The following is a 56,572-nucleotide window of genomic DNA, read 5'->3' as shown; positions in this document are numbered from 1 at the left end:
TCGGCATCACCGCGGCCTTATCGGAACGCCTTTACCGCTTGTTCATGCCGCTGCTGGATTTTATGCAGACCATGCCTGCGTTCGTCTATCTGATACCGGCCATTCCCTTTTTCGGTATTGGTTCTGTGTCCGCTATTTTTGCCACGGTTATCTTTTCCATGCCGCCCGCCATTCGCTTTACGACGCTCGGCATTCGTCAGGTACCAACAGAGCTAATAGAAGCCGCGGATGCTTACGGTGCTACTCGAAGCCAAAAGCTATTTAAAGTGCAGCTACCGCTCTCGTTACCTACCTTGATGGCGGGCATTAACCAAACGATCATGCTAGCGCTTTCCATGGTGGTTATTGCCGCGATGATAGGTGCGGATGGGTTAGGCAGCGAAGTATGGCGTGCTATACAGCGCCTGCGCCCAGGCGACGGCTTTGAAGCAGGTATTGCCGTTGTTATTCTGGCCATGCTGCTGGACCGTTTAACTCAATCGTTACGCAAGGCCTCTTCTAAGTAGGCTGACTAAGCTACCTAGCAACAACGAGAAGATGAGAAGTAGCTTGACGGGGTGTTAACCCCTTTGACTTGATGAGCTTTATTTTCACGACCATGCTGAATTGCCTCACATGATGGTATGTTAAGGCAAACAATACAAAAGGAAGCAAGTGAATGAAAACACGTATGCTAAATCGTCGTATCCGCTTGGCCTCTGCCGCATTGATTGCAGGTACGGGGTTAGTCGTAGGCAGTGCCGCTCAGGCGCAGGATCAAGGCACCATCAATCTTGCGTATGTTGAATGGTCGTCAGAAGTAGCCTCCACTAACGTTATTGCTGCGGTGCTGGAGCAGGCTGGCTACGAAGTAGACATGACCTCGCTTTCCGCAGCGGCCATGTTCCAGGCACTTTCAACCGGTGACGCCGATGCGATTGTTGCCGCATGGCTGCCAACAACGCACGCTGAGTACATGGAGCGCATTGGTGACCACGTTGAAGACCTGGGCCCCAACCTGGACGGCACCAAACTAGGGCTCGTCGTACCGTCTTATACAGACGTTGACTCGATTGCCGACCTTAATAGCAACGCTGACCTCTTTAACAGTGAGATCATCGGTATAGATCCTGGTGCAGGCCTGATGGGCTTGACGGAACAAGTTGTCGATACCTATGGCATTGAACTTCGCCTGCGCAGTGGCAGCGATGCCACGATGGTGGCATCGCTTAGTAACGCCATTAATAATGAAGAAGATATCGTGATCACCAGCTGGACGCCCCACTGGATGTTTGCACGCTGGGACCTTAAATATCTGGAAGATCCAGAAAACGTGTTTGGTGGCGCTGAGCAAATTCATACCGTTGTACGTAACGGTTTTGCCGATGAAATGCCAGAAGCCTACGCGATTCTTAATGCATTCGAATGGACCCCAGAGCAAATGGGTGAAGTAATGCTGATGAACCAGGAAGACGGAAGCGACCCCTACGAAAACGCCAAGAAATGGGTAGAAGAAAACCAGAATGTGGTTGAGCAATGGCTAAATAGCTAATCGCTATCCACCACTGTGCCGACGTCAGTTGATACTGGGGTCGGCACCTTTGTTTGCACTTACAAAACAGTTCCAATAAAACAGCAATACAATGCTTGTTAATATATAGTTAAGCAAAACGACACTACGCGTGTTTTCTAATTAAAACGGAGAGGTACTCGTGGATAAACAAGAGCCCAATAGCTCCCCTGAGGAGCCAAAATCCCCTGAAGGCATACCCGCTCCCGATGGGGCGGCAAATCTGATCGATACCGACTACGTTGTTGGTCAGGACAACATTACGACCAATAAAATGGGCTTTGACCTTGACCTGCACGGCAAGGTGTTTAGCATTTCAGCGATTATTGTACTGCTATTCGTGGTCTTGACGCTGGCGCTGCAAGACACCATTGCGCCGGTATACGATTCCATTTTCAACTTCCTAACCGGCAACCTGTCCTGGTTTTTTATCACGGCTGCCAACATATTCGTTATTTTATGTGTTGGTTTGATTTTCTCCCCGTTGGGTAAAATCCGCCTTGGTGGCGTCGACGCCAAACCGGATTACACCTATATGGGCTGGTTCTCTATGCTGTTTGCCGCTGGCATGGGCATTGGCTTGATGTTCTTTGGCGTAAATGAGCCACTTACCCACTTCGGCACCGCCTTTGATGGCAGTAATTGGGCACCGCTGGGTGGCGCCGAAGGCAACGCTGCAGCAGCCACATCGCTAGCCATGGCAGCCACCATTTACCACTGGGGCCTGCACCCTTGGGCGATTTACGCCATCGTGGCACTTTCGCTGGCCCTGTTCTCGTTCAATAAAGGCTTGCCGCTTTCAATGCGCTCGGTGTTTTACCCCATTTTGGGTGAGCGCGTTTGGGGCTGGCCAGGCCATGTGATCGATATTCTGGCGGTGTTTGCATCGCTGTTTGGTTTGGCTACGTCACTAGGCCTAGGTGCCAGCCAGGCGGCAGCGGGGCTTTCGTATTTGTTTGGCGCGCCTGAAAGCGATGTCACGATGATTCTATTGATCGTCGGCATTACCCTGGTGGCGATTGCATCCATTGTTGCTGGTGTTGATAAGGGCGTGCAACTGCTCTCCAAGATCAACATCGCCATGGCGGCGTTGCTACTGTTCTTTGTGATTGCGGTAGGCCCGACTCTGTTCATCGCGACGGGCTTCTTTGAAAACCTGTGGAGCTATGCGACTCACTTCACCGCGCTTTCAAACCCGTTCGGCCGTGAAGATGCTAACTTCAGCCAAGGCTGGACGGCCTTCTACTGGGCATGGTGGATCTCCTGGTCTCCTTACGTCGGCATGTTTATCGCCCGCGTATCACGTGGCCGTACGGTTCGAGAGTTTTTGATTTCCGTACTTATTATCCCCTCAGTAGTATCGGTACTTTGGATGACGACCTTTGGCGGCACCGCCATTGATCAATATGTAAGCCAGGGTATTAGCACCGTGCGCGATGCGGGCGTCGACCTTCAGCTGTTCCTGATGCTGGAGCAATTGCCACTGGCACAAATCACCTCTTTCGTGGCGATTTTGCTGGTCATCATCTTCTTTGTCACCTCCTCCGACTCAGGCTCGCTTGTGATTGACTCCATCACTGCGGGCGGCAAAGTGGATGCCCCCACACCGCAACGCGTGTTCTGGGCGATCATTGAAGGCGCCATTGCCATTGCGCTGCTGCTGGGCGGCGGCCTTACGGCGCTACAAACCATGGCCGTTTCCACCGGTTTCCCGTTCACCATTATTCTATTGGTGGCGTGCTACGCAATCGTCAAAGGTTTGATGAGCGAACCCAAAGCGGTGTAATTAATCGGTACGCATGACCAAAACGGGCAGCCCAAGGGCTGCCCGTTTTTTTATGGATGCCGTGCTAGCACCAGATATTTTTTAAAGGCGTATCTGGCTGATAATGGGTGGCGATTTGCGCCTGGAGAAGTTCTGCCGTGGCCAATGCATCGACCAGCGCATGATGCCCCTGATAGGCAGGCAAACCATAGCGGGCACGGCTAGCGTTTAAACGTATTGAAACCGGGGGGCGTCCCAACCAGCGGCGAAAACGTGCCCATAACGTTTGTCGATGTATCCTCGCCTCAAGCGACATCGTATCGATCATTGGGAACATCACCCCCTCGCCCCGCCGTGCTTTAATCGCCGTATCCAGGAAGGGCCGCTCAATATTGCGAAAGTGCACCACGACCAAATGGCCCGCGAGCGCGTCCAACAGCTCATCCAGCACCACGTCCAAATCCGGGGCATCTGCCACCTCGGAATGGGTAATATGGTGGAAAGCTATCGAGGATTCAGACAGCGTTCTAGTGGGCTTGACGACCCAATAACGGCGCTCCGCGAGCTTGATACGGTCCAGTGTAAACGGCACGACGCCCATACTGACAATGGCATGGCGCCGCTCATCCAAACCGGTGGTTTCCAAATCCAGCGCAACCATCGGCACGTCAGCAATGGGGGTATCACCAGAAGGCAGTGATGTGGCAAAAAACCGCTGGATAGCAGGGTCTTTCGCCTGGCGCTCACGCTGCGCCATATAGTCAATCCAGTCGGGCTGGGTGATGCGGTGACGCGGGCGAATGCCTAGCATGTTAGTGCCTCTGCCGTTGAGCGGGCACCGGGTAACGGAACTTTAAAAATTTCTGAGCATTGCTAAGCACATGGAAAGCATCTTTCAGCGTATGCCGCTCGCTGTCCTCTACATTTTCAGGCTCAATATTGTTATCTGGCTCTCGGTCTTCCTGAATATCGATCATCTGGTGGCGCAACCGCGTCATACATAAAAACTCAAACGCATAGCTCAGCTTATCGCTAACACCTGGGGCTAAAAGCTGGGTATCGCTTATATCTTTTAGTCGCTGAAACGTATTTTGCGCTTTGGAACCACACGCCAGCGCATGGATACGGATTAGATCAACCATCGGCGCTGTGCCACGGCGTTTCAGGTTAATTGAATTGTTATGCTTGCCATCCTTTTCCATGACAAAGGTACGGAAGAAACCAAGCGGCGGCGTACGGTTCAACGCGTTACGCGCCATTGCCGCTAAAAACAACGGCGATTCAGCAGCTCTACGCGCAATTAGATCCTGTAGCGTTTCAACAAAATGTTCTTCGCCATAGATGCTATCAAGGTCAAAGAAGATCGAACTCTGCAGCAGCTTTTTAGGCGTCGGATTGGAAATCCAGTCTTCAAAATAGCCTTTCCAAACGCTCAGCGGCTGACGCCACTCTTGATTGGTGGCCATGATATCGCCTTTGCAGTAGGTGTAACCGCAGGCATCCAGCCCATCGCTAACAAACTTGGCCAGCGCATAAAAATAAGCATCATGCTCTTCAGGGATAAAGTCATCAGACAAAATGAGCGCGTTATCCTGGTCAGTCACAATGCTTTGTTCATTGCGTGCCATTGAGCCATTAACCATAAAACAGTAAGGCACCGGCGGTGGCCCAAGCTCAGCTTCGGCCAATTCCAGCAGGCGCCGGAAGAAGCTACGCCCCACCGTTGAAAGCGCGCTGCCCACCATTTGCGAGTTAGCGCCCTCCTGAACCATTCGTACAAACGCCGCACTAACATCAGGCGCCAGCTTGGCAAGCCCTTGTGCGCTGGACTGATTGAAAACATTGCTGACCAGGTAGAGTCCGCTATGCGTTTCATAGCGAATAATATCGGAAAGGTGCACCACGCCAACAGGCCGCTGCCGATACAGCACCGGCAAGTGATGAACATTGTTGCGCAGCATGGTCAGCATAGCCTCATATATCGACGCATCCGACTGTATGGTAATCAAATGAGAGGACGCGACATCGCCAATCGCGGTTTGCGGTGAAAGCCCCTCTGCCACGACCCGGGTTCTAAAGTCACTATCGGTAAAAATACCCACCATTTTCCATTTGGCGCCCTCGCTGTCTTGAAAACTGTAGCGCGGGCTGCCGGTGCATTGGGTGAGCACAATGGCCGCTGATGCCTGGGCATCGTTAATTTGCTGGGCAACCTGCTGAAGGCTGGTGGTGGATGCCACCATGACGGGATAGCGGGTCACCAGTTTGCGAATACGCGTGACCATCATATCGTTCGACTTTTTTTGTTGCTCGGCAACCGTTTCAAGCCGTGGCCGCTCAAGCTCTACAAAGTCAGCGAAGTTATCGTCCTCTTCGCATAAGCGCTGAAAGACATCGTTGGGAATAAAATAGATCAGCGTGTCTTCAATCGCCTGGGCCGGGAAGCGCACTTTGTGATTCCGCAATAAGCTAAAGTGGCCAAAAATATCCCCTTCGCCTAATCGGTTATAAAGCTCACCCTGGCGGCGATACACCTCAACGGCGCCACTTCTTATAAAGCACAGCTCACTAACGATATCATTTAGCTCCAGGATCTCGCTGCCCGTTTTGAAATAGCTGACCTCAACGCGCTCGGCAATCGCATCAAGCAGCTCATCCGAGAGACCATCAAAAGGAGGAAACTGGCCCATAAATTGGCGTATTTCAAGTAGCTCTACGTCCATGTGATCTCCCAAGACGTGTCTAATAGATAAGCCGAGTTTGGCTCGGTTCATCACTAGCGTAAACCCTGGACGCAAAAAAAGCCCGACACCTGGGTGTCGGGCTTTGATGGTGTATCAGCTAGTGATGGCTTAGGACTGGTTTGCCATCTCTTGAACACGCTGCATCATTTCCGGATCTTGCTGGATAGACTGACCGATAGCATTGAAGGTATCGACATCCAAGCCGCTGTCTTCAACCACTTCGATCATACGATCGTTAGCTTCGGCGCGAACTTCCTGTTGGGCTGACTCATCTCCTGCTTCCTGCAGACGCTGTGTATACTCTTGCGAGATCACGGCGATTTCTTGAGAAGCATCGGCGAACTGCTGTAACTGCTGGTCAGAAAAATCCTGGGCGGGTGCTGCTTGCTGAGTAGCCATGGGATCCTGAGCCGGGTCCTGCGCTTGCTGGGCGTTGGCAGTAGATGCCATTAAGCCAGTAGCGAGCAGGGCAGCAGAGAATAGAGCAGTTATACGTTGCATAGTAAGAAACCTCATTGACGCGATATGAATGTGGTAAATGTGACGCAAGGATTCAGCACAGGTTCAATTTTTTAAGTAAGAGAACGTAACAAAATGAAGTTACGATAATAACAACACACATAAAAATATATAAAAACAGTTTATATTCAATCACTTATACAAAAAAATACCGCTACCATTTTGAATAATATTCGTGCACTTTTTTATAAATAGAAGCGCATCAAGGGAAGAAGCTGGCTTTAGCTCTTTAATCCAGCCTTCTATAGCCGTTCCAGGTACCCTACTCCGCCCAGGTTATGCATCTGCTGGCGTACCCATTGGCTACGCCTTTCCACTTGGGCGTCAGGTCGAGAGGCGCTGCGGGTACGTGGGCTGGGAAGGATTGCCGCGAGCAGGCTTGCCTGGCGCTCCGTCATCGCTCCGCCGGAGGCGCCGAAATAGTGTTGCGCGGCGGCTTCCAGGCCAAACACGCCGCTATCCCATTCAGCGATATTCAGATACACCTCAAGAATACGCTGTTTGCTCCAGAAAATTTCAATCAACAGCGTGAACCAGGCCTCTAACGCTTTGCGCGTCCAGCTGCGCCCACTCCACAAAAAAATATTTTTGGCTGTTTGCTGACTCAGCGTGCTGGCGCCGCGCAAACGGCCACCATCACGACTGGTCTCCCAAGCACGACGTAACTCAACAAGGTCAAAGCCACGATGTAGAGGGAAGCGCTGATCTTCAGCAGCAATCACCGCCAACTTGGCGTTGCTGGATAAATTGTCCCAGCTTCGCCACTGATGCTGAATGCGTATAGGCTCGCTGTTTACCCAGCTCTGTATTTTGCGCTCCACCATGATCATGGAGCCTGGCAAGGGCACAAAACGAAACAGGATGACCAGTGCCACAGAAAGAAGCACAAAAACCAGCACGCCGCGCCACACAAGACGCCATAGCTGACGAAGAAAGCGGCTCAGCGTACGTTTAAGCATCGTTATCCTTAAGATTTCATAAGATGTTCCGCATGATAACGTAGATGCTCCTCAATGAACGAGGCAATAAAGAAGTAACTATGGTCGTAACCCGGCTGACGACGCAGCGTCAGCGGGTGATCATGCGCTTCACATACGGCTTCAAGCCGCTCGGGCTTGAGCTGCTCTTCTAAAAACTGGTCCGCCTCGCCCTGGTCAATAAACAGCCGTTGACGCGAGGCACCATTAGCGACCAGTTCACAGGCATCGTACTGACGCCAGGTTGACTGATCCTCACCCAAATAGCTGGTAAACGCCTTTTGCCCCCAAGGGCAGTTCATCGGGTTCACAATTGGCGAGAATGCTGACACCGAGCTAAAACGACCTGGATGACGCAACGCTAAAATTAATGCCCCGTGGCCGCCCATCGAGTGACCACTAATCGACTCACGCCCGTTTACCGGGAAGTGCTGGCGTACAACGGAAGGCAACTCTTCAACGATATAGTCGTACATTCGATAGTGTGGCTTCCACGGCGCTTGGGTCGCGTTGACATAAAAGCCGGCCCCCGAGCCAAGGTCATAACTATCGTGCTCGCCTGGTAGGTCCGTGCCACGCGGGCTGGTATCCGGACAAACAATGGCAATCCCAAGCTCTGCCGCCATCCGCTGGGCACCCGCCTTCTGCATGAAGTTTTCATCGTTGCAGGTAAGCCCGGACAACCACCATAAAAGCGGTACACGCTCGCTTTCGGCTTGAGGCGGTAGGTACACCGCAAATTCCATATCGCAATCCAGCGCCCGTGAGTAATGGCGGTAGCGTTTGTGCCAGCCACCAAAACTGCGATTGGCAGACACCAGTTCCAGGGTTTCACTCATGCTCATGGGGCAGGCTCCTTGCGAAAAGAGAAGCGCGGCAGTGCTGCCTGCCGCGCTTTATCAGTAAATTAACAATACAGACCTGTTAATAACGACCTAGTAATGCAGAACGGTGCGGATGCTCTTGCCCGCATGCAGCAGTTCAAACGCTTCGTTGATTTTCTCAAACGGCATATCGTGAGTAATGAAATCATCAATATTAATTTCACCGTTCATGTAACGCTCAACGTAGCCTGGCAGTTCACTGCGGCCTTTCACACCACCAAACGCGGAGCCTTTCCAAACGCGCCCGGTCACCAGTTGGAACGGACGTGTGGAAATCTCCTCCCCCGCACCGGCGACGCCAATCACGATCGATTCGCCCCAGCCTTTGTGGCAGCACTCAAGCGCTGAGCGCATCACATTGACGTTACCGATACACTCAAACGAATAGTCCACGCCGCCATCGGTCAAATCAACAATAACCTGCTGAATGGAGTCGCTGTAATCCTTGGGGTTTACAAAGTCAGTCGCGCCAAACTGCTTGGCCAGCTCAAACTTATCCGCATTAACATCAATGGCGATAATTCGACCCGCTTTCGCCATGACCGCGCCCTGGATTACCGCCAGACCAATCGCCCCCAAACCAAAGACTGCGACGGTAGCGCCTGGCTCTACTTTTGCAGTATTGAGTACCGCGCCAATACCGGTAGTCACGCCACAGCCCAGCAAGCAGATTTTATCCATCGGGGCTTCTTTGGAAACCGCCGCTAACGAGACTTCAGGAAGTACGGTGTATTCGCTGAACGTGGACGTTCCCATGTAGTGGTGCAGCATCTTGCCATCCAGCGAGAAGCGCGAGGTGCCGTCGGGCATTACGCCTTTACCCTGGGTGGCACGCACGCTGCCGCACAGGTTGGTTTTACCTGACAGACAGAATTTGCACTTGCCGCACTCAGCGGTATATAGCGGAATAACATGGTCGCCAGGCTTAAGGCTGGTCACCCCTTCACCTACTTCCTGAACGACACCAGCGCCTTCATGACCCAGCACTGAAGGGAAGAGTCCTTCCGGGTCAGCGCCCGACAACGTATAAGCATCGGTATGACAAACGCTAGTAGCCGCCATTTTTACCAACACTTCGCCCGCTTTCGGACCTTCCACATCAATTTCAACCAGCTCAAGCGGTTTACCCGCCTCTAACGCAACGGCAGCACGTGATTTCATAGTGTCACTCCTTAAGACAGTGGCGCAGTAAGTCGCCTGAACAGATAACGTATTGCTCCAATAGCGACAGTGTAAGGTAGCTAGAGGTACTAGAAAAAGCGGGATATACTCATAATATTATTGCCACTGAGCAACAATCACCTACAACGGATGAGCCTCCATGCAGCGCTGGGATCGTGTCGAAGCCTTTATTGAAGTAGTCAGACTGGGCACATTTTCTGCGGCCGCAAACCATCTAAAAGTATCAACCTCGCATATTAGCCGCTTGGTGAGCCAACTCGAAAACCAGCTCGGCATTCAGCTTCTCTACCGTACAACGCGTCAAATACGCTTAACGGATGCAGGCGCTCTGTATATGGAGCATTGTCAGCATCTGTTTGATGGATTGAAAGATGCCGAACAGGCGCTGAGCGAACTGCAGGCCAAGCCTCGGGGCCTGCTTAAGCTGACCTCAGCCACTACCTTTGGCGAGCGTTATATCGCACCACTAGTTAATGAATTTCAATGCCTACATCCTGATCTTGAAGTGTACATGCATTTTACCAACCGGCCCGTTGAACTCATTGAGGAAGGCTTTGATATCGCCATTCGCATGGGCGTATTAAAGGATTCAAGCCTGATCGCCAGGCGCCTGTGCGACCGACGTGAATATGTTGTCGGCTCCCAGGATTACTTTCGCCAGACACCGCCTCCTCACACGTTGGCGGAACTTGGCCAACATCGTTGTTTGGTAGGTTCACGGCCTAATTGGCTGTTTGATAGCAACGGCCAACGCCGCGAAGTACGCGTAGAAAGCTGCTGGACGGGTAACTCCGGGCCCGCCCTGCTGGATGCCGCGCTTAAGGGCCTGGGCCTTGCCCAACTGCCCGACTATTACGTAGCACCTCACCTTGCAAGTGGCGAACTCATCGCCGTACTGGAACCCTTTCAGCACCATGATACGGCTGTCTGGGCAGTTTACCCCCGCCACCGCCACTTGTCCCCCAAGATTCGTCAATTGGTCGATTATCTGGTGGCCAATATGTCGCGAGTACTGCCGAACACGCCATCACTTTAACGCCAGAGTCGGCCTTTCGCTTGCCATAGCCTCTCCTGCGCTTACGGCATTTCATTTTTTAAATCCCGCTATACGTAAAGCCGTTTGCGCCCTTATACACTTCAACGTAGTGTCATCTTTTAGCCCCAATGGGCTTTTTTTTGCTACAAACCTCCACTCTAACGACATAAAACTTATGACACCCCCTAAAAACCATGAAAAAAACCTAAAGCGTGGCGCGTTTACCCGCTTTCTCGATAGCGTTGAGTGGCTTGGCAACTTGCTCCCTCACCCGGTCACGCTATTTGCCATTTTATGTGTCCTTGTGGTGATAGCCAGCGGTATTGCCGGTGCCTTAGGCGTGTCAGTTGCCGACCCACGCCCCGCTAACGAGGGCGAATGGATTGCGGTTAATTCCCTCCTTAACGCCGAAGGCTTACGCCGGCTGGTCACCGAGATGGTGACAAACTTCACAGGCTTTGCGCCTTTAGGCACTGTACTGGTTGCCATGCTGGGCGTTGGCGTAGCCGAACACTCAGGGCTACTTTCTGCCAGTATGAGAGCGTTGGTACTTAACCGCTCACCCCGCATCGTTACCTATGCCATTGTGTTTGCGGGCATTATGTCCAACATGGCGGCCGAGCTTGGTTACGTTGTACTTATTCCTCTGGCCGCCATGATCTTCCATTCACTTGGGCGCCACCCTTTGGCGGGTCTCGCTGCGGCTTTCTGTGGTGTTTCCGGCGGCTACAGCGCCAACCTGCTCATTGGAACCGTCGACCCGTTACTTTCTGGTATTACCCAAGAGGCCGCTCGCCTACTGGACCCGGCTTATGTGGTAGGCGCTGAAGCAAACTGGTTCTTCATGTTTGTCAGCACCTTCTTTGTGACCTTGATCGGCGGCCTGGTTACCGAACGTATCGTGGAGCCGAAGCTTGGCAAATATGATGCCGCTGATGCCGATAGCGACATTGGCCAGCAGTCCATGCAAGGGCTTTCCGCTGAGGAGAAGCGGGCGCTAAAAGGCACGGGGTTAGCCACGCTGGTGCTTATTGGCTTAATTGCCATGACCGTGGTACCTGAAAATGGCATCTTGCGTAATCCAGAAACAGGGCTAATCAGCGGCTCGCCCTTCTTGAGTGGCATTGTGGTCATTGTAGCGGTCTCCTTCTCGCTATTGGGCTTCATCTATGGGCGCCTGGCAGGCACGATGCACAATGATCGTGATGTGGTAAATGCCATGGCCAAAAGCATGAGTAGCCTTGGGCTGTATATTGTGCTGGTCTTCTTTGCCGCTCAGTTTGTGGCGCTGTTTAACTGGAGCAATTTTGGTACCGTGACGGCCGTGGCGGGCGCTGATCTGCTGGAGTCGCTTGGGTTACGTGGCCCGGGCCTGTTTGCGCTGTTTATTTTACTGTGTGCGTTCGTCAACCTGTCGCTGGGCAGCGCATCGGCTCAGTGGGCGGTGACCGCTCCGATTTTCGTTCCCATGCTGATGCTGATGGGCTACGCGCCAGAGGTGATTCAGGCGGCCTACCGGATCGGTGATTCTGTCACCAACCTGATCACCCCGATGATGAGCTATTTTGGGCTGATACTGGCGGTTGCGACCCGTTATCGCAACGATATGGGCATTGGCACACTGGTCGCCTTAATGTTGCCCTATACGCTATTCATGCTGATCGGCTGGAGCTTACTGTTCTTTGTGTGGGTGTTTTTGCTGGGTCTGCCTGTTGGTCCTGGCTCCGCTACTCACTACACGCTATAACAAAGGCTCAATGGCATCAGGATTCGTGGAGCGCTTGACACTAGATAGCAAAAAGCCCGCCGTTTAAAAAAACGACGGGCTTTTTTTACGCTAGACACTAGCGCCTGAGCACTAACTTAGACTGATTTACTCGTCCAGGAACGAGCGTAGCGGCTCAGAGCGGCTAGGGTGGCGAAGCTTGCGCAGCGCCTTGGCCTCAATCTGACGAATCCGTTCACGGGTTACGTCAAACTGCTTACCCACTTCTTCAAGCGTGTGGTCGGTATTCATATCAATACCGAACCGCATGCGCAGTACCTTGGCTTCACGTGCGGTGAGGCCGCCCAGTACGTTACGCGTTGCTTCAATCAAGCCTTCTCCGGTGGCCATATCGATAGGCAGCAGCATGGTGCCGTCCTCGATAAAGTCGCCCAAGTGCGAGTCATCATCATCACCAATCGGCGTCTCCATGGAGATAGGCTCTTTGGCAATTTTGAGCACCTTACGTACTTTGTCTTCCGGCATTTCAAGACGTTCGCCGAGCTCTTCCGGGGTCGGTTCGCGGCCCATTTCCTGCAGCATCTGGCGCGACACGCGGTTAAGCTTGTTGATCGTCTCGATCATGTGAACCGGAATACGGATCGTCCGTGCCTGGTCGGCAATTGAGCGGGTAATCGCCTGACGAATCCACCAGGTAGCATAAGTAGAGAACTTATAACCCCGACGGTATTCGAACTTATCCACCGCCTTCATCAAGCCGATGTTGCCTTCCTGAATCAAATCAAGGAATTGCAGACCACGGTTGGTGTACTTCTTGGCAATCGAGATAACCAGACGCAGGTTGGCCTCAACCATCTCTTTCTTGGCGCGGCGTGCTTTTGCCTCACCAATCGACAGCTTGCGGTTCACCTCTTTCAAATCCGCCACGGTGAGCTGCACCATGTCTTCTTCGAAAGCAATTTTACGCTGCGAACGGGCGATATCAGAACGTAACGGCTCAAGACGGTCAGCGTATTTGGGCTGCGCTTCCTGGAACGCGTCCAACCACTTGGGGTTAGATTCGCTACCCGGGAACGATTTGATAAACGTCTTGCGCGGCACTTTGGCTTTTTTAACACAAAGCTGCATGACCGCTTTTTCCTGGGCACGCACTTGCTCAACACTAATACGTACCTGGCCTACCAGGCGTTCAAAGTGTTTTGGCACCAGTTTGATCGGCGAGAACAATTCGGCAAGACGAGCCTGCTCGGCTTTCAGCTCAGCGCTGCCGCGACCGTGCTTGGTAAGCGCCGCTCCGGCTAACGCGTTTTGCTCGCGAATTTGCTCAAAACGCGCCCGCGCCTCTTCAGGGTCCGGACCGCCTTCGCTGGCGTTGGAATCTTCGTCATCCTCCTCGCCATCGCTGTCGCCGTCTTCGTCGTCGCTTAAGTCGGTGGCTACCTCAGGTTCAGGCACATCCGCTTCGGCAACACCGGGGATACCTTCATCGGGGTCGATAAACCCTGAGAAAAGATCCGACAGACGGCCAGGCGCTTCTTCATCCTGAGTAGCGTCGTAAGCATCCAGAATGGAGGCGACAGCCCCTGGCAAGTAGGCCAGTGCCGACATGACTTCACGTGTACCCTCTTCAATCCGCTTGGCAATTTCGATTTCGCCTTCACGGGTCAAGAGTTCTACTGTGCCCATTTCACGCATGTACATGCGGACTGGGTCTGTGGTGCGACCCACGTCGCTTTCCACGGCAGCGAGTGCCGCAACGGCCTCTTCCGCAGCGGACTCGTCCGTGGAGTGATCCGACATCATCAAAGTGTCTTCATCAGGCGCTTCTTCAGCGACACGGATACCCATGTCGTTGATCATGCCAATGATGTCTTCCACTTGATCCGGGTCGGCGATATCCTCGGGTAGATGGTCGTTGACCTCGGCATACGTCAGGTAACCCTGCTCTTTGCCGCGCGCGATCAACTCCTTCAGACGTGACTGCTGCTGCGCATTTCCAGCCATAGAAACCCTATCTCGACGAAGAAGAATGAAACACCTGGAGCGCTGAATCGATTAAACTCAACAAGCCGAACAGTATAGCGTAAATAGCTGTATTTTTTCCAGCGAAACGTATTTGCGCGGTCATTCAGGTGTGTTAGGTTGTTCGGTTAGGCCAGCACTTGGTGACTGACCCTATATCTGGTGTTGGTGAGGGAAAAATTCAACCCCCCTCTCTCCGAACACCGGTCAAAACCGCTGGGCCAACTCGACTACCAAGCCGGCCAAGCGCTGACGCTGCTGTTTATCCAATTTCTGCCCAGCGCGTTCCTGAGCCAACAACGCTTCGTACTCTTCCTGGGGCGAGCGCTTACGCTGCTTCTGCTGCAAGTGCTCAACCAACCCCCTTAACTCTGCTTCTCGTGCTGCTTTGGGAATCAATAACTCCCGCGCGGCAAACCCTGCCAGCACCGCGCCCTGTGGCGTACCCTGAAAATGCGCCAGCACAACCTGCGGACTGCGATAGCGTCCGGCCTGCAAGAGCACGATCAAATCGCGACAGAGCGGCGTATCCTCATCATCAGGCAGCCACTCCAGATTATCCGGCAAGGCTGACACTACGCTCGGCTCGTGCAGCAGAAGCTGCACGATGCGCCCAACGGGCGTAAGCACCCGGCTACGTGCACGTGACGTAGCTCCAGTAGAGCCCGCCTTTACAGAACCCGCCTGCTCCGCGCTATCTTCGACAATAGGTTCAGCCGCTTCCCAATACGCTTGCCCCTTGGGTGCCGCTGCGCGCTTATCCAACAGCGCTTGCAACTGCTGTTGTGCCAAGCCACTGCGCTTGGCAAGCGCTTCAAGCAGTAACGATTTGAGCATGCCATCAGGTACTTTGTTCAACGCTTCAAGTACCTGGCTTGCAAATCGCTCGCGCCCCTCCACCGTGTTTAAATCACGACCCTGAGCCGCCTGCTCAAACAAAAACTCCGACAGCGGCATCGCACAGGTAACACGATCCTTAAACGCTTCGGCGCCTTCACGACGCACCAGCGTATCCGGGTCATCACCTTCTGCCAGAAATAGAAAACGCGCCTCACGGCCGTCAATCATCAACGGCAGCGCGGTTTCCAGTGCTCGACTGGCGGCCTGGCGGCCAGCGCGGTCGCCATCAAAACAGAACACCACTCGGCTGACCAAACGAAACAGACGGCTTAGGTGATCTTCGGTCGTCGCGGTTCCCAGCGTAGCCACCGCGTTATGGATGCCGTACTGCGCAAGCGCCACAACGTCCATATAGCCTTCTACCATCACCAGCTGCTCAAGCTTACTGGATGCCTGGCGCGCTTCATAAAGCCCATAAAGCTCGCGCCCTTTATGAAACACAGGGGTTTCTGGTGAGTTGAGGTATTTGGGCTGCTCGTCGCCCATCACTCGCCCACCAAATGCAATCGTCCGCCCTCGTAAATCGCGGATCGGAAACATCACCCGATCCCGAAAACGATCGTAAGTACGCCCCGTATCTTCACGATGGATCAACAGGCCATACTCAATCTGGACAGGTTCTGATATCTCCCGCTCACCAAGGTGCTGCTTGAGCGCTTCCCAACCGCCAGGCGCGTAGCCTATGCCGTAGGCATTGATCACCTCAGCAGAAAGCCCTCGGTTTTCCAGATATTGCTGGGCGCTTTGCCCTTCGCGCATTTTAAGGCGCTCGCGATAAAAGCTTGCCGCAAGCTCGAGCAGGTTAACGCCCTCTTTGCGCTTTTTTTCTCGCTGATGTGCACGCGGGTCGTCAGCGCCTTCGCGCGGCACGTCAAGACCCAACCGCCCGGCCAACTGCTCCACCGCTTCAGGAAACGGCAGTTTGTCGTATTCCATCAAGAAGCGTAGTGCATTCCCATGCACGCCACAGCCAAAGCAGTGATAAAACTGTTTATCAGCACTTACCGTAAACGAAGGCGTTTTTTCCTGATGAAAAGGGCAAAGACCCGAGTAGTTCCGGCCAGCCTTTTTAAGCTGCACACGCTCACCAACCACTTCCACCACGTCAACGCGGCTGAGCAAGTCGTCAATAAAACGCTGGGGAATCTGGCCTGCCATTTACAACGGCACCCTCGCGCATGTGCGCTAAACGCTTGCTTAACGTCATCTGGCGGACTGCCCAATCACCTTAAACAACGTAGAAAACTGAAAAAACAAACGGCCACCTAGTGGCGGCCGCTTGGCATCCCTCTTGAGACAACCAGCTAACCGCTCTGGCTCTCTCGGGTACGGATCAATAGAGCCGTTCGAAACGCTTTTGCTCACGCTGAACTTTCTTGGCGTGGCGTTTTACGGCAGCTGCCGCTTTGCGTTTACGCTCAGCAGTCGGCTTCTCATAGTGCTCGCGACGGCGTACTTCAGAAAGAACACCAGCTTTTTCGCAAGAACGCTTGAAGCGACGCAGGGCGACGTCAAACGGCTCGTTATCACGTACTTTTACAGAAGGCATTAAGCACTCACCTACCTTAAGGAGTCTTGAGTTCGAAAGTACGTACACCATCATCGCATTATTGCGAGGAACATAGCGTACGACCCAGTTTTTACAGCGCACGATAGTTTAGTCGTGGTTGGCAATGATTGCAAACTGCACCCCTGACATTGTGTAATCAATGCCACCTTTATGGGCGTTAGACATGTTAAAATTTTGCCTTATGCAATCTGTTAGCCCTCTATAGAGACTTCCTATGCGTGTGCTTGGCATCGAAACTTCCTGCGACGAAACCGGCGTTGCTCTTTATGACACCTCCCGCTCAGGGGGCGACGGCCTGCTGGCCGATGCGCTGTATAGCCAAATTGCCATGCACGCCGAGTATGGCGGCGTGGTGCCCGAGCTTGCCTCACGGGACCACACGCGCAAGCTGCTCCCTTTGATTGAGCAAGTGTTAAGTGATGCCAAGCTAACAAGAGACGATTTAGAGGGTATTGCCTATACCGCAGGCCCGGGGTTGGTAGGCGCGCTCATGGTGGGTGCCAGTACGGCCCACGGCATGGCCCGTGCACTAGGCATTCCGGTATTGGGCGTGCACCACATGGAAGGTCATCTACTCGCTCCCATGCTGGAAGACGATGCGCCAGCGTTTCCTTTTGTGGCCCTACTGGTATCTGGCGGCCATACCCAGTTGGTGGAAGTCCAAGGACTTGGAAGCTATCAGCTATTGGGTGAATCCGTTGATGATGCGGCCGGTGAAGCGTTTGATAAAGCCGCTAAAATGCTCGGCCTTGCTTATCCCGGCGGCCCGTTGGTGGCCAAGCTTGCCGAACAGGGCGACCCCAAACGGTTTCGTTTTCCACGCCCGATGACTGACCGGCCGGGGCTTAATTTCAGTTTCTCAGGGTTAAAAACGCATACCTTAACGGCCATACGCCAGTTGGAAGCGGCTGGCGAGCTTGACGAGCAGGCGCGCGCTGATGTGGCCCGCGCCTTTGAAGAAGCCGTGGTCGATACACTGGTCATCAAATGCCGCCGGGCGCTGGACCAAACGGGGTTAAAACGGCTGGTAGTGGCTGGCGGGGTGAGTGCCAATCACCGGTTGCGTGAGCGTCTGGCCCTTGAGTGTCAAAAACGTCAGGCAAAGGCCTACTATCCTCGCGGCCGGTTCTGCACGGATAACGGCGCCATGATCGCGTACGTGGGCGCGCAGCGCCTGGCCGCTGGCGAACAGGACAAGGATGGCGTTATGCAGGCTACGCCGCGCTGGCCGCTTGATCAGTTGACGCCTCCCAACGCCGAATAATTAGCGACGCCCCAGGCGCGGCTCATCGCCGCGTCTTAATCTGCGAATATTAAGCCCATGACGCAGCAGCACCAGCAGGCTCAAACCGCCCACTACGCCCACATAAGCAGGCGCCAGCCAGATACAGGCAAGCGGCGCCACCAGCGCGCTTAACAAGGAAGCCATTGCCGCGGTTTTTAAGCGCCACGCCAGCAAGGTCCACACCCCCACGCTCACCAGTGCAACACCCGGGGTCAGCACCAGTAGCACGCCCAGCGCGCTGGCGACGGCCTTTCCACCACGAAAGCCATACCATACCGGGTAGCTATGCCCCAGTAATACCGCCAGCCCAATCAGCCCCTGCCAACTGACCGGTAACGCCATTAATTTACTGGCAAGCACTATGGGTACGCCTTTTAACGCATCCAGCAAAAGCGTGGCGCCCGCCAGGCGCGGCCCATAAAGGCGTAACACGTTAGAAAAACCAGGATTACCGGAGCCACAGCGACGAGGATCGCCCACTCCCGCTATCCGGCAAACACTAATCGCTGCCAGCCAACTGCCGCTTAAATAGCCGAACACTAACCACGCCATGGCGCCTTTTCCATCCTACTGTCGTTTCGTTTCATCCTAACGTACAATCGCCCGCTTGTTGTCGCCGAGGAAGAGCTTGTGGACCGCATTTTGATCGAAGCACTCAAGGTAGACACCGTGATTGGTGTTTACGATTGGGAGCGCACCATTCAACAGTCGCTTAGCCTGGACTTAACCCTGGCGACCGATATTCGCCCGGCTGCCGCTACTGACGATTTAAGCTTAACGCTAGACTATGCGGCTATCTGCCAGCGTATCCAACGATTCGCTGACACGCATCAATTCGCGCTGGTGGAGACCTTCGCGGAACGCTTGGCTGACTGCCTGCGCAGCGAGTTTTCCATTACCTGGTTACGCTTGCGGGTGCGTAAACCCGGCGCGGTGCCGCAAGCGGCGAGCGTAGGCCTTGAAATTACACGTGGCGAGCTACCGGAGGCCACAAGGACATAATCTCATGAGCCTGGTTACCGTCAGTTTAGGCAGCAATATTGATCCTGTGCGTCATATCCGCCTGTGTCTCGATGCACTTTTCGATACCTTCGGGCCTTTAAATGTCTCGCGCGTTTTTGAAAGCGAGCCGGTTGGTTTTAGCGATACCCGTAATTTTTATAACCTGGTAGTGGCCTTCGAAAGTAACTGGTCGCCGAGTGAATTACAGGCATGGGCCAAGGCTTTGGAAATTATTCATGGCCGTAAGCAGGGCTTGGACAAATACAACCCTAAAGCGCTGGATATCGACCTGCTAACGGTGGGCAACCTGCAGGGCGTCGTTGAAGGTGTTGCACTGCCCCGCGCCGAAATGACCGAAAGCGCATTCGTGTTACAGCCCTTGGCGGAGCTGCTACCTAACGAACGGCACCCGGCTTGCAACACGCCTTACGCCACACTTTGGAATAATTTTTCGCTGGGAAATCAGCGGCTTTGGGCGGTAGATTTTACCTGGGGTAGCGCCTGGATATCGCACGCGGAGCCTGCGCTCTGTACGTCCCTGGCTCGCTAAACCTCTTTTGATTGGCTAATCATTCGCTTAACGCATCACTGACTGCTTGCTGGCGCTGTTTACGTAGCGCCTGGCCTAATTCAGCCCCCTTGAATCCTTGAGCGATGAGCCCCTGCGGGCTAACGCTGCGTGCCGCCAGCCAAGCAGCCTGTAGCGGCTGGGCATAATTTTTTTCAATAACACCGGCACTTTCAATCACACCGACACTTTCAACCACACTGACTAACGTGAGCTGTGTGGCGACCTGGTCAGGCTTACGAAAACCATCCAGGCGTTCCAGCCAATGCAGCACGGCTATCGCCTCTAAAGGCTCTTTTAGCAACGACAGGGTCAACGCGACATAGCGTGCCAACTGCGCTACGGCATTGGGTAAACGTAGCGTTGACGCCAATGCCTCGCGACCCGCGTCGTCCAGCACGCTCACCAGTAATGCATAGCGCCAATGTGCCAGAGGCGTTGAGCTATCGTCAGGCACGTACTGCAGTGCGGCCAAGCCGCCCTGCAGTTTTTCTGCTGAGAACGGCCACCATATTGCCAGCGCTTCACACTGCGCCAACGTCGTGAAGTAAGCTTCGGGGCTGGGTTCACCCAAGGCTTTTTCGGTTTCGACCCATACCCGTTCAGCGGCTAAATGCTCAAGCTCACCACTGCGACTAACCTCGGTCATCAGTGCCAGGGTTTCAGAGGCGATAGAGAACCCCAGCGACGCATAGCGGGCTAAAAAACGTGCCGTACGCAGCACCCGCAGCGGGTCTTCACCAAACGCAGAAGAAATATGCCGCAGCACGCGTTGTTCGATATCCTTCTGGCCATCAAAGGGGTCAATCAGCGGCCCATCGACCCGTTGTGCAATGGCATTCACGGTCAGGTCGCGACGCAGCAGGTCCTCTTCCAGCGTTACTTCGGGGCTGGCATGCACTTCAAACCCGGAATATCCGTGCCCGGTTTTTCGCTCCGTACGCGCCAGCGCATACTCCTCCGCTGTATCAGGGTGCAAAAACACCGGAAAATCTCGCCCCACGGGCTTAAAGCCGCGCTGGCGCATAGCCTCTGGGGTAGCGCCCACCACCACCCAGTCGTTGTCATACACTGGCCAGCCCAGCAGCGCATCGCGAACAGCGCCTCCCACGCGGTATACGTCCAGCCCGGCAATGCGCGGATCATTTGAGTGCGCCATCACTACCGCCCTCCTCGTTGCTGGCTGGGTACGCTCATCCGCTCACCGGTATCTATATTAAGCGCGGTTAACGCCCCACCCCACACGCAGCCCGTATCCAACGCGTCTACCCGAACCCTGGCGCCCCGCGTCTTTCCTTCTAACGCGGCCCAGTGCCCAAACAGGAGATGTGGGTCGTCGTCACGGGCATACTGAAACCACGGAGCAAAGCCAGGCGGGGTGCTAGCGAGGCCCTCTTTAGCAGCAAACTCCAGCCGCCCTTGGCTGTCAATAAAGCGCATACGTGCCATAGCGTTAACAATAAAGCGCAGCCGGTCCATTCCCTCCAGGTCCTCTCGCCAACGATCAGGCTGATTACCAAAAAGCTCAGTCAAGAAATGCCCTGACTGCTCGCTGGCAAGCGCTTTCTCGACCTCACGGCTATAAGCGACAGCCTGCTCTATGCGCCACTGAGGCAGCAAACCGGCATGCGTCATTAGGGTATTGCCTTGCTGCACTGCAAGCGGCTGGCACTGCAGCCAATCCAGCAGTTGCTCGCGATCTGGCGCATTAAGAATATCGTTGAGGGTATCGTGCTTTTTTTGCCTACCGCCGCCACGCGCGACCACCAACAGATGAAAGTCGTGGTTGCCCAGCACACAGCGTACCGAGCCGCCCAGTGCGTGCGCTTCGCGTAAACACTCAAGGGAGCCTGGCCCACGGTTGATCACATCGCCCACCAGCCACAAAGTGTCGTGCGAGGGATTAAAGTTCAGGGCTTCAAGTAGCGTCATAAACTCGGCGTAGCAGCCATGCAAATCGCCAATCGCGTAGGTACTCATGCGCGGGCCTTATATAAACGAGAGCATTAAACATGCATATTAAAACGCGCACATTACACATGCTGCGCGGTGTACGATTGCGCTCTGAGCGCCTTGGCAAGAGCCCCATACCAAACCAGCACTGTCTGGCCGTCAGACTGAAATCAACAATGCTTTAATGCAGTATTCGCGATGGCGATCACTAACGTTAGTGCAACTGGCGCGGCACAGCCAAGCGAAAAGGCGCTACGGGCACTTCAAAGGCACGCTGGGTATAGGTGTTCAACAACGTATAGGCACCTTCCATCACGCCCACCGGTGTTTGCAAAATCGCCCGACTGGTATAGCGAAAGCGCTGACCGGGGCCGATCAATGGCTGCTGCCCGACCACGCCCTTGCCACGCACTTCCTGACTATCGCCGCTGCCCTGGGTGATTTTCCAGTAACGTGCCATCAGCTGTACGCTATGCGGGCTTTGATTATGCACCGTCACGGTATAGCTAAATACGTAGCGTGATTCCACGTCGCTGGACTCTTCGGCACAATATTCAGGCGTTACACTGACGTCGATGGCTAAACCACTCACCCGTTTTCACTCCCATCACTACCTGACCTTTCATCAGCAGCCACACGGTTAGCAATGGTTACATACTCAGCAACCGTTAGCGTTTGCGGGCGGCGCGTGGGGTCAATACCCAGCGCTTCTAACGTTTCAGGACTGACGCGTCCTTTAAAGTTATTACGTAAGGTTTTACGGCGTTGGCCAAAGGCTAGCTTTACCAGCTCAAACAGGAGTGCCGGGTCGTCGGCTACGTGCGGCAAACTTGCGTGCGGTGTGAGGCGCACAATGGCAGAGTCGACGTTAGGCCGGGGTACAAAGGCCTCGGGCGGTACGATAAACAGCTGGTCGACGTGGCAGTAGTACTGCGCCATCACAGAAAGCCGCCCCCAATCCGTACCGCCTGGCTGGGCAGCCAGCCGCTCAACGACCTCTTTTTGGAGCATGAAGTGCATGTCGGCAATCGCATTACCGGCCGTGAGCAGATGCACGATCAGAGGTGTTGAGATGTTATAGGGCAGATTGCCGACGACGCGCAGGGCGGGGCCATCGCCTTTCAGCGCCGCGAAGTCAAACTTCAGCGCATCGCCTTCATGGATAATAAAGTCGGGGTAGTTGAAGAACTGCACGCGTAGGCCAGGAATCAAATCGCGGTCCAGCTCAATCACCTCAAGCTTCCCTGCCGCCTCAAGCAGTGGCGCGGTCAGCGCGCCTTGGCCCGGCCCAATTTCAACAAGACGGTCGCCTTCCCGCGGCCCAATAGAGCGCACAATACGCGAGATGATACCCAGGTCACGTAGAAAGTTTTGACCGAAGCGTTTGCGAGCACGGTGCTGCTGGGGCACTTGAGACATCTAACAGAATTCCTTGGAGGTATTTTTCAATCGTGGAGGCGTTACGCCTGGCGGGCCATTTGGGCGCGCTGTTCGGCAAGACGCCGAGCAAGCGATAGCGCAACGCGCAAGCTACCAGGGTCAGCCACGCCTTTACCCGCGAGGTCAAGCGCGGTGCCGTGGTCTACCGACGTACGCACTAGCGGCAAGCCCAGCGTGATATTAGCAGCTTGACCAAAGCCAGCATACTTAAGCACGGCCAAGCCCTGGTCATGGTACATCGCCAGCACGGCATCAACACCCGCCAAGTGGCGAGGCGTAAACAGCGTATCGGCAGGAAAAGGGCCTTGAATATCCAGCCCTTGCGCACGCAGGGATTCAAGCGCGGGGATAATCGTCTCTTGCTCTTCATGGCCCAAATGGCCATCTTCGCCCGCGTGAGGATTTAGCCCGCATACGGCAATACGCGGCGAGGCAATGCCAAACTGATGCACCAGATCATCGGCCAACAAGCGGCTAATCCGAGTTACCCGCGCGACGGTAATCGCATCGGCGACCTGGCGCAGCGGCAAGTGTGTGGTGACCAATGCAACGCGAAGATCACCACTGCCTTGCCAGTCCGGTGCGTTGGCGTGTAACGCGGCATCGGTTGCCAGCATCATCACGACCTCATCAACACCGCAGGCATCACGCAACCACTCTGTATGCCCTGTGAATCCTGGGTAGCCACCTTCAATGATGACGCCTTTATGCAGCGGTGCAGTGACAATAGCGGCTGCCTGGCCTGCCTGACAGGCCGCCACGGCCAGCTCAAGCGTGGCAAGCACATACCCTGCATTGGCCGGGTTAAGCACGCCAGGCGTTGCGGGCTCATTCAACGCTACGGGCCAAACGGGTAACTGCCCCGCGCAAGCGGCTACTTCCTGGCCTGGACTTGTTTCCACCAGTGCCACATCAAGCCCTAGCGCAGCGGCCCGCTGGCGCAACATATCAACATCACCAATGGCGACGGCCTGCGCCGGCAGATGGCCCTGCGCGGCCAGCATAAGCACTAGCTCAGGCCCAATACCCGCAGGCTCTCCCGTGGTGATCAGCAGCGGAAGGTCAGCGATTTGGCTCATTTAAAGGCGAACATCCACAAAGGCTTCCGCGCGAATTTCCTGCTGCCAGACTTGCAGCTCTTCATTGGCGCGGCGCTGGAAGATGGCCTGACGCACTTGCTCCTGGCGGCTCTCATTGGTCACGTTCTGACGACGACGCTCTTCAACTTCAATCACGTGGTAGCCGAACTGTGAGCGCACTGGCTCGGAGATTTGGTTAACGTTCAGCGTCTGCAATGCTTCCTCAAACGCCGGTACGGTTTGGCCAGGACGCACCCAACCCAGCTCGCCACCGTTAAGTGCACTGCCGCTGTCGTCACTAAACTCACGTGCTACGGAGGCAAAGTCAGCGCCTTGCTGTAAACGCTGACGCACCTCCTGAGCCCGGGCACGCGCCTGCTCTTCACTGCGCGTTGGCGTTAGCTCAACCAGCACGTGACGTGCGCGGATCTCTTCGACAAACGCCTGATCGCTATTTTGATTGCCCTGTTGATCAAGCACGCGCTGAACATCACGGTCGCTGACCGATACGCGCTGGCCAACCTGGCGCTGCTGCACTTGGCGCATCAACATTTCACGACGAATGTCTTCACGCACCTCAGCAAGCGTCATGCCATCGGCTTCTACCGCGTTTGCGAACTGATCCAACGTCATGTTGTTGGATTCAGCAATCGTACGCAGCTGACGGTTCAGCTCGGTATCATCGATGCTTAGATTGTTGCGATTTGCCAGCTGTAACTGGATTTCATCCAGTATCATCCGTTCAAGCACTTGCGCCTGAAGCGCAGAGCCTGGCGGAAGCGAGCCCCCCTGAGCTTGCGCTTGCTGCTCTATCTGAGCAACACGATCGTCGAGTTCACTTCGCATAATAACGCCATCGTTAACCACGGCAACGATGCTATCGATCGGCTGGCGCTGGGTGGACTCAAAATTCTGCGCTTGCGTGACCAGTGGAGCGGCAAGCGTGCCTGCGCCCATGCACAGCGCGATAACGCTCGCGGCCGACATCGTTTTTGCATGAGCTAGCAGCATATTTCTGGTTTTCATAAAAAGTCTCTTTCAGTCGCCATTCAAGAACGTCGTTACAAGGGAGTAGGACGGTAACCAGGAATGGTCCGTTCAAAATAGCTGTCAGCCTCTTGGCCAACGCCGCCCAAGCCACGGAATACAAAGCGTAAAAATAGCCCGCGATCGTTGAAGTCATCTGCAACACGCGCAGTGTCGTTATCATCCACCCACTCGCGCCAAACAAGCTGCACGCCGTAGCAGCAGTCGTTCCATTGTACCCCTGCCAGTTTTTCAAGCGCACGATCATTGGTTTGGTCGTGAAGATACCGGCCTATCAGATCCACCCTTGGGCTGGTTTTCCAGGCAAATGACACGTCCCACTCTTCGCGGTTGTAATCACGAAAGCCATCATCGCCTGGTAACGTATCAGGGTCGAAGCCTTCGATCTCCCAACGGTAACCCAGGTTCACTACATGGCCTTCAGGGTGCCGATAACGCAGGTCAAAGCGAGTGCGTTCCGTCTTTTCACGGTGATCATCGTAAAGCCATTCGTAGCCGGTACTCCAGCGATCATTGATCTGCCAGTCCAGCCGGGTTACCAGAGGCGAACGATCACGCGTGGCCTGATAGTAACGCTGCGGGTTAACGTAAGGGTCTTCTTCTGGCCGCGCTGGCAGGGTATCCGGGTCTCCGTCACTATCAATACGGCGGTCCGAAAAATAGAGACTTTGCCCGATACCGAATGTTAGACGATCACGGCCACTGTCATCTTCGATAAAGCGCGTCTGCACACCCACTGACACACGGTTAAGATCGCCGACCCGATCCCCGCCGGAGAAGCGATGGGGCGACCACAGTTGGTCCCACGAGAAAGCCCGCTCACGACTATCGAAATCGGGTAGCTGGGTCTGGTTCTTGCGGGGTACATAGGCATAGTTAAACCGCGGCTCCAGCGTTTGCCGGTAGCCGCGATTTCCAAGCTCCAGTTCACGCTCAAATACCAGGCCGCCATCCACCGACGTCACCGGCACCGTTCGGCTTGGTGAGGTATTGCGCTCCGTTTCACGGTCACCGTAGTCCAACTCGTAGGCGGTATACCAAAGCTCAGCCCGTGGTTCGATATATCCCCAGGGCTTTTCTTCGCGCCAGCCGACGGCCGGCGTTAAGTGTAGACGCGTGCCGGTTGCCGCCTCGCGTTCCGGCACCAGCCGCTCATCCACGTCACGCCAAAAATAGGTCGCGTTGGAGCGCCATTCGCTGAAGAAGCCACTGCCTAGCTGCCAATTGGAATTCGCGGTCAGGCTGGGCAAGCGGTAGAACGGCTTATCAGAGTCGCTAAGCGGGTCTTCAAGGCGCTGAAAGCCTTGCGCCCTGGCATCGAGATACCACTGGTCACCCTGATAATCTATCTGGGCAAGCCGCTCCAGGCTTACGCGGTCGCTCCCCCCAAACTCATCACCGAAGTCGTCGAAATAGCGGCCGTCACTGGAAGCGCCATAGCGCAACCGATAATTGCTGCGGCTGTTGACTCGGCCCGCATGGCGCGCATCGACATACCAACGGGTTTCGCCAGCAAAGCGGTCACTACCACTGTTACCTCCGTCGTCCCTACTTAAGTACCCCCCCTCAACGGTTCCCTCGCTTTCCGAAAACAGGTAGCGGTATTCACCGTTGAGCAGCAACCCACGGTCACTCATCCAACGCGGCGTAATGGTGGCGTCGTGATTAGGGGCGATATTCCAGTAAAACGGCTGTGCGTAGTTAAATCCATCTGACGAAAACCCGATAGCCGGGGACAACAGCCCCGTGTGACGCTTATCGTCGATAGGGAAGCGCAACCACGGCCAGTAAAAAACAGGCACGTCTTTTACTTTTAAGCGGGCATGCGTCGCGGTACCAAACCCCGACTCCTGATTTAGGCGTATATCACTGCTCACCAGCTCCCAGGTATTGGCGCCGGGTTCACAGGTCGTAAAGGTGGCATCTCGCAAGCGATACTGAGACTCGCCTGTTTGCTCAAGCTGACTTGCCTGGCCACGCAAACGCTCTTCATACAGCACATAGTGGCTGTTACGCACACTCGCGCGATCTTCATTGAGCATTAAGGTGGCGCTGTCGCCACGCACCAACGCTTGGCCATCACGCAAAGCGAGATTACCCTCAGCATCCACCTGCTCACGGTTTGCGGGTAAATAAATGCGTTCGGCTTCTAATTCCGAATTACCACGTCGCAATACCACATCGCCTCGCAGCAATGCCTCGCCATCGGCGGCGTAATCTACGTCCTGGGTTTCAACTGACAGCGTTTCCGGGTTCTGCTCTACAGGCAACCGGTAGCTGGGCATCACGTACCGGCCACGGCACAACTGTTGTGACGCTTCATCTCCTTCCCAGGCCTGCCAGTCAAGCGCTTGTGCGGGCAGCGCTTGATTCTGCGCCACCACCGAGAACGAGGCGCTAGCGAGCAAACTGCCCATCAGCGTATGCGCAACCGGTATGATGCGCGAAAATCGCTTGCCCATGTTCGTTATCCTTGGCATCCAGAATAGGTATTATACAGCCCGCATGATGCCCGACCAGCAAGGAGCTTGCATGTCCTCTTTACGGATTGATGCCCTCACCCGATGGGCCGCAGAACAAAACAGCCTAAATCCGGCGTTGATTACCCTCTCACCAGCGGGCGGCGACGCCAGCTTTCGGGGCTATTTTCGTCTAACACTACCTAATGGCGACACCCAAATAGTCATGGATGCACCGCCTGCTCAAGAGGATTCAGCCCCTTTTGTTACCATTGGCCACCGTTGGTACGCGGCGGGCTTACCCGTTCCCAAAATTTATGCCGCGAATTTAGACGACGGTTTTTTACTGTTGGACGATTTAGGCAGTACCCCCATGCAGGACCGGTTTACCGATAGTGCCGCGGCGATTCAGTATCATGAAAAAGCTCTGGGCTTGATTGCCGAGCTGCAAAACAGGGCCAGCCCAACCGCACTTCCCGACTATGATGCTGCGCTATTGGCTCGTGAACTCGACCTGTTCCCTGAGTGGTGCATGGATAAGTGGCTGAGGCTACCTTGCCCATCCAGCTGGGAGGCACTGCGCACAGACCTTATTCACCGGGCGCTTCAACAGCCGACGGTTAGCGTTCACCGTGATTTTGATGCCATGAACATCATGATCAACCATGACCGCTTATATATGATCGACTTTCAGGACGCCGTGGCAGGGCCGATTAGCTACGACGTTATTTCCTTGCTGCGAGGCCGCTATTGGCGCTTTAGTGCGGCCCAATTCGCCGAGCTGGCCACCCTGTTCTATCGCCAGGCCCGCAGCGATGGGCGCCTGTCCAGTGTACTAACAGAGGCCGACTTTATTACCCAGTGCCACGCCATGGCCGCTCAGCGTTCGTTAAAAGTGTTGGGGATTTTTTGTCGGTTAACGCTACGTGACCACAAACAGGGCTACCTGGCACGCTTACCCCACTTCCTGGATCACCTTGAAGATAGCCTGAATGGCCTGCCCGAACACGTCGCCTTTGCCAACTGGGTAAGGCTCACGCTGCGCCCAGCCATTCTGCAACGCCTGGCGGAAGAGCATCCATGAAAGCGATGATATTAGCGGCCGGTTTAGGCAAGCGGATGCGCCCGTTAACCGACCACTGCCCCAAGCCCTTGCTCCCGGTCGCGGGGAAGCCGCTGATCGTTCATCACCTGGAGCGGCTTCAGCGGGCAGGTATTGAAGACGTCATTATTAATGTCAGCTATCGCGCCGAGCAAATCATTCAAGCGATAGGCGATGGCCGGGCCTACGGTGTCAATATTCAGTGGAGCCATGAGGCCACGCCGCTTGAAACGGGCGGAGGCATTCAAAAGGCGCTACCGCTGCTGGGCGAGGAACCCTTTCTGCTGGTCAATGGTGATGTGTGGTGTGACTACCTGCCCGCCAACACTCAGCTAAAAAGGGGCGATCTGGCGCACCTGATACTGGTGAATAACCCTGACCATCATCCTGAAGGCGACTTTGCCCTGGATAAGGGGCGCGTTCTTAATCAAGGCGCACAGCGTTATACCTATGCCGGTGTCAGCATTATTCATCCCAAGCTGTTGGCTGACCAGCCCACCGAGGCGTTTGCGCTCGCGCCACTATTAAAAAATGCGATGCATGAACAGCAGGTGTCAGGGGAACACTTCGCAGGACACTGGGTTGATGTAGGAACACCCGAACGCCTTGTCGCCCTGGAGCACTTTTTAAGCCAGTAAATCCCCTCGTTATAAGAAGGCCCAGAGTGGGGATTCAAACAGTGCGCCCAGGCAAAGAAATGTTATGCTGCGCGACTTACCTGTCGTCGCCAAGATAAGGAGAGCCACGTGAAAGCAAGGGTAAAATGGACGGATGGCCGTCAATTTATCGCCGAGTCGGGCAGTGGGCACAGCGTTGTGATCGATGGCCCACCCGACCACGGCGGCCGCAATACCGGGCCTCGTCCCATGGAAATGCTGCTGATGGGCATGGGCAGTTGCACGGCGTTTGATATCCTGAATATTCTCGATAAAGCCCGTGCCGATGTGACCGACTGTGTTGCCGAATTGGATGCTGAGCGCGCCGATGAAGTGCCTGCCGTATTCACCAAAATTCATGTTCACTTCGTGGTCACAGGCCGAGCGCTAAAAGAGAAGCAAGTTGCACGTGCCGTAGAGCTTTCCGCCGAAAAGTACTGCAGTGCGTCCATTATGCTTGTCAAAGGCGGTGTTGAAATTACGCACTCCTTTGAAATTGTAGAGGCTTGAGGCAGAGCGACGACGCTCGCTCCTTCGGCCTACGATGCAGCACAGCGAAAAAAAATGCCCTGCCCGGATGCATCCCCTGCCCCGGCCGGGCATAATACGCCTCCTTGTATTCCCCCTGACTGCCCTGCAAGTGCTTTTAGAACATGCGCACCACGTATGGCATTAGGTTTTTCTCGGTTCCGGCGCTGGCTCGTCGGGGTGTCTTCATCAGCCATAGGGAGGTTCGGACATGACAGATAGTCTCCGACTCCACGGGTTCAATAACCTGACCAGCTCGCTGAGCTTTAATATTTACGACATCTGCTATGCCAAGACCGAAGAGCAACGTACCGCTTATATCGACTATATCGATGAGCTGTACAACGCCGAACGGCTGACGCAAATTTTGAAGGATGTCACCAATATTATCGGTGCGCATGTGTTGAATATTGCCCGTCAAGATTATGAACCTCACGGGGCAAGCGTCACCATTCTCATTGCTGAACATGAGCTTGATGAAGCCAACCCTGAAAACACAGAACCAGGCCCTGGTCCGCTGCCTGAAACCGTGGTTGCCCATCTGGATAAGAGCCATGTCACCGTACATAGCTACCCGGAATCGCATCCTGACAACGGCATCAGCACCTTCCGTCTGGATATCGACGTATCAACGTGTGGGCATATCAGCCCGCTGAAAGCGCTGAACTATCTGATTCACAGCTTTGATTCTGATATCGTCACCATGGATTACCGTGTGCGCGGCTTCACCCGGGACGTCGACGGTAAAAAGCTGTTCATCGATCACGAGATCGCCTCGATCCAGGATTACCTGGCGGAAGATACCAAGCAGGCGTATCAGATGATGGACGTGAACGTGTATCAGGACAACATGTTCCATACCAAGATGCTGCTGAAAGACTTCGAGCTCGACAATTACCTGTTCGGCAAGTCGCGTCGCGACATTACGTTTGAAGAAGCCCGCGATATCGAAAGCCGCCTGCGCAAAGAGATGCTGGAAATCTTCTACTCACGTAACCTGGATTAATGCCTGAGTAGCTAACAACAGCCACAAAGAAGCCGGCATCGCGCCGGCTTCTTTGTATCTAAAAAAACCGTATCTAATAGAAACCTTCATCATCCCCTTCAGGGCGCGTTTTAAAGCGCCGATGCAGCCACAGGTACTGCTCGGGGTGCTTGCGAATGGCACGCTCAATAAACTGATTAACCCGCGTTGCGTCGTTAACTTCATCGTTACTGGGAAAGTTTTCAAACGCAGGTAGGCACTCAATCGTATAGGTGCGGTTATCCGGGTTGCGATGAAACATCAGCGGCACCACCGGCGCGCCCGTCATACGAGCGATTTTAGACGTTAGCCGAATGGTGGCCGCCTGCTGACCAAACAAGGGGGCAAATACACTGACATCCGGCCCAAAGTCCTGGTCGGGTGAATACCAGACAATATGCCCTGCCTTGATACGTCGCACCACGCCGCGCAGATCGTGTCGATCTATCGCCTGGCCGAAAATACGTGAACGAGCACGCGTCATAAAGCGCTCGAAAAGCGGGTTATTATGCGGGCGATATACGACATCCGCCGGAAAGAACAGCGAATGCAGCGCGCCCCCCAAATCAAGCGTTGAGAAGTGGATCCCGACGACCAACACCCCCTTGCCTTGGGCTTTGGCATGCGCCAAGTGCTCCTGACCATGGTACGCCACTCGATGACGAAATCCTTCTGCCTCCCGACACCAGCCAGTCGCGGTTTCCACCAAGCCAATACCGTTAGCAATAAAGGTATCCTTCACCAACTTTCGCTGTTCATCGGCACTCTTTTCCGGGAAGCAAAGCGCCAGGTTGGTGGCCGTAATGTCCCGCCGCCGTTTGGCAAAGCGCCATGCCAAAAGCCCGATGACCTTGCCTACCCAAAGCTTAATACTCCAAGGTAGCCAAGCCGCGATATACATCGCACCGATGGCAAGCCAGGTTCCCCAGTAGCGTGGGTGAGCAAACGACGCTGGATACTCTTTTTTCGACATACGTACCACCTACACTGAAGACTCTTGATAACGTCTGGGTACGCGTGGCAACACCCCGGTAAGCAGGGTATAGCTGATCGTATCGCAGTAGCGTGCAACCTCATCGACGGCTAACACTGCCCCATTGCTGGCCGTTCCCCAGAGCACCACCTCGCAGCCAATGGCAGCATCTTGTATATCGGTCACATCAACGGTCAACATATCCATCGACACTTTGCCGGCGATAGCACAGCGCTGCCCATTGACCAGTACCGGCGTACCGTCCACCGCATGGCGGTCATAACCATCGCCGTAACCTGCGGCCACCACCGCAATACGTGACCGGCGCGGGGTGCGCCAGCGCCCTCCGTAGCCGACGGGTTCACCTTCGTTAATCTCTCGCAAACCGATAATTTCCGAACGCAGACTCATGACCGGACGTAATTGCTGCGTGGTTGGGGTGGCCACTTCCAGTGGGTCACTGCCATAGAGCATGATGCCTGGTCGGTTCCAGTCACCGTGGGCGTCAGGCCAGGCAAGCGTCGCCGGTGAATTAGCTAAGCACAAAGGCGCATCAAGCGCCTTGGCCAGGGCCTTTAAACTCAACAGCTGCTGATTAAAATAGTGGCCGTCGCTGGCATCAGCGGTCGCAAAATGGCTCATTAAATGCAGCGCCGTAACCTGTGGTGCATTGGCCAGGCGCTGCCAGACCGCTTCCGCCTCCTCCAAGCCAAACCCCAGCCGATGCATACCCGAATCGACTTTTAACCAAACGGGAATGGGTTGGCTTGGCGAAAATGCCAGCAGCGCGTCTACCTGCCATGCGCTATGAATGGCGGTCCACAGTGCGTAGCGCTCCACCAGCGGTAACTCATCGGCGCTAAAGATACCTTCTAACAACACAATAGGTTTGCTGATGCCGCTGTTACGTAGCGCAATCGCTTCTTCGATGCACGCCACCGCAAACGCCGGGACGTGGCTTTCCAGCGCGTGAGCACACGCTACAGCGCCGTGGCCATAGGCATCCGCTTTGATAACCGCCACCGAGCGGCTTTGGGGCGCGCAGCGGCACGCCAACTGATAGTTGTGACGCAGAGCATCCAAATCGATATGGGCCGCTAGCGGGCGCATTGCGTATCTCTCTTATACATAATAAGTCATCAAAAATAGCCCCTCTAACAACAACGCACCGAGTATAAACTCGGTGCGTTCAGGCCGTGCCTACGTAGCCACGCTGTCTTGGCTAGCTTTCGAAAATCGCCTCTAGCGACAGGCCTTGCTTTTCAAGTGTACGGCGTAGTTTCTTTAATGCCTCGACTTGAATCTGTCGTACGCGCTCGCGGGTCAGGCCAATTTCAGCGCCGACCTCTTCCAGGGTGGCCGCCTCATGGCCGCGCAAACCAAAACGACGCACAACCACTTCGCGCTGTTTATCACTTAGCTCATCAAGCCAAAGATCCACGTGTTCACGCACATCACCATCTACCAGGCAACCTTCTGGGCCTTGAACATCGTCATCGGCCAAGGTATCAATCAACGGTTTATCGCTCTCTCCACCCATGGGGTAGTCTACCGAGGAGACACGTTCATTGAGGCCAAGCATTTTCTTGACCGTAGCAACCGGTTTGTCGAGATGCTCAGCAATCTCTTCAGCGGTCGCTTCATGGTCAAGTTTTTGCGTCAGCTCACGCGCGGCACGCAGATAAATATTAAGCTCTTTCACCACATGTATCGGCAGACGAATGGTACGCGTTTGGTTCATTAGCGCACGTTCAATGGTCTGTCGAATCCACCATGTTGCATAGGTTGAAAAGCGAAACCCACGTTCAGGGTCAAACTTTTCAACGGCACGAATAAGCCCTAAATTACCCTCTTCAATAAGATCCAGCAGCGTCAGCCCACGGTTTAGATAGCGCCGGGCAATTTTAACCACCAACCGCAGGTTAGACTCGATCATTCGAGAACGACCAAGCGGATCCCCCTTTCGCGCCAGGCGGCCATAATAGACCTCTTCTTCTGGCGTTAAGAGCGGCGAAAATCCTATTTCATTGAGGTAAATTTGCGTCGCATCCAGGCTTTGAGTCGATTGCCGGTCCTCACGTCCTAGTGCTTTCTCAAAAGCTTCCTCTTCCGCTGCGACATCGTCGTCAACGTTTTCCAACGCTTCTTCGGCAGCATCCAGGTCAACCTCCTGTAGGTCCTTCTCCAGCATACTCATAGCCTTACCCCCGTAGTATCGCCTGCCCGCCTTTTAATATTTAAAGGTAACCGCGCTTACGTGTGCGTTACTGGTGTTATTATTTTTATGTGGGCCAGCTCGCAAGGGGCTGGCTCAACAAAACCTTGCCGCTACTCGCTTATCGGGTACTCCACTGATTAGCGTGCAGGTAAAAACTCCATAGGATCCTGAGGCTGACCATCACGGCGCACCTCAAAGTGCAGCCTAACGCTTTCTGCATCACTGTTTCCCATGGTGGCGATCACTTCGCCTGCTTCAACCACGTCATTTTCACTAACGTTTAAGCTGTCGTTATGCGCATAGGCACTTAGGAACTGATCGTTGTGTTTAAGAAGAATAAGATTACCGTACCCACGTACGCCACTCCCCGCATAAACGACAATACCCGGGCCTGCGGCTTTGACAGGTTGCCCCTTTTGTCCGGCGATATCAATCCCGGCGGTAATCGAATCACCTTCGCCGAAGTTACCCGTGACTTGCCCATCTGTCGGCCATTGCCAGTTGATCGTCTCTGCGGGCGTGAACGTACGCGATGAGCGGTCCGAACGTTCCTCTGGAGCAGCCACAGGTGTTTCGGATTGAGCAACCACCTGTTCCTCAGGCTCCGATGCTGGGACCGCTTCTGGCTCAGGTTCAGGCCTTGGCTCGGTAGCAGCTACCTCGGGTTGAGAGGGAGATTCTTGCGGTGCACTGTTAGTTGACGCTACCTGCTGAGCACTTTCAACCGTTTGTTGTTCAGGGCGCTCAGCGTTTAAACGCTGAGCGCGTTCAATCGCCGATTCATCAGGCAGTAGCCAATCAAGTTCCTGGTCGTTACTGGCTACTGCTGTCGCCTGCGGGTTGAGCCCGGTTGCGACAACGCCACGCGATTCACTCGGCGTGTTTTGCGCCTGATTTGCGGGCTGGGAATTATTGCCAGCCCCTGCCCCTTCACGCAATGCAATCATCTGTCCGGGGTGAATTTGGTAGGGCGCATCAATATTGTTGATAGCAGCTAGCTGGCGGTAATCCAGATTATGCTTCCAAGCGATGCCATACAGGGTGTCGCCTGGTTTGACAGTGTATTGAGGCGAGTTTTCCACCACGCGACTCGCTTCACTCAAGTCACGTACTTGCGGGGTATTGTGCTGCTGATTGGCACACCCGCTAATTGCCAACACCAAGGCTGACATCATGAAGACTTTACGCATGCAAACCCTACTCCTTTTCAGCGCTGAGCCGTATTAGTTGAATCTAACGTGGTCGACTTCCCTGCCCGACGGTTCAATAGTATGACCAGCAATATACCAACGACCATCAGCAACACCACGCCGATAATCTGCGCGGAAGCGCCGGTCAACGCCGCATAATCACTGGGCAGCAAATAACGATACTCCAAGGGTATCATTTGCCCGCTTGGACCAACCTGATAACGCAACAGCTCGCGCCATGGCCACAGAACCGGCAACGAGCCAATAATAAACCCTAAAAGCAATTGCATCGTAAAGCCATGATGACGTCTTAACAGCCAGGATAATAGCCGCGAAAACAGCGCAAGGCCTATCACACATCCCATACCAAACAGCATAATAATAGTGATGTCGAAACTGCGAATAGCCCCCATTATCGTGCCGTAGAGCCCCATCGTGAGCAACAAAAAACTGCCCGACACGCCTGGCAACAACATGGCGCTAATCGCAATACACCCCGCCACCATCACAATCGTGGCCTCATTACCGAGCAATAGCACCAAGGGCATTAAGCCCGGCAGCATTCTGGCCAACAGTAAACCGGCCAACAGCGGAAATAAATACCAAAATTTCCAGCGGTCTCCCGCTTGAGCGACCACCATTCCAGAGGCGGCAACCAGCCCGAAAAAGAAGCCATCAAGCAGCAGAGGATGCGCTTCCATCAGCCATAGCGCCAAGTGCGCCACGCTGACCAGGCTGATGCCGACACCGGCCAGCAAAGGGATCAAAAAGGCCAGGTTCAAGTGCTTAACGAGGGCACGCCACCCATCACGCTGCCAAACCACCAACGCGCCAGGACCAAACTGCTTAATGGTATTGATCAGCTCTTCATAAATGCCGGTAACAAAGGCAATCGTGCCCCCCGAAACTCCGGGTATGGCATCTGCGGCCCCCATCCCGGCACCTTTAAAAAAAATCCCCAAGGATTTACGCTTCAATCCACTACTCCTTGCAATAAAGGTACAAAACGCACGGGCTCAAGCCGCCGCTTCTCAAAAGCATTCCCAATGCGCTTTATCTGGGTAAGCCATTGGCTGCCATCAGGCGCTTCCAACGGCGCAATCAACACCCCATCGCGACTTAGCTGCTCGAGCAATATTTCAGGCAGTGTCTGCGCACAAGCCGTCAATAAAATAACATCGAACGGTGCCGCCGTTGACCAGCCCTCGCCTCCATCGGCAACGGTTAGCGTTACCTCTGCGCCCAAGCGCCAAAGGCGATCACTCGCTCGCTCATGCAAGGCGTAAATACGCTCAATGGAGTAAAGCTCCTTCACTAAGCGCGACAAAATCAGCGTTTGATACCCAGAGCCGGTGCCCACTTCCAACACACGGCGTGGCTCGGCTTTCAAAACCAGTTCTGTCATCCGCGCCACAGTAAGCGGCTGTGATAACGTCTGCCCAAAGCCGATAGGCAGCGCCGTATCTTCATAGGCACGATGCGCCAAAGCCTCGTCAACAAACAGATGCCTGGGCTCGCCAGCCATCACATCAAGCACATCCGGATGTCGAATTCCCTGTTCGATCAACCGATCAATCATGCGATCCCGGGTACGCTGAGAGGTCATTCCCCGCCCGCGCCGCTCAATGGGCGAAATATCAGGCAAAGGCATCCAACCAATCCTGTACGTCACGGCACGCAGGGTGGCGTGTCAAGTCGGTTTGCAGCGGCGTAATCGATACATAACCTGCCTCGATAGCGGCAAAATCGGTATCTTCACCGTCATCCGCATTGGCAGCAACCGGCGCAATCCAATAGCGCGTCCGCCCACGTGGGTCTTTGATCGCAAGCGGTTTTTCAGCCGGGCCACGATATCCAAGCCGGGTTACCTTAACGCCTTTGATGGCTTCCCACGGCACATCTGGAACGTTAACGTTGAGCAGCGTTCTGGGCGGCAAGGAGAGTTGATCGGCGGCGCCAATCAGGCTGGATGCCACTTTCGCTGCGGTGTCAAAGTAACGATCACCGCATAGCGACATGGCAATCGCGATCATGCCCAGGTTGCGGCCCTCCATGGCCGCGGCCACCGTGCCTGAATAGAGCACGTCATCGCCTAAATTGCCACCGTGGTTAATCCCTGAAATAACCAGATCAGGCCGCTCATCCCACACGCCATTTACGCCCAAGTAAACGCAGTCAGCGGGCGTACCATCCACGCTATAGAAACCATTTTCCAGCGCGGTTAATGAGAGCGGGCGCGATAATGTCAGCGAGTTACTTGCCCCGCTACGGTCACGGTCCGGGGCAACGACACGCAGCTTGGCATGAGCCTCCAGCGCATCATGTAACGCTTTCAGCCCTGGGGCGTAAACACCGTCGTCGTTAGAGAGCAGCAGTCGCCGCATTGATATCTCCTTGTTGATCAGCGTAATCTGGCGGCTTACGCCATATCCGGGTGATGAATGAGCTCACCGATAACGGCGGTAGCAAAACTGCCTCGGGGTAGTGCAAACGAGAGTAGCACGGCATCAGATTCCCAAGTGAGCTGGGGCGCCGTTAATCGCATACGCAGTGCCCTATGGGAGCGTTTCACACCGCTGGCTTCCAAACCTTTACACAACTCAGGATGCTGACGGGCTAGCTGCGCCTCGTAGCGCCCTGCGTCATCAACGGCGTTTTCACCCATGCCCCAAAGCGCCGCGGTTGGATGCACGTCCAGCTCAGCGGCACGCGTTATCAGCGACTCGTCCACCGTGTCGACGCCGAATACGCTTTGGGTGCCGTCAAGCATCACGGTATCGCCTGGGATAGGCTGATGCCAATTGCTGTCCGCCAAGCGAGCGCTTAGCAGCTCATTAAATAGAAAACTTCGCGCAGTAGAGAGCAGCATTCCTTGACGGTCGTCACGTTTGCGCCACCCCCGTGCGAGTAGTGCCTCGGCACGCTGTAAATTACGCGCCTCAGGGCCGAACCGCTGAGGGCCAAAATAGTTGGGCGCCCCGAGCTGGCAAAGTGCCCGCCAGCGATTAACGAAATCATCCGCTGTGATCGCGTCGCCACTCAATCGTAACGTAAACGCGTTGGTGCGATGAACGCCACGTTTTAGTTTGCGTGGGTGACGCACGCTTTCAAGCACCGTGATGCCCAATCCGCCCAGTGCTGACACCAGGTCAGCAGGCGCGTCACGCCCTGGCAAGTGAATGCTTAACCATTGGCGCGTCACGGCTATTCGGTCCTTCATGCCTGAATAGCCAATATCTCGCGGGGTCACACCGCATAATCGGCTGACACTTTTCACCACATCCAGCGTGGTCTGATTGCGTTTTTCAATCCGCAGCCAAAGATGCTCACCATGCGATTCAGGCGTGAAGTCTAGCTGCTCGTCAACCAAAAAATCCTCAGGTTGGGCCCGATAATGCCCCGGCCTGGGCGGCCCAAACGCAGCATCCAAAGAGCGTGCCCACTGAGGCAGCTTACTCATCCAACGCCTCAGGCCGGCCGAGCAAAACCACCGTTTCAGCAGCAATGCCTTCACCGCGCCCGGTAAATCCTAGCCGTTCCGTCGTGGTGGCCTTAACGTTTACCTGGCCCAAGGAAACATTCAAGGTGTCAGCAATGGTTTGACGCATTGTCGCAATATGCGGCGCCATTTTGGGCGCTTGAGCCATCAGGGTCGCGTCCAGGTTTACAACTTCATAACCTTCCGCCCGAACCAGGCTCATCACATGGCGCAGCAGCATACGACTATCAGCGCCTTTCCATTCAGGGTCGGTATCGGGAAAGTGATGACCAATATCGCCCAGCGCGCAGGCACCTAATAGCGCATCGCTTACCGCATGAAGCAGCACATCGCCATCGGAGTGTGCGACAAAGCCTTGTGAAAACGGCAGTTTAACGCCACCAATCATTAAGTGGTCGCCGGGGCCGAACCGGTGAACATCAAAGCCATGACCAATTCGCATTAAGCCTCCTGAGTAAACGTATCTGATTGTGCTGACAAAATGGCGGCGGCGAGGGCAAGGTCATCCGGATGCGTCACTTTTAAATTATCGCGCCGCCCGCTAACCAATTGCGGCTGCCTACCCAGCGCCTCGACCGCTGACGCCTCATCGGTCACCATGCGTTTTTGATGCCGGGCACTCTCAAGTGCCTGGCGCAATAGCCCGTAATGAAACCCCTGGGGTGTCAGCGCATGCCAAAGCCCTTCTCGGGGTTCTGTACAGGTACTTTGCTGTTCGGCGTTAGCCCGTTTCATGGTATCTGCCACCGGCATCGCCAATAGCGCCCCGCCGGTGTGATGAGTGACCGCCTGATACAGGGCATGCAGGTCATCCGTGGTAATACACGGGCGAGCCACATCGTGCACCATCACAATATCGTCATCCTGTGCGGGTATGGCATGTAGCGCGTTGAGTACGCTATCCATGCGTTCGATGCCGCCCGTTACGCGCTGCCAGGCCGCAAAAGGAACCCATTCAGCCTGAAACCACTGATCATCGCTGTCCAGGCAGAGCACTAACGACGCCTTGGGAAACGCCTCGTAAAGTCGCGCCAGAGTGTGCACCAGTATTGGGCGCTCACCTAACATCAGGTACTGCTTGGGTTTATCGGCTCCCATGCGACGCCCTTGCCCGGCGGCAGGCACGATCAGCCAAAGCGTTTTTTTCAAAGCCGCTTACCTGACATATTCACTGTTTGTTTACTCACTGTGCCGATTGCTCACGATCTAGTCGTGGTTGGACCACCAGTCCTGCGTTAATACCAATCAACTCGGTCGTTATGGCAACACCCGGCACCCAGAAAAACTGTTCATCGCTACGCACCATGCCCATATCACTTCGGGCCCGCTCTTCAATAGCGTCCAGCCCGGTCTTAAGATCGGTGACCTCGGCCGCTAAGCGTGCGTTTCGCTCGCGCATGGGCAAGTTGGCCTCTTCCTGTGCAGCAACGCGCTGCTCGACTATTTGCAGGTCACGCCAGCCACCATTACCTAACCAAAGCGTGTACTGGAGCAAACCCAGTACGACAAGTAACGCTACCACAACCCATTTGTGCATCACCGATCTCCCAAGGCAGTAACGGCGCGCATTATGCCACTATGCAGAACCATCAGCGAGCCGCAGGCACTTTAAAAGGCAGCGCTTGAAAAGCCGCCTCACGATACGCGCTCACTTGGGCGCCCTCCGCTTGGCAAAATTGGGCAACACCCGCCGCCAAGCCGGGATGGTTCATATAGTGCAGCGAACGAACGCGTTGAGGGGCGAAACCGCGTACTAACTTATGTTCCCCCTGGGTACCTGGGTCAAAGCGCGTCAGCCCATTCTGCAAACAGTACTCAATGCCTTGGTAATAGCAGGCTTCAAAATGCAGACAATCGGCCTCCACTTCACTTCCCCAGTAGCGGCCATACAGCGTGTGCTCACCACGAAAATAGAGCGCCGACGCAACCGGTTGGCCATTCAACTGCGCCTGCACCAGCATCAATGTTTCGGGCATGGTCTGGCGTAACCGTTCAAAAAAGGCATGATTTAAATAGGGCGAACGACCGCGCTCCAGATACGTCATTGAATAACAGCGATAGAAGTGCGTCATTGTTTCCTGGGTGATCTCCTGGCCCTCCAGGCGCACCACATTTAGCCCCTGTTCGGCCACCAAGCGCCGTTCACGCTTGATCATTTTTCGCCGTTTGGATGTCAGGCTTGCCAGGAAACCATCAAAGTCGCCAAAACCTGCGTCCTGCCACTGGAATTGAAGCCCTTCGCGGACCGTTAATTGGGGAAACTGCGCCTGCCAGGCCGTCACGTCATGCTCATCGGCAAACAATAAATGCCAGCTGGAGAGCGCCTCCTGGTGACAAAGCGTTTGCCAGGCTGACGCTAACAGAGCACGGATAGCCTCAGCATTTAGATGGCTAGCAAGTAGCGTGCGCACCCCCGGAACGGGAGTAAACGGGATAGCGCTGAGCGCTTTAGGGTAATAGGTGCCACCGGCTCTTTCGAACGCTTCCGCCCACCCCCAATCAAATACATACTCACCGTAAGAGTGATGTTTACGGTACATGGGCAGTGCGCCTACTAATTGGCCTGCTCGCCAAACGCAGGCATGGCAGGGCTCCCATCCTGTCTCACGCCTCACCGAGCCACTCGCCTCCAGCGCATGCAAAAATGCATGGCGCAGAAAAGGCTGATCGTGGCCGACCAAGGCATCCCACTGGCTTGCCTCAATGTTTTCCATGGCGGATAGAGTAGAGAGTTCTAACGAGCACGCAGACATGATATCTCCCAAGAGCAAAGCGTTGGCGCCCTGTTATCCCGTCTTACTTTATCATTAACGCAGCGTTACCCTTACTATCGACTTAACTATCGACTTAACTATCGTCTTAACTACCGTCTTAGCCTTACGACACGAACATTAACGTAGCGCTTACAAGCCACTATTGCGCCCCAAGACATCCAGGTACGGAAGATAAGGAGCGGTTATGCAGCACGATTTAACAGGTATCTTTAATGCCCAACGACACGCTGTTGATCAAACGCCTTTTCCAACGCTAAGTGTTCGTCGCGCACGATTGGCACGTTTAGCGCAAATGACCAAGCGTCATCAGCATGAGATTGTGCGGGCTATTCAAACGGACTTTGGCCAGCGTAGCGACACAGAAATCCACTTGGCGGAAATTAGTGCCGTGCTACAGGCCATACGTTATGCGCGCCGTCACCTCTGGCGCTGGATGCGCCCCTGGCGCGTCGGTGTGCCTTGGCGCCTGTTACCGGCACAAGCACGCATAGCCCCGCAGCCATTGGGCATCGTTGGGGTTATTTCCCCCTGGAATTACCCGTGGAGTCTTGCGCTACTGCCCGTTATTGACGCCTTTGCCGCCGGTAATGTTGTCATGCTAAAGCCCAGTGAGCTAACACCTCACACCAGCACCTTGCTCGCTCGCTTGGCTTGCCAATATTTTACCCAGGATGAACTCGTCGTCATTCAAGGAGATGCATCGACCGCTCAGGCATTTAGCAAGCTGCCCTTTGATCACCTGGTGTTTACCGGTTCGACCAGCATTGGACGTCACGTGGCTAGTGCTGCGGCAGCCAACCTTACGCCAGTGACCTTGGAGCTAGGCGGTAAATCCCCCGCGCTGGTGGCAGGTGATGCCGATATAGACAAAGCGGCCATGGCCATTATATTTGGCAAGGGACTTAACGGTGGGCAAACGTGTTTGGCACCCGATTACGTTCTTGTAGAAAGCCGCCATCTTGAGTCCCTGGTTAGCGCACTAAGCCGTGCTATTGTCCAGCAGCGCCCTGATAGCAGAGAAGCAACCAGCCCGATCAATGATGCCCATCGCGCACGCGTAGAGGGCCTGCTGACAGAAGCCCGTAACCACGGCTGCCGAGTCATTGATCATGGCAACCATGCCCCTGCGCTGGTTATCGACCCCACCCAAACACTTTCTGTGATGCACGAAGAGATTTTTGGCCGCGCGCTCCCCGTTATCGGTGTTAAAAATATGGAGGCGGCGATTGGGTTTGTGAATGCACGTCCGCACGCTTTAGTGGTATATGCGTTTACTAATGATAAAACGCTTCAAGCGCGGTTACTGCAACAGACTCGTTCCGGTGCGCTTGTCTTTAATGAAACACTGCTCCATCACGCGGTCCCCACCTTACCGTTTGGCGGCATCGGTGAAAGTGGCATGGGGGCTTATCATGGGCGCCACGGTTTTGAGCGCTTTAGCCATTTACGTGGTGTGTTTTATCAAACGAAACACGCTACCAGCAGAATTTTGCAGCCGCCCTACCGGCGCTGGCTTATGAAACTGCTTCGTTTACGTTAAAGCTTATTCATTAGGGGCTATGGGCGTTTCATTGCAGAGATATTGGCAGGATAAGAGCAACCTCGCAGAGTAGAGGCTCCGGCACTGATTGCCGAGTTACCTTCTGGCGCGGCGCTAGTGGCTGATAAAGGCTATAACAGTGGTGCTATGCAGCCCCTAATAAAAACGCCGTTGATCGCCAACTTGCCGTTATGATTACCCAATTAGCCTACGCGGTGGGTTGTGATATTGTGGCAGAAGGGATTGGAACCGCCGAACACGCCGCCGATTTACACTCTATCGGTTGCGAAGCAGCGCAAGGGGACTATTATGCTCGACCACTGCCAGCCAATGTGTTTGTTGCCTGGTGTAAAGATTGGACATCACAACTTCCGCCCCACACTGCTTTGGAGCCTGCTTAATGGCGCATGACTTGCTTGACCGCTTACGCGAACGCTTAGAAGAATTAAACCGCTCCGAGCGTAAAGTTGCTAACGTGATCCTGGACGATCCGACAGCCGCTACCAGCTTAAGCATCGCAAGCCTGGCCCAAGCCGCCAGTGTCAGCGAGCCGACCGTTAACCGGTTTTGCCGCAATTTTGGCGCCAAGGGATATCCCGACTTTAAAATCAAGCTCGCGCAAAGCCTGGCGGGTGGGACACCCTACGTGACCCGCGCCGTTGAGCCCGGCGATACGGCGGCCCAATACACGCAGAAAATTTTTGGCGCCACCATTGCCGCGCTGGATGAAGCCCAGCGTGATATTGATATGGCGGCCATTGAACGAATGGTCGACTACCTAACCCAGGCAAAGCAGATTCACTTTTTTGGGTTAGGCGCATCAGGTGCCGTCGCTCAGGATGCCCAGCATAAGTTTTTTCGGTTCAATCTACCGGTCATGGCCTACGCCGATGTATTGATGCAGCGTATGGTGGCGGCGTCCTGCCATACGGGCGATGTGGTGGTGATTATTTCCTACACCGGACGCACCCGTGAGCTGGTAGATATCGCCCGTGTAGCGCGCGAATCTGGCGCTGTTGTGCTGGGTATTACAGCCCCCGCGTCACCGCTTGCCAACGAGTGCAGCGCCACGCTTAACGTGGCAACCCCTGAAGACACCGACCACTACATGCCCATGACGTCAAGGGTGATTCAGCTTACCTTGATTGACGCCCTGGCCACCGGCGTCACACTACGGCGTGGCGAAGACTTCTTACCGCACTTGAAAAAAATCAAGGACAGCCTGCGCGATACCCGCTTTCCGCTGGAATAGCCCAGCCAGCTAGAAAGGCTTTCGTTCTATACGGCGGTGGTCACGGTTATTTCTACTTTTAACTCGTCGGCGGGCATCGGGGCACATACGCAGGTACGCGCTGGCGCGTAGCCTTCGGGCACCCAGGCATCCCACACCTCATTCATGGCGACGACATCGCTGCCATCCTTGAGATAAATCGTGGCGCTTAATAGCTGCTCACGGCTTGAGCCGATCTCTTTTAACAGCGCATCGACACGCGCCAGCATGCTTTCTGTCTGCGCCTTAATATCGCCATGACGCGCCTCAGGCCCCGCGACCTGGCCACATAAATAAGCAACCCCTTGGTGGATAACGGCGCGACTCATGCGGGCCTTGGTATCGTGACGTTCGATAGTCATAGAGCACTCTCCTAAAAATGGGAAAAAAACAGTGTAAACGGCGACTCAGTGACTGACCACGCTTTCCTGTTCAGCGCTCCGTGGGTACCGGCCGATGTTCGAAAACCCGGCGTAACACAAAGCTGGTATGCGCCCCTGTGACACCTTCAATACGGTTAATAACGTGCAGCAGTAAATGCTGATAATCATCCATATCCTGGACTAAAATCTTTAGCTGAAAGTCGGCAGCCTGCCCGGTAATGATCAGACATTCGATCACGTTGGGAATTGTTCGGATGTGGCGTTCAAAGTTCTCAAACCGCTCGGAGGTATGCTGGTCCATGGCAATATGCAGCAGCACCATCAGTTGGTAGCCCAACTGGCGAGCATCTACCTCGGCGCGATACTGCATAATCAAGCCGTGTTCTTCCAGCGCACGCACCCGGCGCAAACAGGGTGATGCCGAAAGGCCAATTCGATCAGCCAATTCCTGGTTACTGATCCGCCCTTCTTGCTGCAGAATAGTCAAAATTTGGCGGTCAAAACGGTCAAGCGTCAATGGTGTCACCGACATAAATAGCAGCCTCTGCTAATAAATTCCAACTTATTAAAATATACTGCCAATTAATGCCATTTTTATCCATTTTTAGCAACAACCTAGCGCTATAAACCCGTTACACTATCCACACTGCCAAAAGCAGTTAACGGTTGCGTGCCATACTCTGCATCATGAGTCTGCACCGATGAGCGTGTTTTAATGCACCAAGGCCTACGCCACAAGCGGCCAATTTCCAAGTCATTAATCCCTTAGGAATCTCACCATGTCTGCTTTCGATCATCGTAAATATCGCCCAGCACCGCGCGTTCCTGCGTTTAACCGCCAATGGCCTGACCGTGACCTTGATCGTGCGCCGATCTGGGTAAGTGAAGACCTACGTGATGGTAACCAGGCGCTGCTAGAGCCGATGACCGTTGAGCAGAAAAAGCGCTTCTGGCACCAGATCGTCAAGGTGGGCATTAAAGAAGTCATGGTGGGGTTTCCTTCCGCCAGCCAACCCGACTTTGATTTTGTGCGCTGGTTAATTGAAGAAGATCAGATTCCTGAGGATGTCACCATCGCGGTGCTGGTGCAGTGCCGCGAGCATTTGATTGAAAAAACCTTTGAGTCGTTAGTGGGTGCCAAGCGCGCTATTATCCACCTGTATAACTCGACCTCGACCATTCAGCGCGAGCGCGTGTTTGAGATGGACCGCGACGGTATTACTGATATTGCCGTTCAGGGCGCCACCTGGGTCAAACAGTATGCCGAGCGCTATCCAGACGTTGCCTGGCGTTTCGAGTACACCCCAGAAAGTTTTTCCAGCACCGAAATCGATTTCTCGCTGGCGATTTGTGAAGCGGTTATGGACGTTTGGCAGCCAACGCCTGAGAACAAGTGCATTCTCAACTTGCCGACGACCGTCGAAGTGGCTGGCCCTCACCACCACGCCGACCAGATCGAATACTTCTGCCAGCACATCAGTCGTCGCGATAGCGTGATTATCTCGGTGCATACCCACAATGACCGAGGCGGGGCGGTAGCCTCTGCGGAACTTGCCTTGCTTGCCGGTGCCGACCGTGTGGAAGGCACGCTGCTGGGTAATGGCGAGCGTACCGGCAACATGGACATCATCACGCTGGCCATGAACCTCTACAGCCAAGGGATTGATCCTAACCTTGATCTTTCCAACCCGGATGAAATCATTCAGGTCGTTCACGAGTGCACCGGCATTGCCATGCACCCGCGCCACCCTTGGGTGGGTGAAATGGTGTACACCGCCTTCTCTGGTAGCCATCAGGATGCGATTCGTAAATCCCTCAAGCACCAGAAGCCCGACGAACCGTGGCAAGTGGCTTACCTGCCGATTGATCCCCACGACATTGGCCGCGACTACCAGGCCGTGATTCGAGTCAACAGCCAGTCCGGCAAGGGCGGCATGGCCTTTTTGCTTGAGCGCGACTATGGCATAAATCTGCCTCGCTGGATGATGCTGGCCTTGGCCCCCTATGTGCAGAAAGAGAGCGAAGAGCGCGCCAGCGAACTCTCAAGCGAGATGATCCGCCAAGTGATGCTCGATAACTTCACCCAGGAAGCGCCACTGTCGCTGGCGGACTATCAGCTTTCCAAGGGCCAGCATGAAGGACTTGAAGTGACCTTATGGCAAGGTAGCGAAACCCTGCGCCTGTCCGGTTCCGGCAACGGTGCCATGTCGGCCTTTACCGATGCCTGGCAGAAGCACTCCGGTGTTAACGTGACGATTATCGACTACAGTGAGCACTCGCTGGGCGGTGGTAGCGAAGCCAACGCCATTGCCTTTGTACAGTTGAGCGTTGATGGCCAGCGCATTTGCGCCGTTGCCGAAGATAGCGACACGGTCAGCGCTTCTTTGAAAGCTCTGATCTCGGGCATCAACCGCGTCTCCACTACAAACGCGGGAGCAGCGCTAAACCACCAGGGCAGCATCCTGTCGGCCTAACGGTCTATAAGTAATATACCCATGCCTTGCGTGACGACCCACGCAAGGCATTTTTCTGCGCCTTGAAAACGCATGTTAGAATTGGCCGCTTATCAGAGACCCCTTTTGTTAGCCGGTGGAGAAAACATGGGTCCGGGCATCGCAAGCATACTGCTTATCGCACTGGGCGGCGCACTCGGGGGAATGGTCAGGTTTGCTCTTTCCAACCTGATAGCGCGCTGGCTGGGCAAGGCGTTTCCCTGGGGCACGCTCGTCGTTAACGCGACCGGCGCGCTGGCCGCAGGCTGGCTACTGGGCAGCCAAGGCCTGCCTGACACACCAACGGCGTTCTGGCTGTTTAGCGTAACTGGCCTACTCGGCGGCTATACCACGGTCTCATCGTTTAGCCTGCAAACTCTTGAACTTTGGCAAGGCGGTCAATCGGGTCGTGCAGCACTCAACGTGGGCGGCACACTGGTGCTGGGCATTGGTATGGCAGCGTTGGGCTGGGCGCTGGCAGGGTACCGCGTATGAGGACTTGGAAATGCTACCTTGCCGTCGGGATTGGTAGCGGCCTGGGCAGCGCACTGCGCTACGCCGTATCGCTGGTCTCCCAAGCTGCCTTGGGTAGCTATTTCCCGTGGGGCACGCTGATCGTCAACGTACTGGGGTCAGGTTTGATCGGCTGGATAGCCGCCACCGCGCTACGTGCACCCCATGGCAAACTGACCTACTGGCACCCGCTGCTCGTGGCAGGTTTTTGCGGCGGCTTTACGACCTTTTCACTGTTTAGCCTGGAAACGCTGCATTTCATTAACCATGGGCAAGGCTGGCTGGGAATTTCATACGTGCTGGTAAGCCTGCCGCTATGGCTATTGGCCGCCATGGCAGGCGAGCGCATGGCGCTTCGCCGCCAATAGCCACTCAAGAAAAACCACTCCGAGAAAACCAATGCGCGAGCAGATAGAAAAACACCAGTGCTGGATTTACCTGGTCTGCATTGGCCTAGGGCTGGCCTTGGGGGTTGTGTCACCGGCGCTGGCCGATGTGCTGGAGCAGTTATTATGGCCGCTGTTAGGCCTTCTGATGTACACCACCTTTAGCCAGATCCCTTTGCTTAGCGTGGTTCGCGGCCTTACCGATGGCCGCTTTATGGCGGCGCTGCTAGTGGGCAACTTTATCGCCATTCCAGCCTTTCTGGGGTTGGTGGTCGCTTGGCTGCCGCTCTCGCCCGCGGTATTGGTCGGCGTATTGCTGGTACTGCTGGTGCCCTGCACCGACTGGTTTATCAGTTTTACCCACTTGGGCAAGGGTGATGCGCCCCGCGCTATTGCAGCCGCTCCGCTACTGTTATTGGTGCAGATGGTCGCTCTACCTATTTATCTCTGGCTCTTTCTGGGATCAGAGTGGTTTCATCTGGCACTCTCCACCTCACTAATCGTTGCTTTTGCGGGCCTTATCCTGCTTCCTCTAGCGCTTGCCGGGCTAACGGAATTTGCGGCTACTCGGCATAGGCGCATCAAGCGCGCCATCTATCATCTGGGCATACTGCCCGTGCCATTACTTGCCTTCGTGGTCTTTATTATTGCAGCGTCACAGGTCAATCACCTGGGCGGGCTGTATCATGTAATGGCTCAGGTCGTGTTTATCTTCATGGGTTTTCTGGTGTTTGCGGGCTGGCTGGGTCGTGCGCTGGGCCGGTTGTTCCGCTTGCCAAACGCCAGCACCCGCACGCTGGCTTTTAGCTTTGGCACACGCAACTCGTTTGTCATGCTGCCCATCGCCCTGGCTCTGCCTGGCGCATGGCAACCCGCAGTCGTAGTGATTATTTTTCAGTCACTGGTAGAGCTTTTTGGAATGATCTTCTATCTACGCTGGGTGCCCGGTAAATTGCTGCCTGACCGTGAGCGAGGCAGCTAGCTAACCCTCGCGTATCCTCCCGCTACACCCTGTTTGCTGAATACCAGTTGCCACAGCTGAATCTCACGTGCTCTAAAGGCTCCCGCACAACTCAACAGGTAGTAGCGCCACATACGATAAAACGTTGGATTAAACTGACCTTTAAACTGGGGCCAATTGGCTTCGCTATTGTGATACCAGGCCATCAGCGTTTTATCGTAGTCAGCTCCAAAGTTATGTATATCTTCCACCACAAAAAGCGTTTCAACCGCATCGGTAATATGGCTTAAGGTAGGCAACTCGCCATTCGGAAAAATGTATTTATCGATCCATGGATCGGACACGGTCGTACCAAGATTTTTGCCAATCGTATGAAGCAAGAAAAGACCTTCATCCTTTAGGCAGCGACTGACCACTTCCATATAGGCGCGATAGTTTTTACGGCCCACATGTTCGAACATGCCAATACTAACAATACGATCAAATCTTTCAGTTTCATCGCGGTAATCCTGTAAACGGAACTCTACCGGCAAGCCTTTTTTGATCAATCGTTTACCAAAATCCGCCTGCTCTTTGGAGATGGTCAGGCCGACACACTCAACGCCATAATGCTCGGCCGCATAAGCCATAAAGCTCCCCCACCCACAGCCGATATCAAGTACGCGCATACCCGGTGCTAACTGCAGCTTTCGGCAGATTAAGTCCAGCTTCGCCTCTTGTGCTTCATCTAGTGTGCACGCGTCTTTCCAATAACCGCAGGTATACGTCATACGCTGGTCAAGCATGGCCGCATAAAACTCATTGCCAAGATCGTAGTGTTTCTCGCCTACTTCCCAAGCCCGCTTTACGCTTTGTCGGTTTAACAACCGAGTACGCAACGCGTGATAAATCAATTGCGTGGGCTTAATACGTTGATGCAATTGCGCGCGCAGCAAGCGGGTAAAAAACACGTCCAACTGTTCGCAGTCCCAGTGCCCCTGCATATAGCTTTCACCTAAGCCCAGATTGCCACGCGCTAGTGCATTTTCGATCACACCAGGCGCTTTAAGCTGCATATCCCAAGGGCGATCGCCGTTGAACTGTATATCAGCCTGGGCCATTAGGCTGGCTGCAAAGCGATGAGAGGAAGAGGTGGGATTAAACGGCTGTGATGTTCGTTCAAGCGTGGGTAGATTCACGTCAGGCTCCTTACGCTACTCAAGAGATGAATAGTTCAAGACACTCTTAAATAAACATAGAAGCTCATTTCAGCATTTGCAGATTTTAATTTTTCCCTTTGTCATTGTTAAAAAGCCGCTCTGCTAACCCGTAGCAAAGCGGCTTATCATAGAGAAAAGAAGGAGACTTAGCGCAAAATAAGAACGGGGATACGGCTGCTACGCAGCATCGCAGTCGTCGTACTGCCAACCAACAAGTGGCGGATGCGCGAGTGCCCGTAAGCGCCCATGACCAAGAGGTCAATCGCGTGCTCTTGCTCGTAGGTTTGCAGCGCATCATCTACGTTGCCGTTGCGGATAGCGCCTTCTGCCTTGTGGCCTGCTTCACGCAGGATACCTAGCGCCCAACCAAGCTCCAGGCGATTCTCTGCATTGTCCGTATCCACCAGTAGTACATGGCACTCGCTGCCTGCAAACAGTGGCGAACGGGCCAGCATTTCCACGCCTTTGCGAGCCGTTTTGCTGCCATCATACGCAATCAATACTTTTTCAGGCTGCTTGAACGTAGCGGGCACCATCAAAATAGGGCGATGCATTTCACGCACCACCCGCTCAAGGTTGGAGCCAAGATGCTCGCTGGCTTGATGAGCCGTCTCGCCGCGCTTACCCATCACCAGCAGGCGCATTTCATTTTCAAGCCCGACCAGTGTTTCCACCAAAGTACCGTTCAGTTGGCGAGTAACTGCGTCGCTAACGCCCTCTTCAACGGCGCGCGCCCGGGCTGCTTCCAGCATCAACCTGCCCTGTTCGCGGTTGACCTTGGCACGCTTCTCATCAAGGCCCAGCAGCTCCTCCAGCAAGCGCTCGCGGGCGCCAAAAAACAGCTGGCCCGAAAGATCCGGCTCGCCTGACACTTCTGAATGGTTATCGGCCACATGCACAAAGGTTAACGGCGCGCCCAGCGCAAGGCTTGCCCAGGCAGCGTAATCGCAAACGGCTTGTGAAAACCGGGAACCATCAATTGCGGCAACTACATGTTCCGGCATGCTGCTCTCCTTTATTAGATGCTTAGTGGCCATCCATCAGTTTTTCGACCGCCTTTTGATCGTTGTGCATCGCGTAGCGGTCAACCACCGTGGCGCTGGCTTCGCTCATCCCAACCAACGTGACGTCAGTGCCTTCACGGCGGAACTTGATAACGACCCGATCAAGTGCCTGTACAGCGGTAACATCCCAGAAGTGCGCGTTGGATACATTGATCGTCACCTTGTCTAGGCTCTCCTTGAAATCAAACGCCGCCATAAAACGCTCGGAAGAGGCGAAGAAGACCTGCCCAACGACCTGATACTCACGCTCTCGGCCCGTCTCTATCTCAGTAGAGCCGATGTACATGATATTGCCAACCTTATTGGCAAAAAACAGCGCTGCCAGCAGCACGCCAACAAAAACCCCGATCGCCAGGTTATGGGTACTTACGGTCACAGCGACCGTCGCCAACATGACAATATTGGTGCTGAGAGGATGCTTTTTAAGATCCCGAATCGACGCCCAGCTAAAGGTGCCTATCGACACCATAATCATGACGGCTACCAGCGCGGCCATGGGAATTTGTGAGACCCAATCGGCTAGAAAAACGACCAACAACAGCAGTACAACGCCCGCAATCAATGTTGATAGCCGCGTACGGCCACCGGATTTAATATTGATCACCGACTGACCAATCATGGCACAACCCGCCATACCGCCCAGTAACCCGGCACCAATATTGGCAATGCCTTGGCCTTTGCACTCGCGGTTTTTATCACTCGACGTGTCGGTCAAATCGTCCACAATGGTCGCTGTCATCATCGATTCCAGTAGACCCACCACACACAGCATCAAGGCGTAAGGCAGAATAATCATCAAGGTTTCAAGGTTAAGCGGGACATTCGGCCACAGGAAAATCGGCAGCGTATCAGGCAGCTCGCCCATATCACCCACCGTGCGAATATCCATGCCGCTCACCATATACACAATGGTTAACACCACGATGCACACCAGCGGCGAGGGTAGCGTTTTACCGATCACCGGCAGATAAGGGAATAAATAGATAATGCCTAAACCGGCCAGGGTCATGACATACACATGCCAAGTGACATTGGTTAACTCAGGTAACTGGGCCATAAAGATCAAAATGGCTAGCGCATTCACAAAGCCAGTAACGACCGAGCGGGACACAAAGCGCATTAGCTCAGCCAGTTTTAAATATCCTGCAATGATCTGAAACACCCCGGTTAAAAGCGTTGCTGCCAGCAAGTACTCAAGGCCATGCTCGCGCACCAGCGTGACCATCAATAGCGCCATGGCACCAGTGGCCGCTGAGATCATCCCCGGCCGCCCACCGGTAAAGGCGATAATCACCGCAATACAGAACGAGGCATAAAGACCTACTTTCGGGTCGACGCCTGCGATAATGGAGAACGCGATCGCTTCGGGAATCAGCGCCAGCGCGACGACCAGGCCCGAAAGGGTGTCGCCTTTAATATTGGAAAACCACTCATGCTTGCTGAAAAGTGCCATTCAGGGAGTCCATCGTTATTGATTAAACAAGACGCGCTAACTCCGCCCCACAGGGCCAGATGTCACGTCATTCAAAACCAGATTGTATGAGTCAGGCTGCAGGATGAAGACGCCAAGAGCGTCAGTAGCCAAATAACAGCAATAGAATGCCGTAACGCCGTGGAAGCGCTTTCGCGCCATGGCGTTTTCGAAAGAGGGAATACCTAGGGTGGAGTCATCAACCCAGTGGTAAGTACTACAGATGTTGCCAATGAGCGTTTCATTGCGCAGATGCCTTGCCGAGATATTTTACGAAGTTACCTTGCCACTGAAGGTTAAGCGGCAGAACCGGTGCAGAGTTTACCAGCAACCTACCTCTTCTGCACCCCAGCGCACTTGAGGCCTGGTGGTATACTGAAATAGCCAGCGCAGGATGCGCTTCAGCGCCACCATCGCTTACCATGGGCATCAAGCGCATAAGGCGCCATCATTGAACCTGGTCAACATTTCGGCCAACGCGTTCCCATCTTCCTGAGGAGTAGCACATGAGCCATTCAATTGCGGTGATTAAAGGCGATGGCATTGGGCCTGAAATTATGGATGCCACCCTGCGCGTGCTCGATGCGCTTGAGTGCGGCTTTGAATACGAGTTTGTGGATGCAGGCCTGTCAGCGCTGGAAAATCATGGAACGTTGATCCCGCAGGCATCGCTTGATGCTATAGAGAAACACGGCATTGCATTGAAAGGCCCGCTGACCACGCCCATTGGCAAGGGCTTCTCCTCCATTAACGTACAGCTACGCCGTCACTTTGACCTTTATGCCAACGTACGCCCGGCGATCAGTTTTCCTGGCACTCGTTCGCGCTTTGAAGACATCGACATGATCACCGTACGCGAAAATACCGAAGGTGCGTATTTGTCTGACGGTCAGGAGATGATCGACGACGGCAACACCGGCATTTCAGTGATCAAGGTAACCCGTAAAGGCTCCGAACGTATTGTGCGTTATGCGTTTGAGCTGGCCAAAAGCAGTGGCCGGAAAAAGGTCACTGCAGTGCATAAAGCCAATATTATCAAGACCAGCTCAGGGCTGTTTTTGGATGTGGCGCGTGAGATCGCAAGCGAATATCCCGACATTGAGTTTCAAGAGATGATTGTCGATAACGCCTGTATGCAGTTGGTGATGAACCCGCATCAGTTTGATGTGGTGGTCACCACGAACCTGTTTGGCGATATTCTCTCAGACCTGTGTGCAGGCCTGGTGGGCGGGCTGGGCTTAGCACCTGGCGCTAATATTGGTGACAGAGCGGCGATTTTTGAAGCGGTACACGGCTCAGCCCCTGACATTGCGGGTAAAAAGCTCGCCAACCCCTGCGCTCTATTGTTGGCTGCCGCGCAGCTGCTTGATCATTTGGGCATGGCAGACAAAGGCGAAACTATCCGCCACGGCATTCGCTCGGTGTTAGAGACCCGCCGTGACATGGTCACGCCCGATATGGGCGGCACGGGCAACACCGATACCTTTGCGCAAGCGCTGGTTGAGTACGTCCACGCCTAACTATTCGGCTTGAATACGTTTCGTTAGCTATTTGCGCCCTTTCATCAAGGGCGCTTTTGGTTACGAGCCCTGCTTGCTCACTGCTAGCCAACCAGCAATCGCACAGCGTGTTGAAGAGGGCGAAACGACCTAAACCACTTACAGCGCGTTATGCGTGATACAGACCAGGCCGCCCAAACCATCGCGGAAGCTCAGCGGCTAACCAAAGCCTTAAACTAACAGACCAAGCGTATCAACAGCGGTTAAATAACGTGTGTTCGCAACATCGTAATGGGTTATCAGGCGCCATTAAAAAAGCCCCAAGGCGTTAATAACCCTAGGGCTTTAGTAAGAACGCTATGACTGCGCGCTTATTTTAGCGATGTTTTACGCAGGTAAGGCAGCACCGCGTCAAACTCACCAAATTTTTGCTTGGCATCGTCATCTGAAACGCTTGGCGGAATAATAACATCCTGACCAACTGTCCAATCAGCGGGAGTCGCCACACCGTGCTTAACGGTTGCCTGCAGGGCATCCAGAGCACGTAGAATTTCAGCGAAATTACGCCCTACCGTCATGGGATAGGTCATGGATAGCTTTAGCTGCTTATCCGGCCCAATGATAAACACCGAGCGTACCGTGGCGCTGTCGGCTGGCGTACGGCCATCCGGCAGATAGGCATCTTCGGGCAGCATATCAAACAGTTTGGAAACCTTGAGGCCTTCATCGGCGATGATCGGAAAATCAACGTCGCTGCCGCTATACCGGGTGATATCGTCGGCCCAGCGTTTGTGATCCTCAACGCCATCAACCGACACACCAATCACCTTAGTGCCGCGCTTTTTCCACTCGGCGCTTAGCGTGGCTACAGCACCAAACTCCGTGGTGCAAACCGGTGTAAAGTCCTTGGGGTGTGAAAATAAAATAGCCCAGCTATCACCAATCCACTCGTGGAACTGGATAGGCCCTTGGCTAGTTTGTGCTTCAAAATCGGGAACGACCGCATTAATACGTAATGACATTGTGCCTCCTTCGCGGGTGATTACTGCTTTTAATACCTTAAACCACCTTTAAGCAATCCACTATAGAACATTTAGTGCTAAGAAAGCGAATATTCACCCGTGCTATTGGCTGACGTTCAAAGGACAGCTCCCGCCACTTTTGAAGCCCCCTTCGCACGGCTAGCCTAAGCGCTAGCATTGGGGACTTTATGCTTTACACGTGTCAGCCAGCGCTGCTTGGCGTGATGCCTTAAATTAGCCACGCTGTCAGTCTCATCAATGATGTCCTGACCCAGGATGGTTTCAATAATATCTTCAAGCGTAATAAGGCCTACAAAGGTGCCATGCTCGTCATACACAACGCGCATGTGCAGATGGTCCTTGAGCATTGAAGCAAAAACCTGCTCTACATTGTGCGCAATATCGACACTGCCAATGGGGTGCATAAGCTCGCGCATGGTTTTGGCGTCATCGGCGTGATATGTATCGGATTTATGCACATAGCCAAAGGCCATTTCACCGTTATCCATAACGGGAAAGCGCGTAAAGGATGTCTTACCGTACTGCTGATCAAATGTTTTGACGTCCATGTTAGGGGGCACTGTCACGCATACCGTTCTTGGCGTCATGGCCTGGCTTACGGCAATGTCATGCAAGTTAAGCATATTGATGATGGTGCGCGACTCGTCGGCATCCAACACCTTTTCCTCAAGCCCTACGCGCGCCAGCACTTTGATCTCATCACGTAGATCAACATCATGCTCTGACGTGCCCAGCCGACGCGTAATCTGCTCCGACATCCAGATAAAGGGCAGTAACCCCACTATCATCGGCTTTAGTAAACGCGGCAAAAGTGGTGCCAGCCCGCGCCAATAAGTAGCGCCAATCGTCTTGGGAATAATTTCAGACAGCACCAGAATCAGCATTGTCATGACAGCAGACACAATGGCAATGGAGGCTTCGCCGAATACCACTGCCGCTTGCGCGCCCACTGCCGTTGCACCAACGGTATGCGCAATTGTATTAAGCGTCAGTATCGCCGCCAAGGGCCGGTCAATGCTGGTCTTAAGCTGATTAAGCGAGGCATGCAGCTTGGGTTTCTCTTCTTTTAGCCTGGCAATA

The 56,572-nt window shown here is 54.4% G+C and carries 56 protein-coding genes (1 of these 56 cut by a window edge); 20 read left to right on the top strand and 36 right to left on the bottom strand.

From position 1 onward, the window contains the following. The 3 genes from ACT3TY_RS12725 to ACT3TY_RS12715 form a co-directional block, all read left to right on the top strand. Positions 1-506, top strand: the 3' portion of a protein-coding gene (locus ACT3TY_RS12725; protein ID WP_087105322.1) for an ABC transporter permease. Its footprint begins 328 nt before the window's first position; the window shows 506 of its 834 coding nt (coding positions 329-834); its start codon lies beyond the left edge, outside the window; the stop codon is at positions 504-506. Positions 507-658: 152 nt separating this feature from the next. Continuing rightward, positions 659-1,531 carry a glycine betaine ABC transporter substrate-binding protein gene (locus ACT3TY_RS12720; protein WP_087105323.1) on the top strand — a complete coding sequence of 291 codons (873 nt, stop codon included), beginning with the start codon at positions 659-661 and terminating at the stop codon, positions 1,529-1,531. A gap of 160 nt (positions 1,532-1,691) precedes the next feature. Beyond that, positions 1,692-3,335 carry a BCCT family transporter gene (locus ACT3TY_RS12715; protein ID WP_192527427.1) on the top strand — a complete coding sequence of 548 codons (1,644 nt, stop codon included), beginning with the start codon at positions 1,692-1,694 and terminating at the stop codon, positions 3,333-3,335. A gap of 64 nt (positions 3,336-3,399) precedes the next feature. Here the strand turns inward: ACT3TY_RS12715 and ACT3TY_RS12710 are convergent, their stop codons facing one another. From ACT3TY_RS12710 to ACT3TY_RS12685, 6 genes are all read right to left on the bottom strand, one after another. Beyond that, the gene (locus ACT3TY_RS12710; RefSeq protein WP_172117526.1) at positions 3,400-4,125 is read right to left on the bottom strand and encodes a 3'-5' exonuclease; all 726 of its coding nucleotides are present in this window, start codon (positions 4,123-4,125) and stop codon (positions 3,400-3,402) included. A gap of 1 nt (position 4,126) precedes the next feature. Beyond that, positions 4,127-6,037, bottom strand: a complete 1,911-nt coding sequence (locus tag ACT3TY_RS12705) for a DUF294 nucleotidyltransferase-like domain-containing protein (RefSeq protein ID WP_192527425.1) — start codon at positions 6,035-6,037, stop codon at positions 4,127-4,129. Between the two features lie 129 nt (positions 6,038-6,166). Then, positions 6,167-6,559: a DUF4168 domain-containing protein gene (locus ACT3TY_RS12700; protein WP_172117524.1), complete on the bottom strand. Its 393-nt coding sequence runs from the start codon at positions 6,557-6,559 to the stop codon at positions 6,167-6,169. 260 nt (positions 6,560-6,819) lie between these two features. Further along, on the bottom strand, positions 6,820-7,536 hold the full coding sequence (mtgA, locus tag ACT3TY_RS12695; RefSeq protein WP_193057011.1) for a monofunctional biosynthetic peptidoglycan transglycosylase: 717 nt from the start codon (positions 7,534-7,536) through the stop codon (positions 6,820-6,822). Positions 7,537-7,544: 8 nt separating this feature from the next. Then, positions 7,545-8,399 (bottom strand): S-formylglutathione hydrolase, encoded by an 855-nt coding sequence (gene fghA, locus ACT3TY_RS12690; protein ID WP_444628481.1) that lies wholly within the window; start codon positions 8,397-8,399, stop codon positions 7,545-7,547. 90 nt (positions 8,400-8,489) lie between these two features. Then, positions 8,490-9,599, bottom strand: a complete 1,110-nt coding sequence (locus ACT3TY_RS12685) for an S-(hydroxymethyl)glutathione dehydrogenase/class III alcohol dehydrogenase (RefSeq protein WP_193054474.1) — start codon at positions 9,597-9,599, stop codon at positions 8,490-8,492. Between the two features lie 160 nt (positions 9,600-9,759). Between ACT3TY_RS12685 and ACT3TY_RS12680 the strand changes: the two genes are divergently transcribed. Together ACT3TY_RS12680 and ACT3TY_RS12675 are read left to right on the top strand one after the other, a co-directional pair. Further along, positions 9,760-10,656: a LysR family transcriptional regulator gene (locus ACT3TY_RS12680; RefSeq protein WP_172117520.1), complete on the top strand. Its 897-nt coding sequence runs from the start codon at positions 9,760-9,762 to the stop codon at positions 10,654-10,656. Between the two features lie 175 nt (positions 10,657-10,831). Continuing rightward, on the top strand, positions 10,832-12,403 hold the full coding sequence (locus ACT3TY_RS12675) for an AbgT family transporter (RefSeq protein ID WP_192527424.1): 1,572 nt from the start codon (positions 10,832-10,834) through the stop codon (positions 12,401-12,403). Between the two features lie 126 nt (positions 12,404-12,529). Here ACT3TY_RS12675 and rpoD read toward each other — a convergent pair whose 3' ends face one another. The 3 genes from rpoD to rpsU all read right to left on the bottom strand — a co-directional run bounded on the left by rpoD (position 12,530) and on the right by rpsU (position 16,853). Continuing rightward, entirely contained in the window at positions 12,530-14,386 is a 1,857-nt protein-coding gene (gene rpoD / locus ACT3TY_RS12670) for an RNA polymerase sigma factor RpoD (RefSeq protein WP_172117518.1), read from the bottom strand. Positions 14,387-14,611: 225 nt separating this feature from the next. Continuing rightward, a complete protein-coding gene (dnaG, locus tag ACT3TY_RS12665; protein ID WP_193057009.1) occupies positions 14,612-16,462 on the bottom strand; it encodes a DNA primase in 1,851 nt (616 codons plus the stop codon). Between the two features lie 175 nt (positions 16,463-16,637). After that, on the bottom strand, positions 16,638-16,853 hold the full coding sequence (rpsU, locus tag ACT3TY_RS12660) for a 30S ribosomal protein S21 (protein ID WP_008956349.1): 216 nt from the start codon (positions 16,851-16,853) through the stop codon (positions 16,638-16,640). Between the two features lie 235 nt (positions 16,854-17,088). Between rpsU and tsaD the strand changes: the two genes are divergently transcribed. Continuing rightward, a complete protein-coding gene (tsaD, locus tag ACT3TY_RS12655; RefSeq protein ID WP_444628479.1) occupies positions 17,089-18,138 on the top strand; it encodes a tRNA (adenosine(37)-N6)-threonylcarbamoyltransferase complex transferase subunit TsaD in 1,050 nt (349 codons plus the stop codon). On the opposite strand, the gene plsY is transcribed toward tsaD, so the two are convergent. Further along, positions 18,139-18,711, bottom strand: coding sequence for a glycerol-3-phosphate 1-O-acyltransferase PlsY (gene plsY / locus ACT3TY_RS12650; protein WP_172117515.1), 573 nt, complete (start codon positions 18,709-18,711; stop codon positions 18,139-18,141). It abuts the gene before it with no gap. A 78-nt stretch (positions 18,712-18,789) separates the two neighbouring features. Here plsY and folB point away from each other — a divergent pair, with 78 nt between their 5' ends. Both folB and folK read left to right on the top strand, forming a co-directional pair. Continuing rightward, a complete protein-coding gene (folB, locus tag ACT3TY_RS12645; RefSeq protein WP_192527421.1) occupies positions 18,790-19,161 on the top strand; it encodes a dihydroneopterin aldolase in 372 nt (123 codons plus the stop codon). A gap of 4 nt (positions 19,162-19,165) precedes the next feature. Then, complete coding sequence (gene folK / locus ACT3TY_RS12640) at positions 19,166-19,711, top strand: 2-amino-4-hydroxy-6-hydroxymethyldihydropteridine diphosphokinase (protein WP_193057007.1); 546 nt, start codon at positions 19,166-19,168, stop codon at positions 19,709-19,711. A 19-nt stretch (positions 19,712-19,730) separates the two neighbouring features. Here the strand turns inward: folK and ACT3TY_RS12635 are convergent, their stop codons facing one another. From ACT3TY_RS12635 to ACT3TY_RS12605, 7 genes are all read right to left on the bottom strand, one after another. Then, on the bottom strand, positions 19,731-20,888 hold the full coding sequence (locus ACT3TY_RS12635; RefSeq protein ID WP_319643855.1) for a polynucleotide adenylyltransferase: 1,158 nt from the start codon (positions 20,886-20,888) through the stop codon (positions 19,731-19,733). A gap of 2 nt (positions 20,889-20,890) precedes the next feature. Then, positions 20,891-21,709 (bottom strand): symmetrical bis(5'-nucleosyl)-tetraphosphatase, encoded by an 819-nt coding sequence (locus tag ACT3TY_RS12630; RefSeq protein ID WP_444628477.1) that lies wholly within the window; start codon positions 21,707-21,709, stop codon positions 20,891-20,893. A 187-nt stretch (positions 21,710-21,896) separates the two neighbouring features. After that, positions 21,897-22,274, bottom strand: coding sequence for a Co2+/Mg2+ efflux protein ApaG (apaG, locus tag ACT3TY_RS12625; RefSeq protein WP_193057005.1), 378 nt, complete (start codon positions 22,272-22,274; stop codon positions 21,897-21,899). After that, entirely contained in the window at positions 22,271-23,101 is an 831-nt protein-coding gene (rsmA, locus tag ACT3TY_RS12620; protein WP_444628476.1) for a 16S rRNA (adenine(1518)-N(6)/adenine(1519)-N(6))-dimethyltransferase RsmA, read from the bottom strand. The genes apaG and rsmA overlap by 4 nt, the downstream gene beginning before the upstream one ends. Before the next feature lie 41 nt (positions 23,102-23,142). After that, entirely contained in the window at positions 23,143-24,201 is a 1,059-nt protein-coding gene (gene pdxA / locus ACT3TY_RS12615; protein ID WP_444628475.1) for a 4-hydroxythreonine-4-phosphate dehydrogenase PdxA, read from the bottom strand. Next, positions 24,202-25,227 carry a peptidylprolyl isomerase gene (locus tag ACT3TY_RS12610; protein ID WP_441679251.1) on the bottom strand — a complete coding sequence of 342 codons (1,026 nt, stop codon included), beginning with the start codon at positions 25,225-25,227 and terminating at the stop codon, positions 24,202-24,204. It abuts the gene before it with no gap. 35 nt (positions 25,228-25,262) lie between these two features. After that, positions 25,263-27,710 carry an LPS-assembly protein LptD gene (locus ACT3TY_RS12605; RefSeq protein WP_441679252.1) on the bottom strand — a complete coding sequence of 816 codons (2,448 nt, stop codon included), beginning with the start codon at positions 27,708-27,710 and terminating at the stop codon, positions 25,263-25,265. A 70-nt stretch (positions 27,711-27,780) separates the two neighbouring features. Between ACT3TY_RS12605 and ACT3TY_RS12600 the strand changes: the two genes are divergently transcribed. The 4 genes from ACT3TY_RS12600 (at position 27,781) to speD (ending at position 30,999) form a co-directional block, all read left to right on the top strand. Next, positions 27,781-28,791, top strand: coding sequence for an aminoglycoside phosphotransferase family protein (locus ACT3TY_RS12600; protein ID WP_441679253.1), 1,011 nt, complete (start codon positions 27,781-27,783; stop codon positions 28,789-28,791). Further along, positions 28,788-29,447, top strand: coding sequence for an N-acetylmuramate alpha-1-phosphate uridylyltransferase MurU (murU, locus tag ACT3TY_RS12595; RefSeq protein ID WP_193054469.1), 660 nt, complete (start codon positions 28,788-28,790; stop codon positions 29,445-29,447). Before ACT3TY_RS12600 ends, murU begins: the two co-directional genes overlap by 4 nt. 108 nt (positions 29,448-29,555) lie before the next feature. After that, positions 29,556-29,975 (top strand): OsmC family protein, encoded by a 420-nt coding sequence (locus tag ACT3TY_RS12590; RefSeq protein WP_087112043.1) that lies wholly within the window; start codon positions 29,556-29,558, stop codon positions 29,973-29,975. Positions 29,976-30,204: 229 nt separating this feature from the next. Next, positions 30,205-30,999 (top strand): adenosylmethionine decarboxylase, encoded by a 795-nt coding sequence (speD, locus tag ACT3TY_RS12585; RefSeq protein ID WP_172117503.1) that lies wholly within the window; start codon positions 30,205-30,207, stop codon positions 30,997-30,999. Between the two features lie 73 nt (positions 31,000-31,072). Here speD and lpxL read toward each other — a convergent pair whose 3' ends face one another. The 12 genes from lpxL to ACT3TY_RS12525 form a co-directional block, all read right to left on the bottom strand. Then, positions 31,073-31,990, bottom strand: a complete 918-nt coding sequence (gene lpxL, locus ACT3TY_RS12580) for an LpxL/LpxP family Kdo(2)-lipid IV(A) lauroyl/palmitoleoyl acyltransferase (protein ID WP_441679254.1) — start codon at positions 31,988-31,990, stop codon at positions 31,073-31,075. A 9-nt stretch (positions 31,991-31,999) separates the two neighbouring features. Continuing rightward, positions 32,000-33,100 (bottom strand): alanine racemase, encoded by a 1,101-nt coding sequence (gene alr, locus ACT3TY_RS12575; RefSeq protein ID WP_441679255.1) that lies wholly within the window; start codon positions 33,098-33,100, stop codon positions 32,000-32,002. A gap of 112 nt (positions 33,101-33,212) precedes the next feature. Further along, positions 33,213-34,187: an RNA polymerase sigma factor RpoS gene (gene rpoS, locus ACT3TY_RS12570; protein WP_444628472.1), complete on the bottom strand. Its 975-nt coding sequence runs from the start codon at positions 34,185-34,187 to the stop codon at positions 33,213-33,215. Positions 34,188-34,345: 158 nt separating this feature from the next. Next, positions 34,346-35,398 carry a peptidoglycan DD-metalloendopeptidase family protein gene (locus tag ACT3TY_RS12565; protein ID WP_444628471.1) on the bottom strand — a complete coding sequence of 351 codons (1,053 nt, stop codon included), beginning with the start codon at positions 35,396-35,398 and terminating at the stop codon, positions 34,346-34,348. 17 nt (positions 35,399-35,415) lie between these two features. Next, the gene (locus ACT3TY_RS12560; RefSeq protein ID WP_444628470.1) at positions 35,416-36,375 is read right to left on the bottom strand and encodes a DUF368 domain-containing protein; all 960 of its coding nucleotides are present in this window, start codon (positions 36,373-36,375) and stop codon (positions 35,416-35,418) included. Next, positions 36,372-37,049, bottom strand: a complete 678-nt coding sequence (locus ACT3TY_RS12555) for a protein-L-isoaspartate(D-aspartate) O-methyltransferase (protein ID WP_444628468.1) — start codon at positions 37,047-37,049, stop codon at positions 36,372-36,374. Before ACT3TY_RS12555 ends, ACT3TY_RS12560 begins: the two co-directional genes overlap by 4 nt. Further along, the gene (gene surE / locus ACT3TY_RS12550; RefSeq protein ID WP_193054465.1) at positions 37,036-37,782 is read right to left on the bottom strand and encodes a 5'/3'-nucleotidase SurE; all 747 of its coding nucleotides are present in this window, start codon (positions 37,780-37,782) and stop codon (positions 37,036-37,038) included. Before surE ends, ACT3TY_RS12555 begins: the two co-directional genes overlap by 14 nt. A 35-nt stretch (positions 37,783-37,817) precedes the next feature. Further along, positions 37,818-38,858 carry a tRNA pseudouridine(13) synthase TruD gene (truD, locus tag ACT3TY_RS12545; protein WP_444628466.1) on the bottom strand — a complete coding sequence of 347 codons (1,041 nt, stop codon included), beginning with the start codon at positions 38,856-38,858 and terminating at the stop codon, positions 37,818-37,820. Continuing rightward, positions 38,851-39,339 (bottom strand): 2-C-methyl-D-erythritol 2,4-cyclodiphosphate synthase, encoded by a 489-nt coding sequence (gene ispF / locus ACT3TY_RS12540; protein WP_444628465.1) that lies wholly within the window; start codon positions 39,337-39,339, stop codon positions 38,851-38,853. The genes truD and ispF overlap by 8 nt, the downstream gene beginning before the upstream one ends. Continuing rightward, positions 39,339-40,046 carry a 2-C-methyl-D-erythritol 4-phosphate cytidylyltransferase gene (gene ispD / locus ACT3TY_RS12535; protein WP_172117494.1) on the bottom strand — a complete coding sequence of 236 codons (708 nt, stop codon included), beginning with the start codon at positions 40,044-40,046 and terminating at the stop codon, positions 39,339-39,341. The genes ispF and ispD overlap by 1 nt, the downstream gene beginning before the upstream one ends. A gap of 34 nt (positions 40,047-40,080) precedes the next feature. Beyond that, positions 40,081-40,434 (bottom strand): cell division protein FtsB, encoded by a 354-nt coding sequence (gene ftsB / locus ACT3TY_RS12530; RefSeq protein WP_444628463.1) that lies wholly within the window; start codon positions 40,432-40,434, stop codon positions 40,081-40,083. A 52-nt stretch (positions 40,435-40,486) separates the two neighbouring features. Next, entirely contained in the window at positions 40,487-41,650 is a 1,164-nt protein-coding gene (locus ACT3TY_RS12525) for a GNAT family N-acetyltransferase (protein WP_444628462.1), read from the bottom strand. 205 nt (positions 41,651-41,855) lie between these two features. On the opposite strand from ACT3TY_RS12525, the gene ACT3TY_RS12520 reads away from it, so the two are divergent. The 3 genes from ACT3TY_RS12520 (at position 41,856) to ACT3TY_RS12510 (ending at position 44,463) form a co-directional block, all read left to right on the top strand. Beyond that, positions 41,856-43,211, top strand: coding sequence for an aldehyde dehydrogenase family protein (locus ACT3TY_RS12520; protein WP_444628461.1), 1,356 nt, complete (start codon positions 41,856-41,858; stop codon positions 43,209-43,211). Positions 43,212-43,402: 191 nt separating this feature from the next. Then, on the top strand, positions 43,403-43,612 hold the full coding sequence (locus ACT3TY_RS12515; RefSeq protein WP_444628459.1) for an EAL domain-containing protein: 210 nt from the start codon (positions 43,403-43,405) through the stop codon (positions 43,610-43,612). Then, positions 43,612-44,463: a MurR/RpiR family transcriptional regulator gene (locus ACT3TY_RS12510; protein WP_172117490.1), complete on the top strand. Its 852-nt coding sequence runs from the start codon at positions 43,612-43,614 to the stop codon at positions 44,461-44,463. Before ACT3TY_RS12515 ends, ACT3TY_RS12510 begins: the two co-directional genes overlap by 1 nt. Before the next feature lie 26 nt (positions 44,464-44,489). Here the strand turns inward: ACT3TY_RS12510 and ACT3TY_RS12505 are convergent, their stop codons facing one another. Together ACT3TY_RS12505 and ACT3TY_RS12500 are read right to left on the bottom strand one after the other, a co-directional pair. Next, entirely contained in the window at positions 44,490-44,843 is a 354-nt protein-coding gene (locus tag ACT3TY_RS12505; RefSeq protein WP_193054457.1) for a RidA family protein, read from the bottom strand. A 70-nt stretch (positions 44,844-44,913) separates the two neighbouring features. Next, a complete protein-coding gene (locus ACT3TY_RS12500; protein ID WP_441679260.1) occupies positions 44,914-45,396 on the bottom strand; it encodes an Lrp/AsnC family transcriptional regulator in 483 nt (160 codons plus the stop codon). Positions 45,397-45,643: 247 nt separating this feature from the next. Between ACT3TY_RS12500 and ACT3TY_RS12495 the strand changes: the two genes are divergently transcribed. The 4 genes from ACT3TY_RS12495 (at position 45,644) to ACT3TY_RS12480 (ending at position 49,237) form a co-directional block, all read left to right on the top strand. Then, a complete protein-coding gene (locus tag ACT3TY_RS12495) occupies positions 45,644-47,338 on the top strand; it encodes a 2-isopropylmalate synthase (RefSeq protein ID WP_087112007.1) in 1,695 nt (564 codons plus the stop codon). A gap of 126 nt (positions 47,339-47,464) precedes the next feature. Then, positions 47,465-47,851, top strand: coding sequence for a fluoride efflux transporter CrcB (gene crcB, locus ACT3TY_RS12490; protein ID WP_192527400.1), 387 nt, complete (start codon positions 47,465-47,467; stop codon positions 47,849-47,851). Next, positions 47,848-48,237, top strand: a complete 390-nt coding sequence (locus ACT3TY_RS12485; RefSeq protein WP_192527399.1) for a fluoride efflux transporter FluC — start codon at positions 47,848-47,850, stop codon at positions 48,235-48,237. Before crcB ends, ACT3TY_RS12485 begins: the two co-directional genes overlap by 4 nt. Before the next feature lie 31 nt (positions 48,238-48,268). Next, the gene (locus ACT3TY_RS12480) at positions 48,269-49,237 is read left to right on the top strand and encodes an arsenic resistance protein (RefSeq protein WP_192527398.1); all 969 of its coding nucleotides are present in this window, start codon (positions 48,269-48,271) and stop codon (positions 49,235-49,237) included. Here the strand turns inward: ACT3TY_RS12480 and cfa are convergent. From cfa to ACT3TY_RS12465, 3 genes are all read right to left on the bottom strand, one after another. Next, positions 49,234-50,394, bottom strand: coding sequence for a cyclopropane fatty acyl phospholipid synthase (gene cfa, locus ACT3TY_RS12475; protein ID WP_192527397.1), 1,161 nt, complete (start codon positions 50,392-50,394; stop codon positions 49,234-49,236). The two genes, ACT3TY_RS12480 and cfa, sit on opposite strands and share 4 nt — an antisense overlap. 167 nt (positions 50,395-50,561) lie before the next feature. Next, positions 50,562-51,419 (bottom strand): universal stress protein, encoded by an 858-nt coding sequence (locus ACT3TY_RS12470; protein ID WP_192527396.1) that lies wholly within the window; start codon positions 51,417-51,419, stop codon positions 50,562-50,564. Positions 51,420-51,441: 22 nt separating this feature from the next. Continuing rightward, a complete protein-coding gene (locus tag ACT3TY_RS12465; RefSeq protein ID WP_192527395.1) occupies positions 51,442-52,932 on the bottom strand; it encodes a SulP family inorganic anion transporter in 1,491 nt (496 codons plus the stop codon). Positions 52,933-53,456: 524 nt separating this feature from the next. Here ACT3TY_RS12465 and ACT3TY_RS12460 point away from each other — a divergent pair. Then, on the top strand, positions 53,457-54,470 hold the full coding sequence (locus ACT3TY_RS12460; RefSeq protein WP_444628457.1) for an isocitrate dehydrogenase: 1,014 nt from the start codon (positions 53,457-53,459) through the stop codon (positions 54,468-54,470). A gap of 350 nt (positions 54,471-54,820) precedes the next feature. Here the strand turns inward: ACT3TY_RS12460 and ACT3TY_RS12455 are convergent, their stop codons facing one another. Together ACT3TY_RS12455 and ACT3TY_RS12450 are read right to left on the bottom strand one after the other, a co-directional pair. Then, positions 54,821-55,471 carry a peroxiredoxin gene (locus ACT3TY_RS12455; RefSeq protein ID WP_087111990.1) on the bottom strand — a complete coding sequence of 217 codons (651 nt, stop codon included), beginning with the start codon at positions 55,469-55,471 and terminating at the stop codon, positions 54,821-54,823. Positions 55,472-55,635: 164 nt separating this feature from the next. Beyond that, positions 55,636-56,572 (bottom strand): CNNM domain-containing protein (locus tag ACT3TY_RS12450; protein WP_444628455.1); only part of this gene is annotated, 937 nt, incomplete at its 5' end.

It is taken from the genome of Halomonas sp. AOP22-C1-8 (genome assembly GCF_052378905.1).
GTDB classification, from domain to species: domain Bacteria; phylum Pseudomonadota; class Gammaproteobacteria; order Pseudomonadales; family Halomonadaceae; genus Vreelandella; species Vreelandella citrativorans.
Note: the sequence above shows the minus strand (reverse complement) of the source record. Positions and strands in the feature narration are given on the sequence as shown.

What these genes read in the sequence shown, in the direction of transcription:
- ftsB (WP_444628463.1), bottom strand. Translation starts at nt 40,434, where the DNA reads ATGCACAAATGGGTTGTGGTAGCGTTACTTGTCGTACTGGGTTTGCTC.
- ACT3TY_RS12630 (WP_444628477.1), bottom strand. Translation starts at nt 21,709, where the DNA reads ATGAGTACCTACGCGATTGGCGATTTGCATGGCTGCTACGCCGAGTTT.
- ACT3TY_RS12495 (WP_087112007.1), top strand. Translation starts at nt 45,644, where the DNA reads ATGTCTGCTTTCGATCATCGTAAATATCGCCCAGCACCGCGCGTTCCT.
- ACT3TY_RS12675 (WP_192527424.1), top strand. Translation starts at nt 10,832, where the DNA reads ATGACACCCCCTAAAAACCATGAAAAAAACCTAAAGCGTGGCGCGTTT.
- truD (WP_444628466.1), bottom strand. Translation starts at nt 38,858, where the DNA reads ATGAGTAAGCTGCCTCAGTGGGCACGCTCTTTGGATGCTGCGTTTGGG.
- ACT3TY_RS12565 (WP_444628471.1), bottom strand. Translation starts at nt 35,398, where the DNA reads ATGCGTAAAGTCTTCATGATGTCAGCCTTGGTGTTGGCAATTAGCGGG.
- ACT3TY_RS12720 (WP_087105323.1), top strand. Translation starts at nt 659, where the DNA reads ATGAAAACACGTATGCTAAATCGTCGTATCCGCTTGGCCTCTGCCGCA.
- ACT3TY_RS12705 (WP_192527425.1), bottom strand. Translation starts at nt 6,037, where the DNA reads ATGGACGTAGAGCTACTTGAAATACGCCAATTTATGGGCCAGTTTCCT.
- ACT3TY_RS12465 (WP_192527395.1), bottom strand. Translation starts at nt 52,932, where the DNA reads ATGGCACTTTTCAGCAAGCATGAGTGGTTTTCCAATATTAAAGGCGAC.
- ACT3TY_RS12605 (WP_441679252.1), bottom strand. Translation starts at nt 27,710, where the DNA reads ATGGGCAAGCGATTTTCGCGCATCATACCGGTTGCGCATACGCTGATG.
- ACT3TY_RS12460 (WP_444628457.1), top strand. Translation starts at nt 53,457, where the DNA reads ATGAGCCATTCAATTGCGGTGATTAAAGGCGATGGCATTGGGCCTGAA.
- alr (WP_441679255.1), bottom strand. Translation starts at nt 33,100, where the DNA reads ATGCGCCCGCTAGCGGCCCATATCGATTTGGATGCTCTGCGTCACAAC.
- rpoD (WP_172117518.1), bottom strand. Translation starts at nt 14,386, where the DNA reads ATGGCTGGAAATGCGCAGCAGCAGTCACGTCTGAAGGAGTTGATCGCG.
- murU (WP_193054469.1), top strand. Translation starts at nt 28,788, where the DNA reads ATGAAAGCGATGATATTAGCGGCCGGTTTAGGCAAGCGGATGCGCCCG.
- ACT3TY_RS12680 (WP_172117520.1), top strand. Translation starts at nt 9,760, where the DNA reads ATGCAGCGCTGGGATCGTGTCGAAGCCTTTATTGAAGTAGTCAGACTG.
- ACT3TY_RS12555 (WP_444628468.1), bottom strand. Translation starts at nt 37,049, where the DNA reads ATGCCTTTGCCTGATATTTCGCCCATTGAGCGGCGCGGGCGGGGAATG.
- speD (WP_172117503.1), top strand. Translation starts at nt 30,205, where the DNA reads ATGACAGATAGTCTCCGACTCCACGGGTTCAATAACCTGACCAGCTCG.
- lpxL (WP_441679254.1), bottom strand. Translation starts at nt 31,990, where the DNA reads ATGTCGAAAAAAGAGTATCCAGCGTCGTTTGCTCACCCACGCTACTGG.
- crcB (WP_192527400.1), top strand. Translation starts at nt 47,465, where the DNA reads ATGGGTCCGGGCATCGCAAGCATACTGCTTATCGCACTGGGCGGCGCA.
- ACT3TY_RS12470 (WP_192527396.1), bottom strand. Translation starts at nt 51,419, where the DNA reads ATGCCGGAACATGTAGTTGCCGCAATTGATGGTTCCCGGTTTTCACAA.
- ACT3TY_RS12520 (WP_444628461.1), top strand. Translation starts at nt 41,856, where the DNA reads ATGCAGCACGATTTAACAGGTATCTTTAATGCCCAACGACACGCTGTT.
- ACT3TY_RS12485 (WP_192527399.1), top strand. Translation starts at nt 47,848, where the DNA reads ATGAGGACTTGGAAATGCTACCTTGCCGTCGGGATTGGTAGCGGCCTG.
- ACT3TY_RS12600 (WP_441679253.1), top strand. Translation starts at nt 27,781, where the DNA reads ATGTCCTCTTTACGGATTGATGCCCTCACCCGATGGGCCGCAGAACAA.
- ACT3TY_RS12480 (WP_192527398.1), top strand. Translation starts at nt 48,269, where the DNA reads ATGCGCGAGCAGATAGAAAAACACCAGTGCTGGATTTACCTGGTCTGC.
- fghA (WP_444628481.1), bottom strand. Translation starts at nt 8,399, where the DNA reads ATGAGCATGAGTGAAACCCTGGAACTGGTGTCTGCCAATCGCAGTTTT.
- folK (WP_193057007.1), top strand. Translation starts at nt 19,166, where the DNA reads ATGAGCCTGGTTACCGTCAGTTTAGGCAGCAATATTGATCCTGTGCGT.
- ACT3TY_RS12505 (WP_193054457.1), bottom strand. Translation starts at nt 44,843, where the DNA reads ATGACTATCGAACGTCACGATACCAAGGCCCGCATGAGTCGCGCCGTT.
- rsmA (WP_444628476.1), bottom strand. Translation starts at nt 23,101, where the DNA reads ATGTCTCAAGTGCCCCAGCAGCACCGTGCTCGCAAACGCTTCGGTCAA.
- mtgA (WP_193057011.1), bottom strand. Translation starts at nt 7,536, where the DNA reads ATGCTTAAACGTACGCTGAGCCGCTTTCTTCGTCAGCTATGGCGTCTT.
- ACT3TY_RS12455 (WP_087111990.1), bottom strand. Translation starts at nt 55,471, where the DNA reads ATGTCATTACGTATTAATGCGGTCGTTCCCGATTTTGAAGCACAAACT.
- ACT3TY_RS12685 (WP_193054474.1), bottom strand. Translation starts at nt 9,599, where the DNA reads ATGAAATCACGTGCTGCCGTTGCGTTAGAGGCGGGTAAACCGCTTGAG.
- ACT3TY_RS12510 (WP_172117490.1), top strand. Translation starts at nt 43,612, where the DNA reads ATGGCGCATGACTTGCTTGACCGCTTACGCGAACGCTTAGAAGAATTA.
- dnaG (WP_193057009.1), bottom strand. Translation starts at nt 16,462, where the DNA reads ATGGCAGGCCAGATTCCCCAGCGTTTTATTGACGACTTGCTCAGCCGC.
- ACT3TY_RS12700 (WP_172117524.1), bottom strand. Translation starts at nt 6,559, where the DNA reads ATGCAACGTATAACTGCTCTATTCTCTGCTGCCCTGCTCGCTACTGGC.
- surE (WP_193054465.1), bottom strand. Translation starts at nt 37,782, where the DNA reads ATGCGGCGACTGCTGCTCTCTAACGACGACGGTGTTTACGCCCCAGGG.
- ACT3TY_RS12635 (WP_319643855.1), bottom strand. Translation starts at nt 20,888, where the DNA reads ATGGCGCACTCAAATGATCCGCGCATTGCCGGGCTGGACGTATACCGC.
- ispF (WP_444628465.1), bottom strand. Translation starts at nt 39,339, where the DNA reads ATGCGAATTGGTCATGGCTTTGATGTTCACCGGTTCGGCCCCGGCGAC.
- rpoS (WP_444628472.1), bottom strand. Translation starts at nt 34,187, where the DNA reads ATGAGTATGCTGGAGAAGGACCTACAGGAGGTTGACCTGGATGCTGCC.
- ACT3TY_RS12515 (WP_444628459.1), top strand. Translation starts at nt 43,403, where the DNA reads ATGATTACCCAATTAGCCTACGCGGTGGGTTGTGATATTGTGGCAGAA.
- ACT3TY_RS12525 (WP_444628462.1), bottom strand. Translation starts at nt 41,650, where the DNA reads ATGTCTGCGTGCTCGTTAGAACTCTCTACTCTATCCGCCATGGAAAAC.
- ACT3TY_RS12500 (WP_441679260.1), bottom strand. Translation starts at nt 45,396, where the DNA reads ATGTCGGTGACACCATTGACGCTTGACCGTTTTGACCGCCAAATTTTG.
- ACT3TY_RS12610 (WP_441679251.1), bottom strand. Translation starts at nt 25,227, where the DNA reads ATGAAAACCAGAAATATGCTGCTAGCTCATGCAAAAACGATGTCGGCC.
- pdxA (WP_444628475.1), bottom strand. Translation starts at nt 24,201, where the DNA reads ATGAGCCAAATCGCTGACCTTCCGCTGCTGATCACCACGGGAGAGCCT.
- ACT3TY_RS12710 (WP_172117526.1), bottom strand. Translation starts at nt 4,125, where the DNA reads ATGCTAGGCATTCGCCCGCGTCACCGCATCACCCAGCCCGACTGGATT.
- tsaD (WP_444628479.1), top strand. Translation starts at nt 17,089, where the DNA reads ATGCGTGTGCTTGGCATCGAAACTTCCTGCGACGAAACCGGCGTTGCT.
- plsY (WP_172117515.1), bottom strand. Translation starts at nt 18,711, where the DNA reads ATGGCGTGGTTAGTGTTCGGCTATTTAAGCGGCAGTTGGCTGGCAGCG.
- rpsU (WP_008956349.1), bottom strand. Translation starts at nt 16,853, where the DNA reads ATGCCTTCTGTAAAAGTACGTGATAACGAGCCGTTTGACGTCGCCCTG.